This is a genomic window from Massilia putida (assembly GCF_001941825.1).
Taxonomy (GTDB): domain Bacteria; phylum Pseudomonadota; class Gammaproteobacteria; order Burkholderiales; family Burkholderiaceae_D; genus Telluria; species Telluria putida.
On record NZ_CP019038.1, the window covers coordinates 6,451,288 to 6,508,801 of the forward strand.

Below are 57,514 nucleotides of genomic sequence, written 5' to 3' on the forward strand. Positions count from 1 at the left end.
CGCCGCGCGTGGCCATCGCGATGGACGACGTCGTGACCTTGTCGGCGACGGGCGGCACGACCGGCATGCCCAAGGGCGTGATGAACACGCACCGCTCGCTGCAGACGTATTTCGCGCAATTCATGATGGCGCATCCGTACCAGGGCGCGCGCCCTGTGAATCTCGCGGCGGCCCCGATGACGCACACGGCCGGCATGCTGTCGCTGCCGTGCACGGCGCAGGGCGGGACGGTGGTCGTGGTCACGAAGCCCGATCCCGCGTCGGTGTTCGGCGCCATCGTCAAGCATCGGGTCACGGAGCTGTTCCTGCCGCCGACCGTGATCTACCGCCTGCTGGACGTGCCGGGCCTCGACAAGCTGGATCTGTCGTCGCTCAAATACTTCCTGTACGGCGCGGCGCCGATGTCGGTCGAGAAGCTCAAGCGCGCGATCGAGGTGTTCGGCCCCGTGATGGCGGGCGGTTACGGCCAGACAGAAGCGCCGGCGTCGATCGCCTACCTGCCGCCGGCCGAGCACTTCGTCGACGGCAAGCTGGCGCCGGACGCGCGACTGTCGTCGGTCGGACGTCCGAATCCGCTGATCCGCGTCGAGATCATGAACGAGCGTAACGAGATCCTGGCGCAGGGCGAGACCGGCGAGATCTGCGTGCGTGGCGACCTCGTGATGAAGGGCTACTACAAGGCCCCGGAAAAGACGGCGGAGACGATCGTCGACGGCTGGCTGCACACGGGCGACATCGGCCACATCGATGCCGAGGGCTACCTGCACATCACGGACCGCAAGAAGGACATGATCATCAGCGGCGGCTTCAACGTCTATCCGAGCGAGGTCGAGCAGGTGATCTGGGCGCACCCGGCTGTGCAGGACTGCGCAGTCATCGGCGTGCCGGACGAGCAGTGGGGCGAGGCGGTGAAGGCCGTCGTCGAACTCAATGCGGGTCAGAGCGTCAGCGTCGAGGAGCTCGTCGCACTGTGCAAGCAGAAGCTCGGCTCCGTCAAGGCGCCGAAGACCGTGGACTTCGTGGCCGCGCTCCCGCGCAGCCCCGTCGGCAAGGTGCTCAAGAAGGACTTGCGCGAGCAGTACTGGAAGGGCGTCGAGCGCCGGATCTGAGGCGCTGTTCAATGTGGCCGGCCTGTCGGGCCGGCCATTCACCTGGAAGACATCATGAGTAACATATATATTGCCGGCATCGCCATGACGGTGTTCGGCCGGCAAGTCGAGCGCAGTGTCGAGGATCTCGCGGGCGAAGCACTGAACGGCGCGTTGCTCGACGCCGGCTGCGCCGCGGCCGACATCGGCGCGGCGTTCTACGCAGGCATCACCAACGGGGCGCTGCAGGGACAATTGTCGATTCCGGGCCAGGTCGTGTTCAGCAAGATCGGCATCGAAGGCATCCCGGTGTTCAACGTCGAAAACGCATGTGCCTCCGGCAGCACGGCGGTACACCTGGCCGTGCAGCACTTGAAGGCCGGCGCCTGCGACGTCGCGCTGGCGCTGGGCGCGGAAAAGATGAACGTGCCCGACAAGGCGAAGTCGCTGGCGTTGTTCGAAGCGGGATGGGACGTGGCCCGCGTCGACGAGAATTTCGCGACCCTCGCTGCGCTGGGCGACGGCGTCGTGCCGCCGGCCGGCTCGGAATCCGACCGGCCGTACAGCCGCTTCATGAAGATCTACGCGGCGATGTGCCGCTACCACATGAAGACGTACGGCACCACGCAGCGTCAGATCGCGGCTGTCTCGGCCAAGAACCACCAGCACTCTGTGCACAACCCGCATTCGCAATACCGCAAGCCGTTCACCATCGACGAGGTGCTGGCCGCGCCGCCGATCACGTATCCGATCACCTTGCCGATGTGCGCGCCCGTCACCGACGGCGCCGCCGCTGCGATCCTCTGTACCGAGGAAGGCTTGCGCCGCCTTGGCATCCCGCGCAGCCGCTGCGTGCGCATCGCGGCCAGCGTAATCCGCAGCTTCACGCACCGCCCGGTCGATGCGCCGGAGAAAAGCATCGGTCATCTCGCCGCGTTGCAGGCGTATGCGCAGGCCGGCCTGGGGCCCGGCGACATCGACGTGGCCGAGGTGCATGACGCGTCCGCGATGGGGGAAATCATCCAGGCCGAGAACTTGGCACTGGTACCGTTCGGCCAGGGCGGCCCGGCTGCCGAGAGGGGCGAGTTCACGCTGGGCGGGCGCATCCCGATCAACACGTCCGGCGGTCTCGAATCCAAGGGCCACCCGCTGGGCGCGACCGGCATCGGACAGCTCTACGAACTGGTCACGCAATTGCGCGGCGAAGCGGGCTCGCGGCAGGTGCAGGGCGCCCGTCACGCGATCCAGGAAAACGGCGGTGGTCTGCAGGGCGTCGAAGAGGCAGCCCTCGCCATCCATATCTTGAGCCGCGACTGAAGGAGAACGGTATGGCCAGCAACACTGCAACGAAGTTCCGCTCGATCGGCGGCTGGATCGAACGGCCGGCGCACCCGCAGCCCACGCTCCATGGTCACGTCAGCGCGGACGTGATCGTCGTCGGCGCCGGCTTCGCGGGACTGAACACCGCACTGGAGCTGAGGGCGCGCGGCGCGTCCGTGATCGTGCTCGAACGCGACTTCGCCGGCTTCGGCGCGAGCGGGCGCAACGCCGGCTACCTCGGCGGCAGCATGGCGGTCGAATTCGAGATGTTCGCCAAGCGCGTCGGGCACGAACAGGCGCGCAAGATCGTCCGCTTCTACGACGCGGGCGTCGATTACGTGGAAGGCAAGCTTGCTGAATACGGCATCGACTGCGACTACAACCCGTCGGGCATCATCCGCGCAGGCGTTCATCCGGCGCACGAAAAGAAGCTGCGCAAGGACATGGCGACCGGCCTCGAACTCGGCTCCGTGACGCGCTTCCTGGACCACGCCGACATGCGTGCACGCGGCATTCCGCCGGCGTTCCTGTTCGGGTACTACACAGAACGCGGGGGCACGCTGGACCCCGGCAAATACGTGACGGGATTGCGGCGCGCAGCCCTCGACGCCGGCGTCCAGATCTACGAAAACACGGCGCTGCGATCGTACACCGAAGGCAGCACCGTGCGCGCCGAGACGGCGCAGGGCAGTGCGAGCGCGCCGTTCCTCGTGCTGGCCACGAATGCGTACACGCCGCAACTGGGCCTGCTGGGGAACAAGGTGATGCCGCTGCGGGTGTCGGCCATCGAGACCGAACCGTTGTCGCCGGCGCAGCTGGCGGCGCTGGGCTGGCCGGGGCGGGAAGGCATCATGACGCCGCACTGGGTCATGGAAAGCCATCGCCTCACCGCGCGCAACACGCTCGTGATCACGACGAAGCGGATCGACTATGTCTACGGTTCACAGACGCCGAACGTACCGGATGACAGCGCATACCAGGCGCTGGCAACGGCGCTGCGCGACCGTTTCCCGATGTTGCAGGGGCTGGGCATCCGCTCGTGCTGGAGCGGCTACATCAGCATGGCTTACGATGCGCTGCCGGTGGTCGGGGAGTCCGGGGAGTTTCGCAACATCTTGTATTCGGCCGGATGCACCGGGCACGGCGTTGCCACGCAATCGATGATGGGCCAGATGCTGGCCGACTGGATCACCGGCACGGCGCATCCGCACTTGGCCGCGCTGGACCACAAGACGCCATCGACCTTACCGGAGCCGTTGCAGTGGTGCGCCGTCAAAGGGACGCTGGCGCTGACCAACATGCTCGACGAAGCGTTGAACCGCAAAGTTCGCCGCATGGGCGACGAGGCGTGACCCGATGCGTGTACTGAAGCTCTCGTGCCTCGTGTTGTACCGATTCGCCTTGGCGGCGCAGGCGGGGGTGTGGACGGGCGACGCGGCGCTCGCCATCCGCAACACCGCGCTCGTGATCCTGGCGGCACATGCCGTCGAGGCGGGCGTGGCCTTCAATTACGTCCGGCGCTATCGGGGTTCGCTTGCGGTGAGCATGTTTCTGACGCTGCTGTTCGGACTGTTGCACATCGTGCCGCTTGCGCGGCAATCGTCCAGCACCTGATTCACAGGTGTTATCTCCATCCATCCACGCAATGGATGGTTTTGCCCGGCGGGTTTGAATCCGCCGGGTTTTTTACGTCTGCACCGCGCCTGGAAATAAAAAACGCTGCTGACGCATCGGCGGCAGCAGCGCTGGAGAGGTCGGCGGCGATGATGCTCAGTCCACCGCCTTCACCATATCCTCAATGACCTTCTTGGCATCCCCGAACACCATCATCGTGTTCGGCTGATAGAACAGATCGTTGTCCAACCCGGCATACCCCGACGCCATCGACCGCTTGTTGACGATGATGCTCTTGGCTTTATAGGCCTCGAGAATCGGCATGCCCGCGATCGGCGATTTCGGGTCCTTGGCCGCCGGGTTCACGACGTCGTTCGCGCCCAGCACCAGCACGACATCCGTCTGGCCGAACTCCGCGTTGATGTCTTCCATCTCGAACACCTGGTCGTACGGCACCTCGGCTTCGGCCAGCAGCACGTTCATGTGGCCCGGCATGCGGCCCGCCACCGGGTGGATCGCGTACCGCACCGCCACGCCCTTGTGGGTCAGCTTTTCCACCAGTTCCTTCAGGGAGTGCTGGGCGCGCGCCACCGCCAGGCCGTAGCCCGGCACGATGATCACGGATTCCGCGTTGCTCATGATGAAAGTCGCATCGTCGGCCGAGCCGGATTTGACGGGCCGCTGCGCCTGTTCGCCCGCCGCCGTCGTACCTACATCGCCGCCGAAGCCGCCCAGGATCACGTTGAAGAACGAGCGGTTCATCGCCTTACACATGATGTACGACAGGATCGCACCCGACGACCCGACGAGCGAACCCGCGATGATCAGCATCGCGTTATTCAGCGAGAAGCCGATGCCCGCCGCGGCCCAGCCGGAATACGAGTTCAACATCGACACGACGACCGGCATGTCCGCGCCGCCAATCGGGATGATGATTAACACGCCGAGCAGGAACGACAGCGCCGTCATGACGATGTACGGCATCCAGGCCGTCGCGGCGCCGTCGTCGAAGCAGAACACGAGGCCCAGCGCGACGATGGCGACGGCGATCGCGAGGTTCACCATATGCTGGCCGGCGAAGCGCACGGGAGCGCCCTGGAACAGGCGGAACTTGTATTTACCGGACAGTTTTCCGAAGGCGATGACGGAACCGGAGAACGTGACGGCGCCGACGAACGTGCCGATGAAGAGTTCGATGCGGTTGCCGAAGGGGAGGGGCTGGCCCTGCTCGGCGATGCGGAAGGCCCACGGCTCCGACACGGCGGCCACCGCGATGCACACGGCGGCCAGGCCGATCAGCGAGTGCATGGCGGCCACCAGTTCCGGCATCTTGGTCATCTCGACCTTGCGGGCCGCGACCGCGCCGATGCCGCCGCCGACGACGGTCCCCAGCAGGACGAGGCCGAAGCCGAACGACCCGGTGGCCATCATCGCCTGCAGCTTGACGATCAGGGCGACGGTGGTGAGCGCAGCGATCGCCATGCCCGCCATGCCGAACGCGTTGCCCATGCGCGCGCTCGCGGGCGAGGACAGGCCTTTCAACGCCTGGATGAAGCAGATCGAGGCCATCAGGTAGAGCAGCGTGACGAGGTTCATGGAAATGGCGTTCATGCGCGGCCTCCCGCTTTCGCCTTACCGTCTTTCTTCTTGAACATCTCCAACATGCGCTGCGTGACGAGGAAGCCGCCGAACACGTTGACGGCGGCAAGCAGAACCGCGATCGTGCCCGCGACCTGGCCGACGACGCCGGTGGTCAGCGCGGCGGCCAGCATGGCGCCGACGATGATGATGGCGGAGACGGCGTTGGTGACGGCCATCAGCGGCGTGTGCAGGGCCGGCGTGACGGTCCAGACGACGTGGTAGCCGACGTACACGGCCAGCACGAAGATGATGAGGTTGATGATGGTATGACTGACTTCCATACGGACTCCCTGGTTTGTTATGGGTGCGATGCGCATCACGCGCTCTTGCGCAGGACTTCGGCGCCGGCGCAGACGAGTGTGGCGCGGATGATTTCGTCCTCGCGGTCGATGGCGAGCTTGCCTTCCTTGTCGATGATCAGCTTGAGGAAGTCCAGCACGTTGCGGGCGTACAGGGCCGACGCATCGGCCGGGACGAGCGTGGCCAGGTCGGGCTGGCCGATGATGTGCACGCCGTGCCGCACGACAGTCTTGTCCATTTCGGAAAGCGGGCAGTTGCCGCCCTGCGCGACGGCGAGGTCGACGATCACCGAGCCGGGCTTCATGGCCTTGACGGTCTCCTCGCCGATCAGCACCGGCGCCCGGCGGCCCGGAATCAGCGCGGTGGTGATGACGATGTCGGCCAGCTTGGCGCGCTCGTGCACGAGCTCCGCCTGGCGCCGCATCCAGTCCGCCGGCATCGCGCGCGCATAGCCGCCGGTGCCGGCCGCGATCTCGCGTTCCTCGTCGGTGAGGTAGGGCACGTCGATGAATTTGGCGCCGAGCGATTCGACCTGTTCCTTGACGGGCGGGCGCACGTCCGACGCCTCGATCACGGCGCCCAGGCGCTTGGCGGTGGCGATCGCCTGAAGGCCGGCCACGCCCACGCCCATGATCAGCACGCGGGCGGCCTTGACCGTGCCGGCGGCCGTCATCAGCATCGGCATGAAGCGGCCGTAGACGTTGGCGGCCATGATGACGGCCTTGTAGCCGGCGATGTTCGCCTGCGACGACAGCACGTCCATCGATTGCGCCCGCGTGATGCGCGGCACGGCTTCCAGCGCGAAGGCCCACAGGCCGGCGCTGGCCATGGCGGCCAGGTTCGCGGTGTCGAACGGATCGAGCATGCCGATCAGGACGGCGTCGCGCTTCATCAGCGCGCGTTCCGCGCCGTCCGGTGCGCGCACCTTGAGGACGATGTCGGCGCCGAAGGCGTCAGGCGCAGTGCCCATGACGGCGCCGGCGGCGGTGTAGGCCTCGTCCGCGATCGAGGCCCGCAGGCCCGCGCCCGACTGGACGATCACCTGATGGTTGGCCGCCAGCTTTTTTACGGTCTCGGGTGTGGCGGCGACCCGTGTCTCGCCCGGACGTGATTCGGCCGGTATTCCTATTTTCATAAAGACTCCAATGTCGTAGCAAGTGAAATGATGTGGCAGTGCTCACGCAACGATGATAAGGGAACGGTCGTGCTTAATTTCTATCTTATATAAGACATAAAACATAAAATTTATTCCCAACAATCAAGGATTTAGCTGCAGCATCTCAAGATGCGGGATCGGATTTTGCGAAATGGAATCGGATGGCGCCCCGGGGCGCCGGCGAGATTTTGTGATGTGAAACGCGGTTCGGCGGTGTGAAATGAAATGCTGGCGTGGATGCGCTGTTCGTTGTTATGTTGTCCTATAATTGCACGGACACCGAAGGACGACGACATGCTGTCCAGCGAAAGGAACGATGACAGCCTCCAGTAACCAGCGCGGCCGCCTGCGGCCCCAGGGCGTGCGGACCCGGAACGCCATCGTCAAGATGGCACGCGCGTTGCTGCTCGAAGGCGGCAGCCTCGAATTCACGCTGCGGGAAATCGCGCTGCGCGCCGGGATCAGCATCAGCAATCTGCAGTATTACTTTCCGACGCGGCTCGCCGTGCTGCGGGCCGTGCTCGAACCCGTGATCGAGGCCTATATGCGTGACCTGCGGCGTGCCGTGGACGAAGGAACCGCGCCACGGGACAAGCTGTCCGTGCTCATGGCAAGGGCGTTGCAGGACACGAAGAACGTGGAAAGCTCCGCGCTGTGGTGCCATTTCGTGTCGCTGGTCGCCATCGACCGGGACACCGCGCAGCTGCTGGACGAGTGGTACGCGACACTGTCGCGCGAGATCGCCGTTCTGGTGCGCGCCGTCAATCCAGCGTTCACGTCCGCCGAGGGCAGGGAGATTGCCACGTTGCTCATCGCGATGGTCGACGGCCTCATCGTGCGGACCGGCACCGGCAAGCGTCAGGGCAAGGATCCGAACGCGCTGGACGCGATATTCCTCGCGACGGTCGGTTGCCTGCTCGATGGCCACATCGGCCGGTCCTGAGCCGGACGAAAAATATGTTTATTAGATCGTACTAAGTTGGGTATCTTGTACTAATATGGACGGCATCCCTTTTCATACGGATCCATCATGGAGATCGAGCAGCAACTGTTTGTCCTGTCCATCGGCGTCCTCGTCGTGACGGCATCGATCTATGGCATGAAGTTTCTCGGGAAAGGCAACTACCTGCTCGGCATCGAGTGGCTCGTAATCGCGTTGTCGGGCGCAAGCATCGTGGTCTTCGCGCTCGGCGACGTGGATGCGGCTTACCACGTCGCCTACTTTTGCGACGCGTTTTCGCGCGGCTGCGGCGGTCCCCTGATCACGATCCTGGGCCTGATGGCGGTGACACACGGCTACCGGCCGTTGCCGTGCTTCGACCTCTATCTGTTCGGCGGCGCGGCCGCAGGGACGGCCGCGCTGGTGGAGGCCGACGCCGCGGCGCCGCTCAGGCCCATGTTCTACCTGTGCATGTGGGGCATTCTGTCGCTGTACCTCGTCTACTTCATCTGGCGCTTGGCTGGCGTGCGCGCGTATCGCCACGCGCTCGGCGTGGGCGTCGTCCTCGTCTCGGCCCAGGCGATCGCAGGCATGTACGACTTCTACACGCTTCCCGGCGACGAGGAGCGGGTACTGTTTTACATCCTCGCGGCACCCGTCTGGTCGTTCCTGTGCATGGAGATGTATTACGCGTATTGCGCGCTGGAGCGGGCCGCGCCGGAGGCGGTCCCGGACGGCGTAGGCATCGACGAGTTGGAACTCTTGTTCTGAAAACAAACCTTCGACGCGAACGCGCAACACCTCCGGGCGGCCAAAGGTATTCCCGTACGGAAACTCGTGTACGATGATGCTCTTCAGCGCATTCCCGAGTGTCCCGCTTGTTGTCAATTCCATCCCTGTTACGCGGCAAATCGCCGGCCCGCACGATCTGCTGGCTGCTGCTCGTCGATTTCGTGTTCTGCATCGGCTTTGCGGTCTGGACCCGGACGCTCGCCTACCAGAGCCGGATCCAAGAGGGCGTCGTGGCGGCGCAGACGATGTCCGACGCCGCCATCCATCATGCCGAGTCCACGCTGGACACGGTCGGCTGGATGCTGGAAGGCGTCGTCGAGCGCGTCGAGGCGGACGGCAGCGAGGAGACATCGCTGGGTCGCCTGATGCTGACGCGCGTGCAGGAAAAGGGTTCGCCGCTCGACAGCCTGACCGTGATCGATCGCAGAGGAAACGCGGTGGCCACGACGCGGGAGCAGGGCGGGGCCGGCCTGGACGACGCCCTACATGCCAGTATCACGTACCACGAGTCGCATGCCGACCGCGGCATCCACGTCGTTCCTCCGGCCGGACGCCAGGTCGTGACGGTGTCGCGCCGCATCGACGACGGCGACGGCCGCTATGCCGGCCTGGTCCTCGCCACGATCCCGGTCCGGTATTTCCAGGATCACTACAAACGCATGGTCCCGGGACGGCACGGTGCCGTCGCGCTGGCGCTGGCCGATGGCACGCCGCTGGCACGCCTGCCGCAGGAGACCGGCCCCGCCGCCCCCGCGGCCCCGATCCGGCTGAAGACGAAAGCGAACGAGATCGAGCTGCTGCACAGCGTCGCGCGTTCGGACAAGTATTCGCTGGCCGTCGATGCGGCGGTCGGCAAGGACGACGTGCTGGCCGACTGGCGCCGCGTCACCTGGCAGGAAAGCGCGGCGCTGGCGGGCGAGATGCTCGGCGTGTATCTCGTCTGCTTCTGGGTGATTGCCCAGATGCGCGTGCGCGAACGCCTGGAGCGCACCCTGCGCACCACCCAGGAAGCGCTCGAAAAACAGAATGCGGCGCTCGCCCGGCTGGCGGATACGGACGGCCTGACGGGCCTGCACAACCGCCGCCATCTCGACGAGCGCATGGCCGCGGAAGTCGCGCGCGCCGCGCGCGAGCGCACGCCGCTGTCGCTGATCATGATGGACGTGGACTTCTTCAAGCGCTACAACGACACCTACGGCCACGCGGCGGGCGACGACTGCCTGCGCATGGTGGCGCGCGTCCTGGCCGCCACCGTCAACCGGCCCGCCGACCTCGCGGCGCGCTTCGGCGGCGAAGAATTCGCCGTGCTGTTGCCGAACACGTCACAGGAAGGCGCGCGCGGCATCGCGGAGGCGATCTGCGAGGGCGTCCGCGCGGCTGGCCTGCCGCACCGCGCGAGCGACTTGGGCTTCGTCACGATCAGCGCCGGCGTCGCCACCATTGTCCCGGCGCCCGGTGACGGCGTCCGCGCCCTCGTCGAGACGGCGGATGCCGCGCTCTACGAAGCCAAGGAATCGGGACGCAACCGCGTCGGCGCACACTAGCGCCGTCTTACGGGTCCAGCATCCCGGCCTGCGCCGACGCCGCGCACACGATCCCGATCGCCCGCTGCCGGAACCACTGGTGGATGCGGTCCGCTTCGCGCACCTCGTGCCAATAGGCGAAGATCGGATAGGGCTTCACCCGCAGCGGCAACGCCTTGACGACGATCGGCAGCAGGGCTGCCATCTTCAGCGCGTAAAAGCGGGGTAGCGTCAGCAGTAGGTCGCCGGCGGCGACGATCTCGCAGGCCGAGAAATGATGTTGCGAGACCAGCTGGATCTTGCGGTAGCGCCCCTGGCCGCCGAGCAGCACGTCGAGCGTGCTCGGTTCGCCCAGCGGCGACACACTCACGTGCCCGGCAGCGAAATAATCGTTGCGACCCAGTTCGTGCGCGAGCGGGTGGTCGCGCCGCATCACGACGACCAGCGTCTCGTCGAACAGGTATTGGCTCACCACACGCGGCCCCACGCGCAGGCGGCGTTCGAACACGAGGTCGAGCTGGCCGCCGGCCAGGCCTCGCTCGACCGCGTCGAGCGGCACGCGCCGGTTCACGAGCCGCAGGCCCGGCGCCTCGGCCGCGAACGCCTCCGCCAGTGCCGGCAGCGCGAGCGATTCGAGCAGGTCGCGCGCGCCGATGGTCATGTCCAGGTCGAGCGTCTCGGGCCGCACCTCGGCATCCAGCCGCAGCGTGCCCTGCAGGCCGCGCAGGTGGCGCTGCACGTCGTCGATCATCGCCAGGGTCCGTTCGGTCGGGAGCACGCGGTTTCCCTGGCGCACGAATAGCGGGTCGCCGAAATGGTCGCGTAGGCGGTTCAGCGCATGGGTGACGGCTGGCTGTGTCAGGTGCAGCGCGCGCGCCGCCGCCGTGATCCCGCCCTGCACATAGATGGCGTCGAGGACGCGGAACAGGTTCAGGTCGAGGCGGAGTGCCTGCATATCGATGCGATTCATAGGTCGCCATTACAATTATTCATTTCACGGATATGGAAGCATAGCGTAGGCTTTTCGGTATCACAACCAACGGACGCTATGCCATGGATTTCTCCCTCTCCCAACGCAGCCACGACTGGCTCCAGCGCCTCGACCGCTTCATGTGCGAGGAGGTCGAACCGGCGGAAGCCGTGTATGCCGCCCAACTGGCCGGCGGTGCCGACTGGACGAAGTGGCGCCAGCCGGCGATCATGGAAACTCTGAAGGCGCGAGCCCGCGCGCTCGGGCTGTGGAATCTGTTCCTGCCGGAGCGCGACCACGGCGGCGCGGGGCTATCCAACGTCGAATACGCCGCGCTGGCCGAGCGCATGGGCCATTCGTTCATCGCGCCCGAAGTCTTCAACTGCAATGCGCCGGATACCGGCAACATGGAAGTGCTGGTCCGCTACGGCTCGCCCGAGCAGCAGGCACGCTGGCTGGAACCGCTGCTCGCCGGCGAGATCCGCTCCGCCTTCTGCATGACGGAACCGGCAGTGGCATCGTCCGACGCGACGAATATGCGGGCCACCGCGACGATCGAGGGCGACGAGATCGTACTGAACGGCCGCAAATGGTGGACGACCGGCATCGGCCATCCGCACGTGCGCTTTGCCATCTTCATGGGCCTGACCGATCCGACGGCCGAGAAGCACCGACGCCATTCGATGGTCATCTGCCCGCTCGACACGCCGGGCGTGACCGTCGGCCGCATGCTGCCCGTGTTCGGCACGTACGACGAACCGTCCGGCCACGGCGAAGTCAGCTTCGACAATGTCCGCCTGCCGGTGTCGAACATCATCCTCGGCCCGGGCCGCGGCTTCGAGATCGCCCAGGGACGCCTCGGCCCCGGCCGCATCCACCACTGCATGCGCGCGCTGGGCGCGGCCGAACGCGCGCTTGCGCTGCTATGCGCGCGCGGCCAGGAGCGCGTCGCGTTCGGCCAGCCGCTCGTCAAACTCGGCGGCAACTCCGACGTCATCGCGGACCTGCGCATGGCGATCGAACAGGCGCGCCTTCTGACGCTGAAGGCCGCGTGGACCATCGACACGCAGGGCGTGAAGGCGGCCATGAGCCTGATCTCGCAGATCAAGGTCGTTGCGCCGGCGGTCCTGCAGCAGGCGGTGGATGCGGCGATCCAGATCCATGGTGCCGCCGGCCTGTCGGACGACACGCCGCTCGCCGCATTGTTCGCCTATGCGCGCTCGCTACGCATCGCGGACGGGCCGGATGCGGTGCATCGGGGCCTCGTCGCCAAGCTCGAACTGCGCGAGCAGGCCACCAAGCGGGAGGCCCGCGCATGAGCGCCATGATCGACGAAGCGCGCGCGCTGCGCGCCGAGGACAGCATCGACGTAGTCCGCCTCGACGCCTACCTGAAGGCCGCCATTCCCGGCCTGACGGGCGCGCCGGACATCCGCCAGTTCCAGGGCGGCGCGTCCAACCTGACCTATTTGATCAGCTATGGCGAGCGCGCGCTGGTGCTGCGCCGTCCGCCGCCCGGCGCGACGGGCGCCGGTGCCCACGACATGATGCGCGAGGCGGCCGTGATGGCGGCGCTTCGGCCCAGCTATCCGTACGTGCCCGCGATCCTCGCGCGCTGCGACGATCCGGCCGTCCTCGGCACGCCGTTCTATGTGATGGAGCGCCTGGTCGGCGTGATCCTGCGCCGCGACCTGCCCGCGGGCCTCGGGCTCGACGCGGCCGGCGTGCGCACCTTGTGTACGAGCTTCCTCGACCGGCTGATCGAGCTGCACGGCGTCGACACGCGCCAGCCGGACATCGCGGCCATCGGCAAGGGCGAAGGTTATGTCGCGCGCCAGGTGACCGGCTGGACGGCGCGCTGGGACCGCGCCGCGACGAACGGCGTCGATCCGTACGCGGACGTCATCGCCTGGCTGCGCATGCGTCAACCCGAGCGCGAATCGCGCCTGTGCGTCATCCACAACGATTACCGGTTCGATAACGTCGTGCTGGACCCGGCCGATCCGCTGCATATCACCGGCGTGCTGGATTGGGAGATGGCGACCATCGGCGACCCGCTGATGGACCTCGGCGGTTCGCTCGCGTACTGGGTCGAGGCGGGCGACGATGAGGCGTTCCGCGCACTGCGCCGCCAGCCGACGCACGCCGAGGGCATGCTGACGCGGCGCGAGGCGATCGATTACTATGGCGCACGTACGGGTCTCGACGTGGCCGACTTCGCGTTCTATGAAGTGTTCGGCCTGTTCCGGCTGATGGTCATCGCGCAGCAGATCTTCCGCCGCTACGTCCTCGGCCAGACGACGAACGAGCAGTTCGCGGACTTCGACACCATTGTACGGTGCCTGGGCGACCGCTGCCGCCGCCTGATCGACGCGGGCGGGAGCGCTTCATGACGGACGTGTACCTCGTCCGCCACGCCCAGGCGAGCCTCGGCGCCGACGACTACGACTGCCTGTCGCCGCTGGGCGAAGCGCAGGCGGTGCTGCTGGGCGCGTGGATGGCACGGGGCGGGCACCGTCCCACGCGCGTCGCGACGGGCCGCCTGCGCCGCCACGCACAGACGGCGCAAGGCTGCCTGCGCGCGGCCGGTTTCGACGATGTGCCGGTCACCGTGCTGCCGGGCCTCGACGAACTCGATGCGGATGAGCTGATCGTCAGGCTGCGTCCCGACCTCGCGTCGCCCGCAGCGGTGCGGGCGGAACTCGCGCGTAGTGCCGCGCCGCAGCGCGCGTTCCAGGCGCTGTTCGTGAATGCCGTCGAACGCTGGACATCGGGCCGGCACGACCTGGAATACCGCACGTCGTGGCCGGTGTTCCGCGCCGCCGTGCGCGACGCCTGGACGACGCTTGCGGCGCAGCAGGGCGGCGAGACCTGGGTATTCACCTCCGGCGGCCCGATCAGCGTGATCGTCGCCGCGCTGCTCGGCCTTCCGCCCGAACGCACGTTCACGCTGTGCTGGCCGCTCGTCAACACGAGCGTGACGCGCATCCGCATCGGCAAGCGCGCGCACCAGCTCATCACCTACAACGGCTGGGCCCACCTCGGCCGCGAGGACGAAGCCCACCTCGTCACCCACCGCTGACTGAACGCGTCGTCCCGCGCAGGCGCGCCGCTGTCCGGAATGATTCCTGGCCTGTGCAATAAGGCGTTCACAGGAAAAAAGCCGTCGTTCCCGCGAAGGCGGGAACCCAGGCTGAAGAGTCGACGTCGGTCCGTTGAAGACCACCAGCATCTTTGACGTTCAGAATTCTGTCATTCAGTATGGATTCCCGCTTTCGCGGGAATGACGTACTTTTTTTCGCAATTCTATTCCGGACGCTAGCGCGCTGGCGGGGACCCAGTTTTTCCAGAGTGTCGATAACGCCTGCAGCATTGGCGGGAACAGCGTTGTATTGCTGCTTAACTCAACGGTACCAGTCACGTGCCGTTGTTTTTTCATCCCAGTGTTTGTGTTGTTGTCCTAACTTGGGTAGGATGACCTAAAACAATGCAGCAGCAATACCAACGAGAAGGAAGAGGACACATATGTTTCGAGAAGTCGTAGTAGTGAGCGCGGTGCGCACGCCCATCGGTACCTTCGGCGGCAGCCTGAAGGATGTTCCGCCCACGGAGCTGGGGGCGCTGGTCGTGCGCGAGTCGCTGGCGCGCGCGCAGGTCGACGGGCGCGACGTCGGCCACGTCGTGTTCGGCCACGTGGTCAACACGGAGCCGAAGGACATGTATCTGGCGCGCGTGGCGGCCATCAACGGCGGCTGCGGCGAAGGCACGCCCGCGGTCAACGTCAACCGCCTGTGCGGCTCCGGCCTGCAGGCGATCGTATCGGCGGCCCAGAGCGTGCTGCTGGGCGACTGCGACATCGCCATCGGCGCCGGCGCCGAGAACATGAGCCGCGCGCCGTTCGCCAGCCTCGATACCCGCTGGGGTTCGCGCATGGGCGACACGAAGCTGGTGGACATGATGATCGGCGCGCTGCACGACCCGTTCCACAAGATCCACATGGGCGTCACGGCCGAGAACATCGCCGCGAAATGGGGCATCACGCGCGAAGACCAGGACCGCCTGGCCGTCGAGAGCCACAACCGCGCGCAGCGGGCCAGCGAGGCCGGCTACTTCAAGGACCAGATCGTGCCGGTGACGCTCAAGACGCGCAAGGGCGACGTCGCCTACGCCACCGACGAGCATTTCCGCTCCGACGCCACGCTGGACGACATGGCGAAGCTGAAGCCGGTGTTCCTGAAGGAGAACGGCACCGTTACCGCCGGCAACGCGTCCGGCATCAATGATGCGGCGGCCGCCGTCGTGCTGATGGATGCGCGGACGGCCGAGGCGCGTGGCCTGAAACCGATCGCGCGCCTGGTGGCGTATGCGCATGCGGGCGTCGATCCGAAGTATATGGGGATCGGGCCGGTGCCCGCATCGATGCTGGCGCTGAAGAAGGCGGGGCTCACCGTGCAGGACCTGGACGTGATCGAGGCGAACGAGGCGTTCGCCGCCCAGGCCTGCGCCGTGACGCGTGACCTGGGGCTCGATCCGGCCAAGGTCAACCCGAACGGTTCCGGCATCTCGCTGGGGCACCCGATCGGCGCCACCGGCGCGCTGATCACGGTGAAGGCGCTGCACGAGCTGCAGCGCATCCAGGGCCGCTACGCGCTGGTGACGATGTGCATCGGCGGGGGCCAGGGCATCGCCACGATTTTCGAGCGCATGTAGCGGCAGTCGTCCTGTCCGGGAGTCGAACCATGTATGAGCCACCCAAGACCTCCACCCGGCGCCGCGGCGGCGGCCGTCACCCGGCCGCCGTGCTGCAGGCCCGCGAGCGCAACCTGCTGGACGTGGCGGAGCAGCTGTTCGTGCGCCACAGCTTCCACCAGGTCAGCATCGCGACCATCGCGACGACGGTGCGCGTCGCGACCAAGACGATTTACCTGAAATTCGGCGGCAAGCGGGGATTGCTGCATGCGGTCGTGGCGCGCGACCTGCACGACTGGAACCGCCAGGTCGCCGCGATCGAGGCATCGAACACCGACGTGCGCGAACGGCTCGAGGCGCTCGCGGGCCTCATGCTGCGGCGCGCGCTGTCGACGCAGCGCGCACTGCTGCACGCGGACGCGGTGTCGGAGCGGAGCCCGGAGCTGGCGGAACTGGTCGCCTCCGTCACGGCGCGCGACCGGCAGCTGCTCGAACGCCTGATCGCGGAACTGCAGGCGCGCGCGGGCGGCGCGACGGCGAGCGGCGCCGTCCTCAGCGACGCGTTCGTCGGCTGTGTGCTGGGCCGGCACATCGGCGCGATCGTCGGCGGCACGGGCCTGCCTACGGACGGGGAAGCGCTGGCGCGGATGGCGGCCGACAGCGTGGCCGGCTTCCTCGAATGGATCCTGCCGGCGGGGAGTCCGTGATGGGCCAGCAGACTTTTCTGCTGCAGCAGATGCTCGAGCTGACGGACGCGCTGCACCGGACCTCCGCCAAACACGCCGCGCAGAAGGCCGGCTATGCCGACGACCCGTGGTCCGACCTGGCCCGCCAGGAGATCCTGCGCGACATCAGCGAGCGCCGCAAGGCGGGCGATTCGTTCGGCTGCATCGCGAACGCGCTGAACCAGCGCGGCGTGCGCGGCGAACACGGCGGCCGCTGGTACGGGGCGACCGTACGGAATTTCATTCTTCGGAATGACGTAACAACAATGACGCAATAACCCACGATGAACATGAAAACGATAATTCCAGTAGCACTGCTCGTCCTCCCGCTGGCGGTATCGACCGCCTGGGCCCAGGACGACGCGACCCAGGCCGTCAAGGTCAGCGGCTTCGGCACCGGCGCCCTGACGTGGACGAACACCAACGATGCGCTGTTCGCCCGGCCCTACCAGGCCGGTGGCGCCGGCACGAAGCCGCGCACCGGCGTCGATTCCAACGTGGGCCTGCAGATCGACGCCCGCATCAACGACTGGCTGTCGCTGACGGGGCAGGGCATCGTGCGCAAGCTGGAGACGGATGCCTACGGCGCGACCGGCACGCTGGCGTTCGCGAAAGCCAGGGTGTCGGACACGCTCGCCGTGCGCGTCGGCCGCGTGCCGCTGGCCGCGTTCCTCGTCTCCGATTACCGCAACGTCGGTTACGCCAACACGATGCTGCGCCCGTCGCAGGAAGTGTATGCGCAGGTACCGAACGACAGCCTCGATGGCGCGGACGTCGACTGGCGCCAGGACGTCGGTTCGTCCAGCGTGACGACGCAGATCGCCTACGGCCGCTCGACCGCCAAGCTGGCCGGCCAGACGGTCACGTTCACGAACGCGCGGGTGCTGAACGTGATTCTCGAGCAGGGGCCGTTCACGGTGCGCCTCGGCCGCGACGACGCCCGCATGGTACTGGAGCAGGGCCGCGTCGAACTGCCGAAACTGAAGGTGTCGTTCACGGCGGCCGGTTTTGCGATGGACTGGAACAATGCCGTCGTCCAATCCGAATACACGATCGCGCGCGGCTTCGGCGCGACGAGCCGCGGCTGGTATGCGATGGGTGGTTACCGCTTCGGCAAGGTGCTCCCATTCTTCAGCCACGGCAAGCTGACGGGCGACGTGGCGCAGCGTACCGACAGCATCGGCGTGCGCTGGGATGCGTTCCGTTCGGCCGACATCAAGTTCCAAGTCGACCGCGTCAAGCCGGAAGGCGCCGGCTTGTTCAACCAGGCCAAGCCCGGCTTCCGCGGCCCGGTCACCGTCGGCGCCGTCGCCGTCGATTTCGTTTTCTGAGGAGGCAGCGATGCACAATATGTCCCTTTCCTTCGTCCTTGCGGCGATCCTCGGCATCGGACTGCCAGCGCGGGCCGAAGTCGTCGTCGTCGTGAACCCGAATGCGCCGGAAGCGGCGATGACGAAAGAGGAAGTCGCCCAGTACTTCCTCGGCAAATCCGGCGCGCTCGTGCCGATCGACCAGCCGGAAAGCGCCCCGATCCGCGCCGAGTTCTACAAGAAGGTCGCCGACAAGGACCCGTCCCAGGTGAAGGCGCTGTGGTCCAAGCTGGTCTTCACGGGCAGGGCGACGATGCCGAAAGAAGTGGGCGGCAGCGCCGACGTCAAGAAGGCCGTCGCGGCGAACCCGAAGGCGATCGGCTACATCGACCGGAGCGCCGTCGACGCCACCGTGAAGGTGATCTACACCGCACCCTGATCCACCGACCCCGAGGCCACCATGAGCATCAAGCGCAAGATCTGGGCACTGCCCGTCGTTTCCATCCTCGTCTTCGGCCTCGGGATCGGGGCCAGCTCGTTCATCGCGACCGGCGCCCTGCATGCCATCGACAGGACGGCACGCCTCGACTACCCGCTGCTGGACCTCACCAAGACGCTGACGCAGGAGGTCGGCGCCGTCGCGGATGGCTTGCGCGATGCCGTCAGCGAGGCCGACAGGGCGCGGCTCGCCCAGATCGCCGAGCAGGTGGCCAAGGTGCGCGGACGGCTGGTCAAGCTCGCCGGCATGGATGGCCAGCGCGCCGCCGGCGACCGCCTGGGGAAGGAGTTCGACGCCTGGTATGGGCCCGCATTGACGTCGGCCCGCATCATGCTCGACATGGAACAGGGTGACGTCCAGGATGAAGTAAAAACGATGCAGGCGGCGCAGCGCATCCTGCAGGCGGACCTGGAGCGGACCGGCGCGGCCGCGCAGCGCCAGTTTCAGGCCGGCATCGAGCGTAGCGCGGCCGGCGTGCACGACGTCTTGTGGACGATGGTCCTGACCGCGCTGCTGGTCGTCGTCGGCCTGGCGGCCGTGTCCTGGTTCGTCGTCGAGGCGATCTGGCGCCAGATGGGCGGCGAACCGGAATACGCCCGCGCGATCGCGCAGGCCGTGGCGCGCGGCGACCTGTCGATGGACATCCGCACGGATCGCGGCGACAGCGTCCTGGCCGCGCTGGCCGACATGCGCACGCGCCTCGCGACGCTGGTCGCCGGCATCAAGGGGTCCGCCGATACCATCGCGTCGGCCAGCGCGGAGATCGCGCGCGGCAATGCGGACCTGGCCGGCCGCACCTTGGCGCAGGCCGATGACCTCGACCTCACGAACCGCTCGATGCGCGAGCTGACCGGCACGGTCGAGCAGAACACGCTGAGCGTGCTCGAAGCGGGCGACCTGGCCGCCAGCGCGACCCGCATCGCGGCGCGCGGCGGGCAGGTGGTCGACAGCGTCGTCGCGACGATGGGCGCCATCAACGCGTCGGCCGGCAGGATCGTCGACATCATCGCCGTCATCGACGGCATCGCCTTCCAGACCAATATCCTCGCGCTGAACGCCGCGGTGGAAGCGGCGCGCGCCGGCGAGCAGGGACGCGGCTTCGCGGTCGTCGCCAGCGAAGTGCGCAACCTGGCGCAGCGCAGCGCGGCCGCCGCGAAGGAGATCAAGGTGCTGATCGGCGATTCGGTCGCCAAGGTCAACGCCGGCAGCGCGCTGGTCGACGAGGCGGGCGCCACGATGCAGCAGATCGTCGCGTCCGTGCGCAAGGTGGAAACCATCATGGGCGAAATCAGCGCCGCCGGGCTGCGCCAGGCCGCAGGCATCGAACAGATCGGCCGCGCGATCGGCAGCATCGACGGGATGACGCAGCAGAATTCCGCGCTCGTCGAGGAAGCGTCGGCGGCGGCTGAATCGCTGTCGGACCAGACGGCGCAGCTGATCGAGGCGCTCGACGTGTTCCGGCTGGAGGCGCGCGCGCCGTCGCCATTCCGCATCCCCACACACATCAACCAAGGAGTATTGAGTGCGCACTACACAACAACTGTTTGATCTCACGGGCCGGACGGCCCTCGTCACGGGCGGCTCGCGTGGGCTGGGCCTGCAGATCGCCGAAGCGCTGGGCGAGATGGGCGCGCGCGTCGTGCTGGCCGCGCGCAAGCAGGGCGACCTCGATGCGGCGGTCGCCCACCTGGGTACGCGCGGCATCGCCGCCAGCGCCGTCGCCGCCGACATGGCATCGGAAAGCGGCGTGGCCTTGCTGGCGGAGGCCGCGCTGGAGCGGCTCGGTCACATCGACATCCTCGTCAACAATGCGGGCGCCACCTGGGCGGCGCCGGCGGAAGACTACCCGCTCGAGGCGTGGGACAAGTTGATGAACCTGAACGTGCGCAGCATCTTCCTGCTGTCGCAGGCCGTGGGCAGGCGCTCGATGATCCCGCGCGGGCAGGGCCGCATCATCAATGTGGCCTCGATCGCGGGCTTCGCGGGCAACGCGCCCGATTCGCCCATGAAGACGCTGGCCTACAACACGTCGAAGGCGGCGCTGATGAATTTCACGCGCACGCTGGCGGGCGAGTGGGGCCGCTACGGCATCACGGTCAATGCGATCGCACCGGGGTTCTTTCCGTCGAAGATGACCAAGGGGCTGTTGGCAGACGCCGGCGAGGACAACATGATCAAATCGGTGCCGCTGCAGCGGCTGGGCGACGAGGAGGACCTGAAGGGCGTCGCCGCGTTGCTGGCGTCGGACGCGGCGAAGCACATCACCGGGCAGGTGATCGCGGTGGACGGGGGGGATTCCGCGGTGCGCTGACCGGCGCGGTTACGCGCGGGCTCAGGGGGGCAGCGGGGTTGGCCGCACCGAGGCGAGAGCGATCCTGATCGCATCCCAGACGGCAGCGGCAACGTCCGGCGCGCGTTCGTCGAAGTAATGGGTGTGGGCGAGCGCGCCCGTGCAGAACTCGTATGGGTCTTGGCCTGTACCGCATTGCCACGGTTGTGCCGGCACCATGCGGTTCCACAGGTTCCGTCCCACGTAGTCGCCGCTGCCGTAACCGTTCGTCCAGCTGCACAGTCTCGCTTGTCGCTTGGCTTGATCGTGCGACAGGTCCAAGACCCAGCCATAGAGCGCGGGAAAGCGCGCGGCATACAGCTGGCGCAGCGGTGAGCCGAAGGTAAGCAGGTCGATCGGGCCCAGTTGCTTGAGCAGAGGCGCGCCCCGTGCTTTCAGGTAGCGCAGCAGGTCCACCGTGATGACCGTTCCCTGGCTGTGTCCGACGACGACGATCCGCTCGTAACCCTCTTGCTGCAGGTGGCGCAGCAGCGACACATAGCGTGCCATGATCCGCAGCCGTGGCGTCTGCCCGACTGGCCGCTCGCGCAGCCAGTTGTCGACATCGATTGCGGTGTCGATCGCCACCCGCATGCGCGCGAACGTACGCCCAACCTTGCTCAGCGATATTGTCCCAAACAGGCGCGTCACGGAAACGAACGCCAGGGCGCTGACGCCGATGGTGGCGCCGACGTCGGGTAACGTCGGGTTGGTGTCCGCGGCCACGTACTGCCACAAGGTGCCGGCGGGCAGCAGGATGAAGAACGCGACCACCGTGAGCCATTTCCCCGTCGGCAGCAGCCGGAAGCCCTGGTTCAGCCAGCGCCACAGCGCAAGAGAACGGGCATCGTTGCGGGGTTTCTCAGGCGGGAACAGCTCCGCAACGACGGACGGGACGATGGCAATGAGGACACCCACCAGCGCGGCCACCATCAATAACAGGAACACGATGGCGGTCCGGCCCGCGCTGAGGTCGATGAATTTGCCGATGAGTTGCTCTACCGTCGGCGAACCGAAGACCAACAGATCGACGGTCCGGTTCATCAATGTAAATTTGCACGGGTCGAGCACGTGCTTGATGCCGAGCCACAGCGTCAGCACGACGATCAGCAGCAACGACGCCGGCACCGTGGCGGCGACGAGGCTGGTATTGACGGCGCGCCGCACCGCCTCGTCCGCTGGATCGGCATGCTTCGCACGCGTCCCTGCCACCAGCAGCCAGAGATTGGTGAGGGCGAGCGTCCCCCACCAGAAGACTAACCAGAGAAAATTTCCCTCGACCACGAGCGCGAGGAGGGCCAGCCAATTGATCGGCTCGGACCACCGCTTGATGACGCCGACAACGCACCAGAGCAGGCACGACGCCACCATGATGCACCACCAGATATTGGCACCGGGCCGGCTCGCTTTATAACGTAGAGCAACGAACGTCCCTGCGCCGAGCGCGATCGCCAGCGCGGGCAAGAAGGCGACGTCGGCCGGCCGCATGGACCACGATTCATGCTTCATCATGTAAACCGCCGGAATCGACAGCATCGCCACCCAGACCAATGGCAATCCCATGCGTTCCACCGGCGACCATAGTTGCTCGTTGCGCATCATCCACCGCCACACGACGCCTACGAGGGTCGCCGCCAGGATCGCGACGGCGATCGCCGTGCCTATGGTGCCGACGGTGCCGTCGGGCACGAGCAGCCCGAGGAATGCCGCGCCAAGACACAGCAGGAGCAGATTGCCGAGCGCGATCGGAACGGCGAGTACCCAATAGCCCCAGGCGGCTGCGGCATAGGCGTGCGACAGCCGGGACGTGGCGGGATGCCGACCAGGCGCCGCCAGCAGCGTACTCAGGGCGGTGCGGCCGAGGCAGGCCATGTGCAGGAACAACTGCAACATCTCCCGGAGCACCCGGAGGCCACCCTTGGTGCCGCCGTGCGACAGGTCGGACCAGAACATTTCATACAGGTCGATACCGCCATGGCCATGGACATCGCAACGAAGCCGGGTCGTGCTGTAACTTGCTTTGTATCCTTCTCCACCAGCCAGGGTGATGCCTGTGAAGGCGATGTCGGTCGGAATGTCGTCCCGCTGGGGTAAGTCAGAAATCGCTCGTGCGCTGACGCTTTTCGGCACCCGCTCGCTGCGGGTTTGGGTAGTACCTCCGCAATCAGGAGAAATCTGCAGCGGCGCGGCATCCACCGCGATGTGCAGCGGCGCGCATTCGAATGCCTTGAACTCCTCGGGATAAAAGTACTGCAATTGCGCGGCGACCGATGCGGACGTCGCATCGGGCTTGTGCTCGCCCACGCCGTGAATGGCGATGACCGCTACCTTCGGCTTGTCCACCTTGCCTCCAACGTACGAACTGAAGAAACGCAAGACGCTGTATTTCTTTTATGTTAAGCGGACAGTCGGCGATCAGTTTGCATAAATATGCGGATTATTCACCCTGCACAAAAGCTGTATTAAAAAGGCAACAAGATGGTGTAAGACCCACTCAAGCCGGCGCCAGCACCGGCGCCACGGGCGCCAGCCTGCGCAGGCGCAGCGTGATCGCCAGCGCGACGCCGAGGAGCACGCCCAGCAGCGCCACGACGCCGCCCCAGCCGCCGTGTTCCCACAGCACGCCGCACAGCCAGCCGACGAGGCTGGAGCCGAGGTAGTAGAACGACAGGTACAGCGCGGAAGCCAGCGCCTGCTGCGTGCGGGCGCGCCGGCCCACCCAGCTGCTGGCGACCGAGTGCGAGGCGAAGAAGCCGAACGTGAAGACGGCCATGCCGGCCACGATCAGCACCAGCTGATGGGCCAGGGTCAGCAACAGGCCCGCCAGCATCGTGCCCATCACGGTCCACAGCACGTGGCGCCGGCCCAGGCGGTCGGCGCGGCGGCCGGCCCATACCGAGCTGAAAATGCCCAGCAGGTAGAGCAGGGAGATGCCGCCGACCACGCTCTGGCGCAGTCCGAACGGTGCGCCCAGCAGGCGGAAGCCGATGAAGTTGTAGGCGCTCACGAAGCATCCCATCAGCAGGAACGACAGCGCGAACAGCCAGGGCAGGCCGGCGTCGCCGAAGTGTCTGCGCAGGCCGTGCACCGTCGCCGCCAGGCCGCCCGACGACGGACGGAAGTTGCGCGAGGCCGGCAGGCTGCGCCAGAATTCCCACGCCGCCAGCAGGCCGGCCACGCCCATCACGCCCAACGCGACACGCCACGACAGGAAGTCGGACAGTATCGACGCCGCCATCCGCCCGATCATGCCGCCGAACGCATTGCCGCTGATGTACAGCCCCATCGATGCGCCGAGCGATGCGGGCTCGATCTCTTCGCTGAGGTAAGCCATCGCGACGGCGGGCATGCCGCCCAGCGCGAAGCCCAGCAAGGTGCGCGCGGCCAGCAGTTGGGCGTAGTCGTGGGCGAAGGCCGCCAGCACGGTCATGACGGCGGAAACGACCAGCGCGACGACCATCATGGTCTTGCGTCCCAGGCGGTCGGACAGCACCGACGAGAACAGCAGCGACACGGCCAGCGCGGCCGTCGCCAGCGACAGCGACAGGCTGCTTTTCGCCGGCGTCAATGCGAAATCGTGGGCGAGCAGGGGCATCAGCGGCTGCACGCAGTACAGCAGCGCGAAGCAGGAAAACCCACCGAAGAACAAGGCGCGGTTGGTGCGGCGGTAGGCAGGAGCGGGGCGGGACATGGCGGTGAAAGCGTGAAGTGATGACCCATCCTAGGATTGCCGGAACTGACTGTCCAATATATATTTGTGGCGTTACTTATCGCTTAAACAGATAACATGGAACTCAGGCACCTGCGTTACTTCGTGGCCGTGGCGGAAGAGCTGAGTTTCACGCGCGCCGCCGCCCGGCTGCATATCGGCCAGCCGCCGCTGAGCCAGCAGATCCAGGCGCTGGAACACGAGATCGGCGCGCGGCTGTTCGAGCGCAACAAGCGGCGCGTGCTGCTGACGGAAGCGGGCCGGCTGTTCCTGGCCGACGCCCGGCGCATGCTCGCGCTGTCCGAACAGGCGAAGGAAACCGCGCGCCGGGCCCACCTGGGCGAGGCGGGCGAGCTGCGCGTGGGGTTCACGTTCTCGACGCCGTTCACGCCGCTGTTCGCCAAGGTCGTGCGGCGCTACCGCCAGCAGTATCCCGGCGTGCTGCTGACCTTCCAGGAGATGGCCACGCTGCCGCAGCTCGCCAAGATCGAGGCGCGCGAACTGGACGTGGGCTTCGTGCGGCCGGCCTCGATGGCGCTGCCGTCCACGGTCGCGTTGACGATGCTGCGCCGCGATCCGCTGCGGCTCGTCCTGCCGGCGGACGGCCCGCTCGCGCGCAAAAAGACGATCACCGTGAAAGACCTGGCGGACCAGGCGTTCGTCGTGTTTCCCAAGGAAGCCGGCACGGGCATCTACCACCAGATCTTCGACATGTGCCGCGCCGCCGGCTTTTCCCCAAGCATCGCGATGGAGGCGGGCGAGCCGTCGACGATCATCGGCCTCGTCGCGGCGGGCTGCGGCATCTCCGTCCTGCCCAGTTCCTTCGAAGGGGTCCACATGGAAGGCGTCGTCTACCGGCCGTTGGCGGATCCCGCGGCGACGACGTCGATGCTGCTTGCCCGGCATGCGGACGGCGGCGGTCCGCTGGTCGACGCGTTCGTCGCGCTGGCGCAGGCCGCCGCGCAAGCGTAGTGCGTCATGCTGCAACGCAGCACGGCAAACGCTCGTATGTTTTCAATTTATAGAATACAATCGCCGCATCACGCCTTCCGCTGTAAAGGACCGTCATGCCCAGCACTACCTCGGCGCAGGCCGGCAGCCTGCTTCTCATGTCACGCGAGGACAACTGTCTCATTGCCCGCCTCGACCTCAAGGCCGGCGACACGGTCGTGATCGACGACCGCACCGTGATCCTGCCGGGCGACGTCCGTCTCGGCCACAAGGTCGCGCGCCGCGACCTGGCGCCGGGCGACAAGATCGTGCGCTACGGTGCGATCATCGGCACGGCGACCAGCCGAATCGCGGCCGGTGCGCACATCCACACGCACAACCTGGAAAGCGACTACATCCCGACCTACACCCTCGAGCAGGACGGCCACCACTTCATCGGGAGCAAAGCACCATGACCACCATCGCCACATTGGCCGACGTCGCCCTGACGGGCTTTCCGCGCGCTGACGGGCGCAAGGGGATCCGCAACGTCGTCGTCGTCGCCTACCTCGTCGAATGCGCGCACCATGTGGCGCGGCTGATCGCGGGCGCGTTTCCCGGCCAGCCCGTGCACCTGATCGGCTTCCCCGGCTGTTATCCGAACGAATACGCCGATACCATCATGCGCCGCGTGCTGACGCACCCGAACGTGGGGGCGGCCCTGCTGGTGTCGCTCGGCTGCGAGAGCTTCGACAAGAACGGCGTCGCCAAGGCCGTCGCGGACAGCGGGCGGCCGGTGCACACGGTGACGATCCAGGACGTGGGCGGCACGCGCGCCGGCGTGAAGGGCGGCGTCGAATGGGTGCAATGGGCCGTCGAGGACCTGGCGCGGCAGGAACGCGTGCCGATGCGGCCCGACGAACTCGTCGTGGCGACGATCTGCGGCGGGTCGGACAGCACCAGCGGCATCACGGCCAATCCGGCCGTCGGCGCGGCGTTCGACCGGCTGATCGCGGCGGGCAGCGCCTGCATATTCGAGGAAACGGGTGAGCTGGTCGGCTGCGAATTCCACATGAAGCGCCGCGCCGTCACGCCGGAACTGGGCGACGAGATCGTGCGCACGGTCGAAAAGGCGTCGCGCTATTACACGATCATGGGCCACGGCAGTTTCGCGCCCGGGAATGCGGACGGCGGCTTGACGACGCTGGAAGAAAAGTCGCTGGGCGCCTACGCCAAGAGCGGCGCGTCGCCGATCAGCGGCATCCTGAAACCCGGCGACCTCCCGCCCACGGGCGGCCTGTACCTGCTGGACGTGGTGCCGGACGGCGAGCCGCGCTTCGGCTTCCCGAATATCGCGGACAACGCCGAGATCGTGGAGCTGATCGCCTGCGGCGCGCACGTGACCCTGTTCACGACGGGGCGCGGCTCGGTGGTCGGGTCGGCGATTTCCCCCGTCATCAAGGTCTGCGCCAACCCGGCGACGTACGAGCGCCTGGCGGACGACATGGACGTCAACGCGGGCCGCATCCTGACGGGCCACGCCGGCATCGAGGACGTCGGCACCGAGATCGTCGACCTGATCGCCCGCGTCGCGAATGGCGCATGCACGAAGTCGGAAGACCTGGGCCACCAGGAATTCATCCTCACGTATAAACAGTTCGAGCCGATCGGGCCGGGCTGCCTGCCGTTGAAAGCGGCCTGACATGGAGATCACCGCACTGGGCCTTGGCTGCGCGCAGCTGGGCGGCTTGTACGAACCGATGGCGGAGCTTGATGCGCTGGCGCTCGTCGACGCCGCCTGGGACCTGGGCATCCGCTATTTCGACACGGCCCCGTACTACGGCTTCACCCTGTCCGAGCACCGGCTGGGCGCCGCGTTGCGCGCGCGGCCGCGCGACGCCTACACCATCAGCACCAAGGTCGGCCGCCTGATGCGGCCCGATCCGGGCGTGCGGCCGGGCGAGTGCGGCTGGGCCGCGCCGCTGCCGTTCCGCCCGCGCTACGACTACACGCACGACGGCATCCTGCGCTCGCACGAGGACAGCCTGCAGCGCCTGGGGCTGGACCGCGTGGACATCCTGTACGTGCACGACATCGGCCGCGTCACCCACGGCGAGGAGCATGCGCATTACTGGAACCAGCTGACCGGGGGCGGCGGCTTGCGCGCGCTGGCGCGGCTGCGCGACGAGGGCGCCATCAAGGCGTTCGGCCTGGGCGTCAACGAGTGGGAAGTGGTGGCCGACGCGCTGGACGTGTGCGCGCTCGACTGCGTGCTGCTGGCCGGGCGCTACACGCTGCTGGAGCAGGCGTCGCTGGCGCCGCTGATGGACCGCTGCGCGCGCGCGGGGATGTCGGTCGTCATCGGCGGTCCGTTCAACTCGGGCATCCTCGCGGGCACCAACAAATTCAATTACGAGGACGCGCCCGGCGACATCGTCGAGCGTGTGCGGGCCATCGCCGCCATCTGCCGCGAATTCGACGTTCCGTTGCAGGCGGCCGCGTTGCAATTCCCGATGGCGCATCCGGCCGTCGTGTCGTGCATCCCGGGCGCCCAGAACATCGCCCAGCTGCGCCAGAACGCGCACTGGTTCGACCAGCCGCTGCCGGCCGGACTGTGGGCGGCGCTCCGGGCGGCCGGCCTGCTGGACCCCGCCGCGCCCGTCCCGTCGGCACCGTTTTTTCATGCAACCCGTACCAAAGGAATCCAATGAAACTGCTGCGATTCGGCCCGAAAGGCGCCGAGAAACCCGGTCTGGTGGACGCCGACGGCGTGATCCGCGACTTGTCCGGCGTGCTGCCCGACCTGACCTCGGCCCAGCTGGCCGCCGGCGTGCTGGCCCGTCTGTCCGACGTCGACCCGAGCCGCCTGCCGGCCGTCACCGAACCGGTGCGCTACGCGCCCGTCGTCGCCGACATCGGCAAGCTGATCTGCGTGGGCCTGAATTACTCGGACCACGCCGCCGAATCGGGCATGGCCGTGCCGAGCGAACCCGTGCTGTTTACGAAGGCGACCAGCGCCATCATCGGCTGCAACGATCCCGTCGTGCTGCCGCGCGGCTCCGTCAAGAGCGACTGGGAAGTGGAACTGGGCGTCGTGATCGGCAAGCGTGCGCGCTATGTCGACGAGGCGGATGCCCTCGATCACGTGGCCGGCTACTGCGTCGTGAACGACCTGTCCGAGCGCGAGTACCAGCTGGAGCGCGGCGGCCAGTGGGACAAGGGCAAGGGGTGCGACACGTTCGGCCCCATCGGCCCGTGGCTCGTGACGACGGACGACATCCCCGACCCGCAGCACCTGGACATGTGGCTGGAGGTGAACGGCCAGCGCTACCAGACGGGCAATACGCGCACGATGGTGTTCACGGTCGCGCACCTGGTCAGCTACATCAGCCGTTTCATGACCTTGCAGCCGGGCGACGTCATCAGCACCGGCACGCCGCCGGGCGTCGGCCTCGGCCAGAAGCCCGATCCGGTCTACCTGCGGCCGGGCGACCGCATGCGGCTCGGCATCGCCGGGCTGGGCGAACAGGAGCAGACCGTCCACGCCTGGAACGAGGCGTTGATCGACGGTTGAACAGCGATAGAGTGTAATCAGGCGGTGCGCGTGGGCACGTTTCATTTGCGGCCCCCGGCCTCAAATGCCCACCCTACAGAACCGAACGGAGACTTGGCAGACATGACGGACCCCTCGACGCGGCAGTACCGGTTTTCCCTCGTGATGATCACCACGCTGTTCTTCATGTGGGGATTCGTCCACAACCTCGACCCGATCCTGATCCCGCACCTGCGGCGCTCGTTCAGCCTGACGGTTCTCCAGTCGGCCCTGGTCGATTCGGCCGTGTTCATCGCGTACTTCGTGATGGCGCTGCCGGCCGGCCTGCTGATCCGCCAGGCGGGCTACAAGACGGCCATCATCTGCGGCCTGCTGCTGTTCGCCACCGGCTCGCTGATGTTCATCCCGGCCGCGAACACGCAGCAATACGTGGTGTTCCTGGCCGCGCTGTTCACCATCGCGTGCGGCTTGACGATCCTGGAAACGGCGGCCAATCCGTACGTGACCCTGCTGGGCCGGCCGGAACGGGCGGCGCAGCGGATCAATCTGGCGCAGTCGTTCAACGGCCTGGCGGCCACGCTGGCGCCGATCATCGGCGCGCGCCTGATCCTCGTGCACGGCGCGAACGACGCGCAGCTGGCGGCCATGCCGCTGGCCGCGCGCCAGGCGGCTCTGGCGGCGGAAGCGGCCAGCGTCAAAGGGCCGTACATGGTGCTGGGGCTCGTCATCCTCGCCATCGCCGTCGTGTTCTATTTCCTGAAGCTGCCGGAAGTCGCCGGCGCCCGGGCCGGCAAGGCGCACGCCAAGAGCACCGTCGGCGCCGCGCTGCGGGTGCCGGCCATCCGCCGCGGCGCCATCGCGCAATTCTTTTACGTCGGCGCGCAGGTCTGCGTGTTCAGCTTTTTCATCCTGTACGCCACGAAGTCGGCCGGCGTGTCGCCCGTGACGGCGGCGGATTACCTGGGGTGGGGCTGCGGCATGGCGTTCATGGTGGGCCGTTTCGTCGGCACCGGCCTGATGCGCGTCGTGGCGCCGGCGCGGCTGTTGTGGCGGTACGCGCTGGCCTGCATCGTGCTCGCGGCCGTCGCGATGGTGGCGCAGGGTCTCGTCAGCATCGCGGCCGTGATCGGCATCGCGTTCTTCATGTCGATCATGTTCCCCACCATTTTCTCGCTGGGCCTGGACGGCGCGGGCCACCATGCCGACATGGGCAGCGGCCTGATCATCATGTCCATCGTCGGCGGCGCCTTGCTGCCGCTGCTGTTCGGCTTCGTCAGCGACGTCACGCACAACGTGCAGTTCGGCTACGCCGTGCCGCTGCTGTGCTTCGGCGTCATCGCGTGGTTCGCGCGCGCCGCGCTCGCCCAGGACAGCCGCGCGGCGGGCAAGGCCGCGCCATCTTCCATAGGAGTCACGAAACGTGTTTGAACTGAACGACAAGAAGGCCGTGATCACGGGCGGCGGCAGCGGCATCGGCAAAGCGATCGCCCTGTTGTTCGCGCAGCGGGGCGCGCATGTCCACGTGGTCGACCTGAACGACGCCGCCTGCGTGCAGGTGGTGCGCGAGATCCGCGAGGAGGCCGGGCGCGTCACGTCCCACGCCTGCGACGTGGCGCGCCAGTCCGAGGTGGAGGCGATGATGGCCGGAATCGGCCCGATCGACATCCTCGTCAACAACGCCGGCATCGCCCACATCGGCAAGGCGGACGACACGAGCGAAGAGGATTTCGACCGCGTCATGAACGTCAACGTCAAGGGCGTCTACAACTGCCTGCACGCGGCCATCCCGCAGCTGCGCGCGAACGGCGGCGGCGTCATCGTCAACATGGCGTCGGTCGCCGCGTGGGTCGGCATCAAGGAGCGTTTCGCCTATTCCACCGCCAAGGGCGCGGTGATGGCGATGACGCTGTCGGTCGCCAAGGACTACCTGCAGGACGGCATCCGCTGCAATTCGATTTCGCCCGGCCGCGTCCATACGCCGTTCGTGGACGGCTTTTTGGCGCGGAATTATCCGGGCCGGGAAGCGGAGATGTTCGACCAGCTGTCGAAGACCCAACCCATCGGCCGCATGGCCGAACCGTCCGAAGTGGCCGCGCTGGCGTTATACTTGTGCAGCGACGAGGCGGCCTTCATTACCGGTACCGACTACCCGATCGACGGCGGCTTCGTCACCCTGAACTCTTGAGCCCGCACGATGATCATTTCTTCCGCCACCGATTACCGCGAAGCGGCGCGCCGCAAGCTGCCGCCGTTCCTGTTCCATTATCTCGATGGCGGCTCCGGCACCGAGACGACGCTGCGCGCCAACGTCGGCGACCTGCAGCAGGTGGCCTTGCGCCAGCGCGTGCTCAAGGGATCGGAAACGCTGGACCTGTCCACCGAATGGTTCGGCGTGAAGCACGACCTGCCGCTGGCGCTGGCCCCGATCGGCCTCGCCGGCATGTATGCGCGCCGCGGCGAAGTCCAGGCGGCCCGCGTGGCGGCCGAACGCAATATCCCGTTCATCCAGTCGACCGTGTCCGTGTGCCCGCTGCACGAAGTGGCGGCGCAGTCGGCACGGCCCATCTGGTGCCAGCTGTACGTGCTGAAGGACCGCGGCTTCATGCGCGACTACCTGCGCCGCGCGCGCGCGCTGGGCATCACCACGCTCGTGTTCACCGTCGACATGCCGGTGCCGGGCGCCCGTTACCGCGACGCGCATGCCGGCATGAGCGGCCGCCACGGCCCGCTGCGCCGGGTGCTGCAGGCGATGCTGCATCCGCGCTGGGCGCTGGACGTCGGCCTCCTCGGCCGGCCGCATGACCTGGGCAATATCTCGACCTACCGCGGCCATCCGACCGGGCTCGCCGACTATATCGGCTGGCTGGCCGCCAACTTCGATCCGGGCATCAGCTGGAGCGACCTGCAGTGGATCCGCGACGAATGGCAGGGGCCCATGGTCATCAAGGGCATCCTCGACGCCGACGATGCGCGCGATGCGAAGTCGTTCGGCGCGGACGGCATCATCGTCTCCAACCACGGCGGGCGCCAGCTGGACGGCGCGCTGTCCACGGCCAAGGCGCTGCCGTCCATCGCGCAGGCGGTCAAGGGCGACCTGACCATCTTCGCCGATTCCGGCGTGCGCACGGGGCTGGACGTCGTGCGCCTGCTGGCGCTGGGGGCGGACGGCGTATTGATCGGCCGCGCCTTCGTGTACGCCCTCGCGACGAGCGGCGCGGCGGGCGTGCGCAACCTGCTCGCCATCCTGGAAAAGGATATCCGGACCAGCATGGTGCTCACCGGCGTGCAATCCGTGCGCGCTATCGACCGGACCTGCCTGGCCTGAGCGGCTTGGGGCGATGCGGCGGATGCCGCCGTCGCATCGCGTCCAGCGATGTCTTGAATTTATAGAATACCGACAACAGGGAAAACGATGAATCAGATGAAAAGCGTGGTATGCGAGGCCCCGGGCAAACTGCGGCTGGGTTTCAGGCCGATTCCGACCGCAGCCGGCGACGACGTGCTGCTGCGCGTGCGCCGCATCGGCGTGTGCGGCACGGACATGCACATCTTCCGCGGTACGCAGCCGTTCCTGGCCTATCCGCGCGTGATGGGGCACGAGCTGTCCGGGGAGGTGGTGACGGCGCCCGCCAGCTCGGGCCTCGTGCCGGGCGACGAGGTGTTCGTGATGCCCTACCTGTCGTGCGGCGCGTGCGTCGCCTGCCGCAAGGGCAAGACGAATTGCTGCACGCGGATCCAGGTGCTGGGCGTGCACCGCGACGGCGGCATGGCCGAATACCTGGCCGTGCCCGCGCAATTCGTTCTCAAGACGGAAGGCATTTCGCTGGACGACGCGGCCATGCTGGAATTCCTCGCCATCGGGATGCACGCGGTGCGCCGCGGGGCCGTCGCGGCGGGGCAGCGCGTGCTGGTCGTCGGGGCGGGGCCGATCGGCGTGGCGGTCGCGTTGTTCGCGTCGCTCAAGGGCGCGCAGGTGACGGTGCTCGATGCGCGCGCGGACCGCCTCGGCTTCTGCAAGGATGTGCTGCACGTCGCGCACATCGTGACGGCGGGCGCGGGCGATGCCGAGGCGCTTGCCGCCGTCACGGGCGGCGACTTCTTCGACGCCGTGTTCGACGCCACCGGCAACATCAAGGCGATGGAGCGGGGCCTGGATTTCGTCGCCCACGGCGGCACGTACGTCCTCGTCTCGATCGTGCCGGAACGGATCTCGTTCGCCGATCCCGAATTCCACAAGCGCGAAACGACGCTGCTGGGCAGCCGCAACGCGACCGTGGACGATTTCCGCGACGTGCTCGCGGCGATGAAAGCGGGCCTGGTGCCGACGCGGGCGATGAACACGCACCGCACGACATTGGATGAATTCGTCGATGCGCTGCCGCGCTGGATGGACCCGGCCAGCGGCGTGATCAAGGCCATCGTCGAGGTGTGAATGGAAACGCCATACGCAGCGGCAGGGAGATCCGGTAAAATGACGGATTGTCCACACGGACTGGACGACTCCGGACTTCATGGCCCGACCTCCCACCATCTTCAAGCGCAGCGCGAACCTGCTGCTGCAATATATTGCCGACCACGTGGCGGTCGGCGACCCGCTTCCGACCGAGCAGCACATGGCCGAACTGGGCGAGGGCAGCCGTACGGCGATCCGCAGCGCGCTGGCGCATTTCCACGAGCGCGGCCTGATCAGCGGTCTCAAGGAACGCCGGCTGCTGCGCAAGCCGGTGCGCGCGGACTACTTCGAACTGGACGAGTTGCGCACGGGCGCCGATCGTATCCGCGAAGTGCTGATGGACCGCATCTATCACAGCGACCTGCCGCCGGGCGCGGAGTTCTCGGAAACGGAACTGGCGCGCGCGGCCGGCACGAGCACCATCAGCGTGCGCGAATTCCTGATCGGGTTTTCGCATTCGGGCCTGATCGAGAAGAAGCCGCGCGGCGGCTGGCGCCTGTGCGCGTTCGACCGCTCGTTCGCGATGGAGCTGGCGGACGTGCGCCAGATGTTCGAGTTCGCCGCCATCGATCGCCTGGTCGCGCTGCCGCCGGACGATCCGGCATTCGCCGAGCTGCAGCGGCTGATCGCGCGGCACGAGCAGCTGGGTTCCGTCATGCCCACGCGTCACAAGGATTTTCCCGCGCTCGACCGGGACTTCCACGCCTTCCTGATGGGGCAGTTGAACAACCGCTTCGCGCAAGGCTTCTTCGACCTCGTCTCGCTGGTGTTCCACTACCACTATCAATGGGACAAATCGCAGGAAATGGTGCGCAACGAGTACGCCGTGCGCGAGCACCTGGACATCCTGCGGGCGCTGGCGCGGCGCGACGTCGCGGGGGCGCGCGAGGCGATGCGCATCCACCTGAATTCGGCGCGCAGCAGCCTGCTGCAGGCGATCCGCGTCCGGGAAATGAAGGCGCACCCGGGCTGACGCACGGGCCGGCGCGGGAGGGCATGTGATGCTCGTCGACGCCCACCAGCATTTCTGGCGCCTGGCCGACCGCAACGGCGCCTGGCCGCCCCCCGAACTGGCCGCCATCCACCGCGACGTCCTGCCCGCCGACCTGGCGCCGCTGCTCGGCCGCCACGGCGTGGCAAGCACCGTGCTCGTGCAATCGATGCCCAACGAGGACGACACGCGCTTCATGCTGGACCTGGCGCGGCGCCATCCGTTCGTCAAAGGCGTCGTCGGCTGGGTCGACATGAAGGCGCCCGATGCGCCGGCGCGCATCGCCGCGCTCGCCGCCGATCCGGCACTCAAGGGCTTGCGGCCCATGCTGCAGGATCTCGACGACGACGACTGGATCGCGGACCCCGCACTGGCGCCGGCCGTCCAGGCCATGCTGCGCCATGGCCTCAGCTTCGACGCGCTCGTCCTGCCGCGCCATCTGCCCGCGTTGCACGCGTTCGCGCAGCGTTTTCCCGATCTGCCGATCGTGATCGATCACGGCGCCAAGCCGCTGATCGCGCAGGGCCGGATGGAGCCGTGGCGCGCCGACATCGCGCGGCTGGCCGCGTTGCCGCAGGTGTGCTGCAAGCTGTCCGGGCTGGTCACAGAGGCGGGGCCAGGCTGGGACGTCGAACGCTTGCGGTCGTACGTGGCGCATCTGCTGGCGAGCTTCGGCCCGCAGCGGCTGATCTGGGGCAGCGACTGGCCCGTGCTGAACCTGGCGTCCGATTACGCGGGTTGGCTCGCCGCTTGCGCGGCGCTGCTGGACCACCTGGATGCCACGGACCGGCACGCCATCTTCGGGCTGAACGCCCGCCGTTTCTACCGTATCGATTGAGGAGCTGTCACATGCAAAGAATGGGAATGATGATCGGCATCGCGCCGGACAGGATCGCGGACTACAAGGCGTTGCACGCGGCCGTCTGGCCGCAGGTGCTGGCCCGGCTAAGCGAAGCCAACGTGCGCAACTACACGATCTTCCTGCGCGAGCCGGAGAACGTGCTGTTCGGGTATTGGGAATACCACGGCACGGACTTCAACGGCGACATGCAGCAGATCGCGGCCGATCCGGAAACGCAGCGCTGGTGGACGTTCTGCAGTCCGTGCCAGGTGCCGTTGGCCAGCCGGAAGGAAGGCGAACATTGGGCGATGATGGAGCCCGTGTTCCACATGGACTGACGTCCGCTCAGCCGTCGCTGCGCAGGGCCGCGATCGGGTCCAGCGCGGCGGCCTGGCGCGCCGGATAGACGCCGAAGCCCAGCCCCACCGCCACGCACGCCAGCACCGCCAGCAGCAGGCTGACGGGCGACCACGCGACGGACCACCCGGCCAGCGCCGCGATGCTGTAGGCGGCGACGGCGCCCAGCACCAGGCCCAGCGCGGCGCCGCTGACGGCGATCACGAGCGCCTCGGCCAGGAACTGCTCCACCACGTCGCGGCGGCGCGCGCCCAGCGCCCGCTTCAGGCCCACTTCGCGCCGGCGTTCCAGCACGTTGGCCAGCATGATGTTCATGATGCCGATGCCGCCCACCAGCAGCGACACGGCCGCGATCGAGCTCATGACGATGGTGAAGATGCGCTGCGTCTGCTGGTTCTGGCGGTACAGGCCCATGGGCACGATGAGGTCCGTGTCGTCCACGCCGCCGTGGCGCTGGCGGATCAGCGCCTGCAGCACGCGCGCCGCGTCGTCCGGCGCCACCTTGCCGTCCAGGCGCACGCTGATGCCGTCCACCTCGTCCTCGATGCGGTGGAAGCCGAACCGGGCGCGGCCCGTTTCCCATGGCACGAACAGGCGCTCGTCGTCCAGCCCCAGCTTGACGCCTTCGAATTCGGACTTGCCGGGCGTGCGGTCGGCCAGCACGCCCACCACCTGCAGCCACACGTGGTTGACCTTGACGCGCCGTCCGACGGCCGGCGCGGCGCCGAACAGCGTGTGCGCGAGGCGGGCGCCCAGCACGCACACGGGGGCCAGGGTGGCGGCATCCGGCGGGGCGAGCCAGCGTCCCGCCTGCATCGTCAGGCCGCCGTGCTCCGCGTAGCCCGGCGACACGGCGAAGGCGCGTCCGCTCACGACCTGCGTGCCGACGACCAGCTGGTCGACCTTGATCTCTTTTTTCAGCGCCACCGAGCGGGCGCCCGGCACGACGGACAGCGCCGCGGCGCCGTCGGCCGCCGACAAGCCCAGCGAGCGGGTACGCACGTCCTTCAATTGCTCGGCCTCGATGCCTTTGCTCTCGACCAGCACGTTGTCGAGGCCCAGTTCCGCCACCAGCCGCAGCGCCTCGCGCTTGCTGCCTTCGCCCACGGCCAGCATGGCGACGATGGCGCCCACGCCGAAGATCATGCCCAGCAAGGTCAGGCCGGTACGCAGTTTGCGCCGCCGCAGTTCGGCGACGGCTTCGAGTAACAGTGCACGGTTCATGTGTTCTTGTCCTTGGGCGGCAGCAGCACGATGCGCGCGCCGGACGCCAGTCCGCTCTTGATTTCGCTGCGCACCGGGCCGCGCAGGCCCAGTTCGACCTTGTGCTTGACGGGGACGCCCGCGTCGATCGTGTACACGGCGTAGGCGGCGCCGTCCTGCACCAGCGCGATGTTCGGCACCGTCAGCGCGGCGGCCTTGCTCACCAGCTGCACCGCGCCGTGCAGCGCCTGCCCAGGCTTCAGTCCGAGCTTGCGCGCCGTGCCGGTCGGGACGGCGGCATCGAAGTCGCTGTACTTGACGGGCGATTCGGGCGAGATCGTGCTGGCGCTGCTGCCGACCCGCGTCACGAGCAGATCCAGTTCGGTTCCCGTGCCGGCCAGGCGCACGCGCACGGGCAGGCCCGGTTTGAGGCCGTACGCCTGGCCCTCGGCCACGCTGAAGTGGGCCACGAGCTGGTCGAGATCGGGCAGGGCGCCGAACGGCTCGCCGGCCATCTGGTTCGCGCCGACCTGCGCCTTGGTGCCGTCCCAGCGCGCGGCCAGCAGGAACACGCCGTCGTGCGGCGCCACCAGTTCCAGCGATTCCAGGCTCGTGCGCTGTTGCGCGGCGTTCTGCAGCACGCTGTCGCGCTGCGAGCGCAGCACGGCGTCCTGCGCGGCGGTGCGGGCCTGGACCTGGCCGCCTTTCCAGTCCAGGTAGGTGCGCTTCTGCGTGAGGAAGCCGACGTCGGCCAGCGCATCGAGGATCGTGTTGCGGGCGAAGACGGAAAGATCCACGCCGGCATAGCGTCGGGAGAGGCCGAGGTCGTCCTCGACCTTGGCGCGGTCGCCGGCCAGGACGCCGCGTTCGACGGCCGCGTTCTGGCGGTTGGCTTCCTCGGCCAGCGTCTTGCGCAGCAGTTCGATGTCGGCCTGCGACAGTTCCGCGCGCGCTTGCGGCGCGTCGAAGCGGGCCACCACCTGGCCTTTCGTGACGCTGCTGCCGTCGGCCACCATGTCGACCAGCACCCGGGTCGTCCAGGCGCTGCCGGGCACCGCCAGCGGCGTGTCGGTGGCGGCCTTGATCTCGCCGTCGGCGTCGAGGGTTTCGGTCCACGCGCGCGCGGCCAGGGTCTCGCCGGGACCGGCGGCCGTCGGCGCCGCGCTGTCGCAGCCGGACAGCAGGGCGGCCACGAGCAGCGCGGCGGCGGCGTAGAGATGCGGCATCGGAGGTCTCATGGCTGGGGCGCGGCGGCCGCCACGGTTTGGAGCGCGCCCGGCAGCAGTTCCACCTGGACGGCGGCGCCTGGCTTCAGGTCTTTGGGCGGCGCGTCGAATTCGAGCTGGACGTCGCGCACGACGAGCGCCTGCGCCGCCGATTTGCTGTGGAAGACGCGGCCCAGGCCCGTCACGCGCGCCGCCAGCGCCTGGCGCGATCCGCTCACGGTGACGCGCGCCGCCTGGCCGACCTGCACGCCCGCCGCCTGCGCTTCCGGCACCTTGGCGTCGATGCCCAACTGTTCCGGATCGGCCAGCGTCGTGACCGACAAGCCCATCCAGACCTGGCTGCCGACGGTGAATTTGCTGCCGTTGAAGCTGATCCGGTGCAGCACGAGCCCACGCCGCGGCGCCAGCACGGTGAGCGCCGCCTGGCCCTTGGCGAGGTCGGCGATCTGCGCCCGCAGTTGCGCCACCTCCGACTGCAGGCCGGCACGTTCGGCCTGGCGCGCGCGCCGCTGCGCTTCGTTCTGGGCCTGCATCAGCTGCGCCAGCCGGGCCTTCTCGGCGCGTTCGATCACGAGCTTGTCGTAGTCGACGCGGCGGATCAATTCCTTCGGCTGGCCGGCCTTGCGCTCGGCCTTCTCGGCATTGCTCTGCGCCTCGGCCTGCGCCAGCACGCCGGCGCGGTCGGCCTCGAGCTGGTCCAGCTGCAGCTTGTCCAGGGTCCGCTCGCGTTCCTTGAGCGTGCTTTGCAGCCCGATCATGCGCGTCGTCACCTCGGTCGCTTCGAACACGGCGATGGGCTGGCCGGCCTGCACCATCATGCCTTCGGGCGCGAGGAACGCGAGCTTGTATTGCCAGACGTACGGAATGGACGGCGGCGCCACGGAGAACGTCCGGCGCGACGCGATCTCGCCCTCGATCGTCAACGCGCCCGCGGCGGCGGCCTTGACCGGCAGCGTCGCCGCCGCGGCCGCACCCTGCGCCAGCGGCTCGACCAGCACGCTCATGCCCGCCGTCAGCGGGAGACCGTGATTTTCCGGCAGGTCGATCCTGGCGCGGAAATAGCGTCCCAGGCCCCAGCGCGGGCGGGCTTCCGGTGCGCTCGTGATGCTGGCCAGCGTACCGGTGAGCGCGATGCCGGGCAGGGCGTCGAAACGTACGCTGACGGCCTGGGCGTCGCGCAGCCATGGACGGTCCGCTTCCAGCACCCAGGCCGTGACGACCATGCGGCCGTTGCCCAGCACCGTGCCGGCCGCATTGCCCGGCCATGCCGTCGAGCCTTCGTCCATCCGCTCGCCGTTGTACGGGCTGTAGCCGTGCACCACGACGCCGTCGCGCGTGGCCCGCACCTGCGACTGGGCCAGCTGGGCGATCAGGAAGGCTTCGTTGATCTGCAGTTTCTTGATTTCGAGCGCGCCGTCTTCCTTGCGGCGGTCGACGGCCGCGCGGGCATTTTTGAGGTTGTCCTGCTTGATCGCGAGGTCGCGCGTGGCGCGGTCCAATTCGGCCTGATGGCGGTCGTAGTCCAGCGCCGCGATCTGCTGTCTGGGCAGCGCCGCGTCGACCTTCGCCTTGTCCAGCGCGGCCTGCGCGCCGACCAGCGCCTTCTCCGCCTCGACGGCGGTGATGTCGAGGTTGGCCGTCTCGCTGTCGGCCTTCGCGCGGGCGCGTTCGCGTTCGATCCTGAGCTGGTCGATATTGGTGTTGCCGCCGTCGGTGCGCAGGACCACGTCGCCCGCCTTGACCTGCGTGCCTTCGGGAAGAAAGGTGCGCAGGACGATGGGCGCACTGTTCGACGGCGGCACGAAGATCGTCTGCGAATCCAGCGCTTCCACCTCGCCGGTCAGCAGGACGGGACGCGGCTCGGCGTTCGTGGCAAGCGCCGGCGTCGCGGCGGCGGGCGGTTTGGCGGCGGTATAGGCGTGGGACACGGCGACGGCGGCCGCGAGCACCGGCAGGGCGCACGACAGGAGGATGGTGCGCCGCTTCACGGCTGGCCGGCGGCCACGCGGCCGTCACGCAGGTGGATGGTGCGCTGCGCGCTGGCGGCGATGGCCGGGTCGTGGGTGACCAGCACCAGCGTCTGGCCGCCGGCATGCAGTTCGCGCAGCAGGGCCATCACGTCGGCCGCGCTGTTCGAATCGAGATTGCCGGTGGGTTCGTCCGCGAGCAGCAGGTCCGGCCGGTTCAACAGGGCCCTGGCGATGGCGGCGCGCTGCAGCTGCCCGCCGGACAACTGGCCCGGCAGGTGATCGAGGCGCTGCCCGAGGCCGATGCGTTCCAGCAGCGCCCGCGCGCGGCCGGGCGCGTCCGGGTCGGGCTCGCGGGCGTAGCGCTGCGGCAGCAGCACGTTTTCCAGCACGGTCAGGCGCGGCAGCAGGTGGAACGATTGGAACACGAAGCCGATGCGGCGGTTGCGTACGGCGGACGCGGCGTCGTCGTCGAGGGTGCTGATCTCGTCCTCCGCAAGGCGGTAGCGGCCGCTGTCCGGACGGTCCAGGCCGCCCAGCACGTTCAGCAAGGTCGATTTGCCGGAGCCCGACGGCCCCATGATGGCGACGAATTCACCCCGCGTCACGCGCAGGTCGATGCCGTCGAGGGCATGGATGTCGCTGCCGCCCAGGCGGTAGGTCTTGCGGATGGCATTCAGTTCGATCATGCCGGAAAGTATTTCCGATTGAACAATAGTTTGTCAATTGTTAAAAACGTCGGCCGCCATACGATTTTGTCATTGCAACAATCTCACGCACCGCGCACGAGGTCCGCCAGGCGGCGGCAATCGGCCGCGAGACGGTGTTCACCGGCATTCGTCACGCCCAGCAGCAGACCGCTCGTCCGGGGCTCGTGCGCGTACCACGGCGACAGCGGCACCGGCGCCATCCCGGCCTGCAGGGCGCGCGCGGCGACGTCGACATCGGATACGCCGTCGCGCAGCCGGGCGACGACCGCCATGCCGGCCGTCGCCTGCACGGTGATCGCGTCGCGCGCCTCGTCGTGCAGGCAGCGCAGCAGCGCCGCGCGCCGGGCCGCATACAGACGTTTCATCCGGCGCAGGTGGCGCAGGTAGTGGCCTTCCTGGAGAAAGCCCGCGACGGCGCGCTGGATGGGCGCGCCGGGCGCCGGCGCGAGGCAGGCGGCGACGTCGCCGAACCGGCGCGCCAGCGCCACGGGCACGACGAGGAAGCCCAGGCGCAGCGCGGGGCTGATGGTCTTGCTGAACGTACCGATGTGCAGCACGCGGCCGCCGTGGTCGAGCGAGGCGAGCGCCGGGGCCGCGCGGCCTTCCAGCTGCAGCTCGCTCAGGTAGTCGTCCTCGACGATCCACGCGCCGCCGGCCTGCGCCCAGTCGAGCAGGGCGCGCCGGCGCGCGAGCGTCATCGTCATGCCGAGCGGCGCCTGCTGGCCGGGCGTCACGACGGCCAGCCGGGCGTCCGGCGCGCGCCGCACGCCGGCGGCGACGTCGAGTCCTTCCGCGTCGACGGGGACGGCCGTCACCGCCATCCCGCCCAGCGCCAGGGCGGTGCGGGTCAGCGGGAAGCCGGGGTCCTCGAACCAGGCGCGTTGGCCTTCGAGCCCGAGCGCGCGCAGCACGAGCCCCAGCGCGCCCGCGAAGCCGGCCGTGATCAACACCTGCGAGGGACTGCAGCGGATGCCGCGCGCGATGCCCAGATACGCCGCGACTTCGCGCCGCAGGTCGGGGTCGCCGCGCGGATCGGGGTAGCCGACGGGCGCCGCCGCCGTGTGCCGGGCCGCGCGCGCCAGCATGCGCGACCACAGTTTATACGGGAACGCGTCCTGGGCCGGGACGCCCATCTGGAACGCCAGCGGCGCCGCGCCGAAGGCGTGGAACAGGTCCGGCATCGGCGCCGTCTCGGCGGCGCGCTCTTTGGTGCCGGCTGCGGCCGGACGGTCGGCGACGCGCGTGCCGGCGGCGCCGAAGCTCGTCGCGAGCTGCTCGTCGATCAGGCGTTCATAGGCCAGCCGCACTGTGCCGCGCGAGACCCCCAGCTGGGCCGCCAGGTCGCGCCAGGACGGGAGCTTGGCCTGCGCCGGAATCTGCCCCGACTCGATCGCGGCACGGATGGCCGCGTAGATCTGCGTGGCGAGGGGGATTTTCTTGACGCGGTCGAGGCCGATGGAGAGCGGGGTCATGGCCGATGGTACATTAAAAATGATCGAACTTGGCACTGTTTTCTGGCCACCTGGAGGCGCATGATCCGCCTGCGGCATGAGCCGTTCAAGGAGAAACAAGATGACGCAACGCATGGATTACAACGCGGCCACCCCGGCCGGCATGAAGGCACTCGGCGGCGTGTACGGCCACGTGCTGCAAAGCGGCTTGCCCAAGGTCCTCGTCGACCTCGTCTACCTGCGGGTATCGCAGATCAACGGCTGCGCCTATTGCATCGACATGCATTCGCGCGACCTGTTGAAGGAAGGCGTCACCGTCGACAAACTCGTGCTGGTGCCCGCGTGGCGCGAAGCGGGCGGCCTGTTCAGCGCCACGGAGCGCGCGGCGCTGGCCTGGGCCGAGACGGTGACCCGCGTGGCCGACACGGGCGTGCCGGACGCGGCGTATGCCGCCGCCGCAGGCGTGTTCGGCGAGCAGCAGCTGGCCGACCTTACCATCGCGATCGGCCTGATGAACGCGTACAACCGCATGGCCATCAGCTTTCGCGCGGTCCCGGCCGCGGCGGCCCGTTGAGGAGGGGCGTGATGAAACGGATGATGTCTTGCGCGTGCCTCGTGCTGCTGGCCGCGGTATCGTTCCCGGCCGGTGCGCGCGGGTCGCAGGAAACCGTGAAGCCGCTGTTCCACCGCGCGCTGCCGAACGTCCCCGGCAAGGCGCTGGTCGCGGTGGAGGTGACGTTCCCGCCGGGGGCTTCCGCGCCGCCGCACACGCATCCGCGCTCGGCGTTCATTTACGCGCAGGTGCTGTCCGGCGCCATCGTCAGCGCCGTCGACGACGCGCCGCCCCGCGCCTACCGGACGGGCGAGGGCTGGTACGAGGACCCGGGCGCCCGGCACCGGGTGACGCGCAATGCCAGCAAGGACAAGCCGGCCAGGCTCCTTGCCGTGTTCGTGCTGGACGAGGGCGAGCAGCCGTTGGTGCTGCCGCAGGCGCGATGAACACGCCCGACATCGGCGGCATCCGGCTGCCGGACAGCCGCATCGCCCGCGAGATCACGCAGCTGGTCCGCGATACGGAAAGCGACATGCTGTTCCACCATTCCGCCCGCGTGTACTGGTGGGGCGCGTTGGCGGGCAGGCGGCAGGGACTCCCGTTCGACCCCGAGCTGCTGTACGCGGCCGCCATGTTCCACGACATCGGCATCACGCCGCACTACCACGGCAGCCGGCTGCGCTTCGAGGTCGACGGCGCGAACGCCGCGCGCGATTTCCTGCGCGGCCACGGGATCGCGGCGCGCGACGTCGAGAAGGTCTGGCTGGCCGTCGCCCTGCACACGACGCCTGGCATTCCCGAGCATATGCACCCGAAGGCGAGCCTCGTCCAGGCGGGGGCGGGAATGGACATGGCGGGCCGCGGCTACGCCGCGTTCACGGCGGCGGAACGCGACGCGGTGCTGGCGGCGCACCCGCGCGGCGACGATTTCGCGAGCGGCGTCATCGATACGTTCTACGAGGGACTCAGGCGGCGGCCGGAGACGACGTTCGGGACCTTCAACGACGATTTCCTCACGTTCAGGGATCCGCATTTCGAGCGGGGGAATATGTGCACCATTCTGCTGAATTCTCCATGGGTGCGCTGATCCCTTCGGTTATCTGCAACTAACCGACAAGCGTGCAAGAACGGAAGGACAAAGGCGGGCAGGCGCGCCGGGCGGTGTGGTTGTTCGGTTATCGCACATGTGGTTGACTATCGAACGGGGCCGCGCTAAGCTGGATCGGACAACGGCGACCAACAGCCGACCATTGCCCAGCCGGCCCCGCAGCCCATCGGAGACAACCATGAACCATCAGGACCTCGACGTCCAGGCCTTCATCAACCGCCATCCCTTTTCGCCCTACCAGTGGCTCGTGTTCGCCACGTGCTTCGTCATCGTCCTGCTGGACGGCTTCGACACGGCCGCCATCGGCTTCATCGCCCCATCGCTGCTGAAAGAGTGGGGCGTGGGCAAGCCCGCGCTGGCGCCGGTGCTGTCCGCGGCGCTGTTTGGCCTCGCGGCGGGCGCGCTCGTCGCCGGGCCGCTGGCCGACCGTCTCGGGCGCCGCGTCGTGCTGCTGGCTTCCGTCCTCGTGTTCGGCACGGCGTGCGGCGCCTCCGCCTTCGCCACGGGCCTCGAAGGATTGACCGTGCTGCGCTTCGTCACCGGCATCGGCCTGGGCGCGGCGATGCCCAATGCCGTCACCCTGATCAGCGAATTCTGCCCGGACGCCCGCCGCGCCGTCATCACGAACGCGATGTTCTGCGGCTTCCCGCTGGGCGCGGCGTGCGGCGGCTTCCTCGCCGCGTGGATGATCCCGCAGTGGGGCTGGCGCAGCGTGCTGGCACTGGGCGGCATCGCGCCGGCCGCGCTGCTGCTCGTGATGGCGTTCACCTTGCCGGAATCGGTGCGCCACATGGTGGCCCGCGGCGCTCCCGCCGACCGGATCCGCGCGGTCCTGCGCCGCATCCACGCCTCGAGCGCCGAGGCCACGCGCTACGTGATGGCGGAGCACGCTGGTCAACCGTCCGGCGGCGGCTTCGGCGTGCTGTTCGCGCGCGCCTACGTCGTGGGCACCGTCATGCTGTGGCTCGCCTACTTCATGGGCCTCGTGATCTTCTACGCGCTGATCAACTGGATGCCGATCCTGTTCAAGGAAGCGGGCCTGCCCGCACGGACGGCCACCCTGATCGCCGCGCTGTTCCCGCTGGGCGGCGTGGGCGCGATCCTGTTCGGCTGGCTGATGGACCGCTACGACGCCAACCGCGTCATCGCCAGCGGCTTCGCGCTCACGTCGCTGGCCGTGTTCACGATCGGCCAGGTGGCCGGCGACGTCGGGCTGCTGACCGTGACGGTGTTCGTCGCCGGCGCGTTGATGAACACCGCGCAGTCGTCGCTGCCGGCGCTGGCGGCCGCGTACTATCCGACGCAGGGCCGCGCCACCGGCGTCGCGTGGATGCTGGGGATCGGGCGCTTCGGCGGCATTGCCGGGTCGTTCCTCGTGGCGGAGCTGGCGCGGCGCCAGCTGCCGTTCGGCCAGGTGTTCATGGTCGTGGCAGCGGCGGCGCTCGTATCGATGGCGGCCCTGCTCGTCAAGCTGGCATCCGATCGCAACAAACCGAAGAGCGGCGATCCCGCGCTGCGCACCCGGGTGGGCGCCCACTGACGCGGGCACCGATTGCCGGCCTTGCCTGTTCGACATCAATCAGGTAACGTTGGAGCCTTGCGCTCCAGGGCGGCGATTCGGAATCGGGATGCAGAAAACCAGTACGTTGACGGAAGTGGCGCAGGAGGCGGGCGTGTCGCTGATCACGGCGTCGCGCGCGCTGCGCGGCGTCGGCCGCGTGGCGAAGGAGACGCGCGAGCGCGTGCTCGCGGCGGCCGCAAAGCTGGACTATACGCCGGACATGATCGCGCAGAAGATGCGGGGCGGTAACTCTGGCCTGATCGGCGTCTTCGTGAACGGCTTCCGCTCGCTCGTGATGCACGAACTGCTCAGCGCCCTCAACGACGAGGCGCGCCGGCTCGGCTTCGACCTCATCGTCTTCAACGCCGACCACTTCGACGACGCGCGCCGCGCCGGCACCGCGGAGATGCTGCGCAAGCTGTGCGACGGCCTGCTCCTGCTGCTGCCCGATTCGAACGACGGCCTGCTGGACCGGCTGGAACGCGCCCACGCCCCGTGCGTCCTCGTGAGCTTCGCGGGCCGCCAGATCGACCTGCCGGTCGTCCTCGGCTCCAACCGCCTGGCGGCGCGGGCCGCCGTCGAGCACCTGCTCGGGCTGGGCCACCGCCGCATCGCCTTCATCGCGGGCACGTCGTTCACGGGCCAGAGCGAGGAGCGCCAGCGCGGCTACGAGGATGCGCTGCGCGCGGCCGGCATCGCGATCGAGCCGGCCTACCAGCGCCAGGGCGACTTCAACGACGCGAGCGGCTTCGTCGAGACGCAGGCGCTGCTCGCGCTGCCGCATCCGCCCACCGCCATCTTCGCCGCCAACGACGCGATGGCGTTCGGCGCGCTGGACGCGCTCTCCACCGCCGGCCTGAAGGTTCCGGACGACGTCTCCGTCGTCGGCTTCGACGACGTGATCCGCGCCGCCTTCGTCCATCCCAAGCTGACTACCGTGCGCCAGCCGCTCAACGAGATCGCGATCCGGGCCGTGGCGGAACTGGTCAATGCCATGCGCACCGGACGGGCCGACGGGTTCCGCATCGAATTGCCGGCCCGCCTCGTCATCCGCGACTCCACCGGGCCCGCGCACAAGGGCTGAACAGGGCGCTGACCGGCGCCTGGATGGCATCGTTACCATCCGATCCCTCCCTACGTTTCGACCAAGCTCTTGATCGAAATTCTATTGTCTTTTGCCAATGCGAGTGGTAACGTTGTCTCACCTTATCACGGAGACGACATGAATCGAAGGGATGCGCTGACCTGCGGCCTGGGTGCGCTGGCGCTGGCGGTCGTGCCGCGCCCGGGCGCGGCCGGCCTCGGCACGGCGCCGGCCGGGCAGGGCGGCGTGGCGCAGGCGCCGCGCGTGCCCAAGCGCTACCTGCGCACTGTGGTCGACGAGGCGCTGCTGCGGCGGCACCTGGCGCCGGCGGACGCCTGGCATCCCTATCCGCAGGCGGGCGACCGCGCCGCCTGGTCGCAGGTGCCGGCCGATGTGGCCGAGGCGCTCATCGCCCGCGCCGATGCGTGGCTGGGCACCGAGTGGCCGCAGCTGCCTGCCAGCCTGTTCCTCGAATTCGCGGAAAACGGCAAGCGCACGCACTACGAACAACGCTATTTCGAGCGCCGCAGCCGGCTCGCCGGCCTCGTGCTGGCGGAATGCGTGCAGGGCCGGGGCCGCTATCTGCACGCGATCGCGGACGGCGTCTGGCACGTGTGCGAGGAAACCTTCTGGGGCCTGCCGGCGCACAGCGGCATGCAGAAAAGCGGCGTCGGCCTGCCCGATGCGGCCGAACCCGTGATCGACCTGTTCGCGGCGGAGACGGGCGTGACGCTCGCGTACGTCCACTACCTCCTGGGCGCGCAGCTTGCTACGCTGTCGCCGCGGCTTTCGGCGCGCATCGCGGCGGAAGTCAAACGGCGCATCCTCGATCCGGGCTGGCAGCGCGACGATTTCAAGTGGATGGGCCTGACGGTCGCGAACAATCAGCGCAAGGAGCCGCTGAACAACTGGACGTCGTGGATCGCGTCGAGCTGGCTGGAGGCGAACCTGCTGCTGGAGCCGGACCCGGAGCGCCGCATCGCGGCCACTCTCAAGATCTGCGGCTGCCTGGACCGCTTCCTGGAAGATTATTCGGACGACGGCGCCTGCGAGGAAGGACCCGGCTACTGGACGGTGTCCGCCGGCCCCTATCTGGACAGCCTGATGGCGCTCGAGGGCGCGCTGGGCGGCGGCGCCGCTCTCGCGGACGACCCGTTCGTACGCCGCATGGGGCACTACGTGCTGGACGTACACGTGGCGGGCGACTGGTTCGTAAACTACGGCGACGCGCATGCGAAGGTCCGTCATTCGCCGCCGCTGCTGCACCGCTTCGGCCGCGCCACCGGCGACGGCGAACTGGCCGCGTTCGGCGCGTTCCGGGCGCCCGCGCGCGGCATCGTGCTCTCCGACCAGGGCCGGCTCGCGCGCGACGTGGCCGACGTGCTGGAGGTCGCGCGGATGCGCGCCACGAAGGGCCGGGATGCGCTGCAGCGCGCGGCGTGGTATCCGGCCCTGGGCCTGATGACGACCCGGACGCAGGCCGGCTCCGCGCAGGGATTCTTCCTCGCCGTGCAGACGGCGTCGAATGCGCGCAGCCATGGCCACCACGACTCCGGCAGCTTCATCGTCTTTCACGACGGCCTGCCCGTGTTCGTCGATCCGGGCGTGGAAGCCTATACCGCGCAGACGTTCGGCCGCGATCGCTACACCATCTGGACCATGCAGTCGGGCTTTCACAACCTGCCGCTCGTCGGCGGCGGGATGCAGCGGGGCCGCGACGCGCGCGACCGGGCGGGCCGGGTGCGCGTCGACGACGACGGCAAGGAGACCGGCATGACGATGGACCTGGCCACGGCATACGGTCCGGAGGCCGGCATCGAGGCCTGGGAGCGCCGCGTCGCGCTGGACCGCGGCGCCGGCGCGGTGACGCTGCGCGAGACGTTCCGGCTGTCCCGCGCCGCCCCCGTGACGCTCGTCTTCATGACGCCGCGCCGGCCCGACGCGGCGCTTGCGGGCATCGTGGCGCTGCCCGTGGCCGGCGGCCGGACCGTGCGCCTGCAGTTCGACGCGCGCGCGTTGGGGGCAAGCGTCGAGCCGCTGCCGCTGGCGGACGCGGGCCTGAAACACGAATGGGGCGCCACGCTGTACCGCGTCAAGCTGGCGTCCACGCAGCCGCTTTCCGCGGGCGACCTGGCCGTAACGATAGCGATATGAATCCGAGGGAGTCCAATTGAACAAGCGAGTGATGGCGGGCATCCTGGCCGGCGGCCTGCTGCTGGGCGGGTGTGCGGACATGCCGAACCACCGTGCGGCGGCGCCGGCGCAGGAACGACATCCCGCGGTCCCGACGCGCGCGGAAGCGCTGGCCGTCATCGACAAGGTGAACGGCTACTGGCAGCGCGCGACGCCGGCGACGGAATGGTCGTTCTGGAACGTGGCCGTGTACCACACGGGGAATCTGGCCGCGTACGAGGTCACCGGCAACGAGGCGTACCGGCAGTATTCCGAGCGCTGGGCAGAGTACAACGGCTGGAAGGGCGCGAAGTCCGACGACAAGTCGCAATGGAAGCTCACGTACGGCGAGACGGACGACCACGTGCTGTTCGGCGACTGGCAGGTGTGCTTCCAGAGCTATCTGGACCTGTACCGCCTGGGCCCGCAGGATCCGCGCCGGGTCGCCCGCGCGCGCGAGGTGATGGGCTACGAGATCGGCACCGACCGCGTCGATTACTGGTGGTGGGCGGACGGCCTGTACATGGTGATGCCCGTGATGACGAAGATGTACAAGCTGACGGGCGACCGGCGCTACCTCGACAAGATGGTCGCCTATTTCCAGTACGCGAACGGCTTGATGTACGACGCCGACACGCACCTGTATTACCGCGACGCCCGCTACGTCTACCCGCAGCACCAGAGCGTCAACGGCAGGAAGGACTTCTGGGCGCGGGGCGACGGCTGGGTGTTCGCCGCGCTGGCCAAGGTGCTGGCGGACCTGCCGCGCACCGACCCGTACCGCCCCATGTTCGAGGAACGCTTCCGCGCGATGGCGCAGACGCTGAAAGACATCCAGCGTCCGGAAGGCTACTGGACGCGCAGCCTGATCGACCCGGCCCACGCGCCGGGACCGGAAACGAGCGGCACGGCGTTCTTCACCTACGGCATGCTGTGGGGACTCAACAACGGTTTGCTGGACCGCGCAACCTATCTGCCCGTGGCCGCGCGCGGCTGGGATTACCTGACGCATACCGCCGTCCAGCCGGACGGCAAGGTAGGTTATGTGCAGCCGATCGGCGACCGCGCCATTCCCGGCCAGGTCGTGGACCGCGATTCGACCGCGCATTTCGGCGTGGGCGCCGTGCTGCTGGCGGCGTCCGAGATGGCGAAGCTCGCCCACTGATTCCCTCCTTGACAGGCCGCGCGCCCGTGCTCGGCCTGCCCTGGGATGGCAGGTTCGCAGGTTCGGGTCAGAGCCCAATTTCGGTCAATGTCCAGTCTGCAACGACTCTGCGGTTTCGAGCCGTGGCACCGTCACGGCGATGGGGCCGTCCGGCCCGGCCGCTAAGCAAAATTGCGTCAAAGATCGTGCACCAAAAAGGGCTCTGACCCCGAATTTTCTGACCCCGAATTAAAAAGCTTGCAGTTTTTTTAAGCTGGCGCGATGCTTTAGCTCTTGTTAGTGGGAAACGCGTCCATGTTGGAAGACAAAAGCGCCTACGCCGCCGGTTCGTTGCGTTATACCGTGGCGGGCCTCGCCATCGTCGTGTTCTGGCTGTTGTTCGGCGAATTCGCCATCGCCTTCCGCGACCGCTCGGCTATCCCGGGCGTCATGGAATTGCTGCGGCAGCACCACGCCAGCGACACGATGATCGCCGTGCTCGTGTCGGCGCTGCCGGCGCTGCTCGGCTGCGTGCTCGTGCCCATCGTCGGCTTCCGCTCCGACCGCTTCCGCAGCCGCTGGGGGCGGCGCCTGCCGTTCCTGTTGGGGATCACGCCCGTCGCCGCGCTCGCGCTCGCCGCGCTGGGGAATTGCACGGCGTTCGGCCGCGTCACCGACCGCCTGCTGGGAACGATGTCGCCCGGCGCGGACGCGTGCGTGCTCGCGTGGTTCTGCCTGTTCTGGACCGTGTTCGAAGGCGTCGCGCTCGTCACGGTGGCCCTGTACGCGGGTCTCGTGAACGACATCGTGCCGCGCACGGTGCTCGGACGCTTCTACGGGGCTTTTCGCATCGTCAGCCTGATCGCCGGCATCCTGTTCAATCTCTGGGTCTTCCGCCTCACGGAACACCATCTGCGCGAAGTCTTCCTCGGCATCGGCCTGTTCTTCGGTATCGCCTGCATGCTGATGTGCGTGCGGATCAAGGAGGGCGAATACGGCCCGCCCGCGGTGGACGGCCAGGGTCCGCTGACGTGGCGCGCGATGGGCCGGGCCTACTGGCGCGATTGCTTCGCCGACCGTTACTTCCTCCTCGTGTTCCTCGCGCTGACGGCGTCCGAGCTGACGTTCATGCCGTTCAATACCTTCTCGCAGCTGTACGCGGAATCGCTGGGCATGGAGAAGGCGCAGCTGGGCAAGCTGCTGGCGACGTCCTACGCCCTGTCGATCGGCCTGTCGTCCGTGATCGGCTGGCTGGTCGACCGCTACAGCGCGGCCAGCGTCACGGTGTGGACGATGGGGCTGTACCTGTGCGTGGCGTGCGGCGGTTTCCTCGCCGTGCAAGACCTGCACAGTTTCGCCGTCGTCTACGTGCTGCACGTCGTCGTGGCGGGCACCTACTACACGGCGGCCGCGTCGCTGCCGATGGTGCTGTTCCCGCGCGCCCGCTTCCTGCAGTTCGACGGCGCCAAGCGCGTGCTGTTCTCCACGTCGAACATCGCGCTGAGTTTTCTGCTCGGCCCCATGCTCGATTCGACGAGCCACGATTACGGCCTGACCCTGCTGGCCGGGGCGCTGCTGGCGCTCGCCAGCGTCGTCACGTTCCGGCGGTTGTCGCGCGCCGCGCGCGGGAGGGTCGGCGCGGCGTCGTCGGCGTGACGCCGGCGGCGGGACCCGTCGAACCGCGCACGACGAGCTTCGCGGGGAAGGCGATGCGGGCCGGTTCCGTGGACCGTCCCGCAATCATGCCCACCACTTCGCGCACGGCATATTGCGCGATGGCGTCGAACGGCTGGTGCATCGTCGTCAGTTTCGGGAACACGCAGCCGGCCGTCGGGATGTCGTCGTAGCCGATTACGGAGATGTCGCCGGGGACGCTCAAGCCGCGGCTGTTGATGGCGTCCATGGCGCCGAACGCCATCTCGTCGTTGGCCGCGAAAATGGCGGTGGGCGGAACGGGGAGGGCGAGCAGCTGTTCGGTGGCCGCGTAACCCCCCGGTTGCACGAACGCGCCGTTGACGACGAGCGCGGGGTCAAGCGCGATGCCGGCCGCCGCGAGCGCATCGAGGTAGCCCCGCTCGCGTTCCGCGCTCTGGCCCGTGCCCGGATTGCCGGCGATGTAGGCGATGCGGCGGTGGCCCAGCGCCAGCAGGTGGTCGACGGCGGTACGCGCGCCCAGGCGGTTTTCCGCCGCCACGACGGGGACGGCGACGGGGCGCGCATCGAAGCAGAGCACGACGCTGGCCAGCTGCTGGCGCTCGATGGCTTCCAGGTAGCGGTCGTCCGCGCAGGGCATCACGAGCAGCAGGCCGTCGCACAGCTTGCCCAGCAGGTCGCACGTGGCCATGCGGTCCGGGCTGTCGAAGCGTTCCGCGTTGAACAGCAGGAGGTCGTAGCCCTCGGCGCGCGCATGCGTGCTGAGGGCGCGGATGATCTCGTGCAGCACGACGGGGCCGTAGTTGTTGACGAACACGCCGAGCAGCCGGCTGCGGTCGCCGCGCATGCGCCGCGCCAACGGGTCGGGCGTGTAGTGCAGTTGCGCGGCGGCGGCCAGGATGCGCTCGCGCGCTTCGGCCGATACATAACCTTCGCCGCGAATGGCGCGCGACGCCGTGATCGGCGCGACGCCGGCGAGCCGGGCGACTTCACTGAGTTTGCTGACTTTACGCATGACGGGGAGTTTGACGGATTAATGAGACAACGTACATCACAAAATTCGTCAAAGGTATGACTGTTTAATATGCCTGCCGCCACAACAAGACAGGGAGTTTGCCGAAACATCGATGCTTTCCCTGTAAAAACAAGGGCTTACGCAGGATTTGCCGCCGTTCGTATGCTATTGCCGATTAATAATCGCTTGTGGTAACGTGACCATCGGCCGGCGTAAAGACTAAGCGACTATGCCCCAGCCCGGCACGAACTGGTCCAATAACGACACAAGAATGGAGACAAGATGAACAAGAAGTTGCTCGCCACGCTGCTGCCGGTGGCGCTGGCCGCGGCATACGGGAACCAGGCGCTGGCCCAGGACACGCCGCAACCCGCCGCCCCGACGGCCGAGCCGGCCCCGCCGGCGGCGGACGCTCCCGCCGCGACGACCGTCGTCGTGACGGGCTTCCGTTCCAGCCTGCAGAAGGCGTTGAACCTCAAGCAGCAGGCGATCGGCGTGCGCGATTCCATCGTCGCCGAGGACATCGGCAAGTTCCCCGAGGCGAACGTGGCCGAGTCGCTGCAGCGCGTGCCGGGCGTGATCCTGAACCGCGACGAAAGCTCGGCGGAAGGCCAGCGCATCTCCATCCGCGGCCTGCCGACGGAATATTCGGTGACGACCCTGAACGGCGCGCCCGTCAACACGACGTCCACCAGCACCATCGGCAGCGCGGCGCGCGGCTTCAACTACGACGTGTTCGCGTCCGAACTGTTCGGCCGCGTCGACTTCTACAAGACCCCGCTGGCCGAGCTGACGGAAGGCGGCATGGGCGGCGTCGTCGACCTGCAGACGCCGCGCCCGTTCGACAACCCCAAGCGCACCGTACGCTACGCCGTCACCGCGGCGTACAACACGATGTCGGAGAAGACCGATCCGAGCGGCTTCGCGCTGTATTCGAACACGTGGGGCCCGTGGGGCTTCCTGGCCGGCGTCGCCCATTCGAAGGCCGTCAACAACCGTTCCGGCTTCGAGGCGACGGGCGGCTACAACAGCTCGCGCCGCGGCAGCGCCTCGCCCGTGCTGGGCAACTTCGCCATGCAGCTGGACTACGACGACCCGCGCGCGAACCTGTCGGGCTATACGCGCGACCAGATCGACAACGCGCTGCTGCCGCGAATCTACCGCTTCTACGGCTCGCAGAACCGGCGCTCGCGCGACGGCCTCGTGACGTCGCTGCAGTTCAAGGAAGGCGGCCTGAATCTCAGCCTGGACGGCCTGGCCTCGCAACTGAAGAACAGCCGCGACGAGCTGTATTACGGCATCCTGATCCGCAACAGCAAGACGACGAACCGCAACGCGCCTGCCGGCCAGACGGGCCACAACGGCCTCGTCCCGCTGAACGTGCACATCGATCCCGCGTCCGACCTGCTGACGGGCACCTTCGGCAATACGTCGTACAGCAGCGGCGTCACGTACGGCGACGACAAGACGAAGTTCGGCTACCTCGCGTTGAACGGCCGCTGGGAAGTCAAAAAGGGCACCGTGCTGACCGGCCAGCTGTCGGCCAACAACAGCGACGCGACGAGCTACCAGGACACCTTGTCGGGCCAGATCTTCGGCGTCGATTCCACCATCGACTACGGTTCGGACCACGTGTACCCGTCGATGTCCTCGCCCGTCGACTACACGAACCCCGCCAACTTCACGGGCTTCGGCGTCAACACGGGCTGGACGCGCGAGACGGACAAGGGCCGCCAGGCGCGCCTGGTGCTGGACCAGGACTACGACCTGTGGGGCGGCTGGACCGGCCACTTCAAGGGCGGCATCGTGTACGTCGACACGACCAAGGGCGTCGAGAAGCGCAACGCGACGTCCGACATGACGAAGACGCTGAACCAGCTGGGCGACGCCGGCCTGCGTTCCGGCATGGTGTCGAAGCTGCCGATCTCGAACCTGGACATGGGCGACGGGTGGCCGCACCAGTTCGGCACCTTCACGCGCAGCTACACCATCGGCACGTTCGATCCGCTGGCCTACAACACGGGCGCCACGTTCACGCCGGCGCAAAGCTTCGGCGCCGAAGAAAAGGTCACGACGGGCTTCGCGCAGTCCGACTTCAAGGGCGAGGTCCTCGCGCGCGAACTGCGCATCAACGCCGGCGTACGCTGGGCGGAGACGAAGCTGGGCATCGCCAACTTCAAGAAGTCCGGCGCGGGCAATACCTATCTGCCGAACCAGGAACACGGCAAGTACACGAACGTGCTGCCGGCCGTCAGCGCCGCGTACGACCTGACGGAAGACCTGATCTGGCGCGCCTCGTACGGCAAGACGATCAGCCGCGCGTCGCTGTCGATCATCGCCGCGCAGACCGTCATCCCGAACCCGTTCGACAACACGGCCACCGCCGGCAACCCGAACCTGAAGCCGCAGCAATCGAAGAACCTGGACACCAGCCTGGAATGGTATTTCAAGCCGGGCAGCGTGCTGTCGGCCGCATACTTCAAGAAAGAGCTGACCGACGCCACCGTCTCGAGCACGACGCAGACGACGTTCGGCGCGCTGGGCCTGCCCGACACGGCGCTGGGCGCGATCTTTCAGGACAAGAACGGCCACGTCGATCCGAACCTGCCGATGACCCTGCGCACCTACGGCAACGCGGGCCAGCAGACGCTGAAAGGCTACGAGCTCGCGTACCAGCAGGACTTCAACTTCCTGCCCGACCCGTTCAGGGGCCTGGGCGCGCTGGCGAGCTATACGCACATCGACCCGTTCAACAGCCAGAAGTGGATCACGAACGCCGGCAAGGAAATCCAGGTCAACTCGGTGCCGAAGTACGCGTACAGCTTCACGACCTACTACGAGCGCGGCCCCCTGGCCATGCGCCTCTCGTACAACTACAAGGGCCGCTCGCTGCACGGGGATAATCCGAAGAACAACGGCGACGATCTGATCCGCTGGCGCGCCGCACGGGGCTACCTGGACGGGAACATCAGCTATAAACTCTCGGAGAACCTGGAACTGCGCGTCGATGCGCTGAACCTGTCCAACACGCTGTCGTACGATTACTTCGAAGACGCGACCGGGCAGTACGGCGACGGCCACCGCACGCGCATGGATTATGCGAAGTACGACGGCCGCACGATCAAGATCGGCATCCGCGGCAAGCTGTAATTCTCGACCTTTACCGACGACGACATGACCATCAGTTTCCAACGCCGGCGCCTGCTGCAGGGCGCAGCCCTGCTTCCGTTCAGCGGCACCATCCACGCGGCCGTCTCGCACCGCTTCGCGATCGACGACCGGAACTTCCTGCTGGACGGGACGCCGCTGCAGATCCGCTGCGGCGAAATGCACTTCGCACGCGTGCCGCGCGAGTACTGGTCGCACCGCCTCAAGACCATCAAGGCGATGGGCCTGAACGCGGTGTGCGCCTACCTGTTCTGGAATTACCACGAGTGGCGCGAGGGCCGCTACGACTGGGCCGCGCAGCGCGACGCGGCGGAGTTCTGCCGGCTTGCGCAGGAAGAGGGCTTGTGGGTGATCCTGCGCCCCGGCCCCTACGCCTGCGCGGAATGGGAGATGGGCGGTTTGCCGTGGTGGCTGCTGAAGCACGACGGCGACGCCTTCCTGCGCACACGCGACGAGGCTTTTCTAGCGCCCGCGCGGCGCTGGCTGAAGGAGGTCGGGCGGGTGCTGGGGCCGATGCAGGTGACGAAGGGCGGCAACATCCTGATGGTGCAGGTCGAGAACGAGTACGGTTTCTTCGGCGAGGACCTGGGCTACCTGCGCGTGCTGCGCCAGGCGCTGCTCGATGCCGGCTTCGACGTGCCGCTGTTCCAGTGCAATCCGACGAACGCCGTCGCGCGCACGCACATTCCCGAATTGTTCTCGGTGGCGAACTTCGGCAGCGACCCGGCCGCCGGGTTCAAGGCGCTGGACGCCGTGCAGAAGGGCCCGCGCATGTGCGGCGAATATTATTCCGGCTGGTTCGACACGTGGGGTTCGCCGCACCGCCGCGGCGGCGTCGAGGGCGCGACAAAGGATATCGCCGCGATGCTGAAGGCGAACGGTTCGTTCAGCCTGTACATGGCGCACGGCGGCACGACGTTCGGCCTGTGGGGCGGCTGCGACCGCCCGTTCCGGCCCGATACGACGAGCTACGACTACGACGCGCCGATCGGCGAGGCGGGCTGGATCGGCGAGAAATTCGACGCCTACCGCGCCGCGATCACGCCGTTCCTGGCGCCGGGCGAAAAACTGCCGGCACCGCCCCCGCGCATGCCCGTGATGACGATTCCCCCGTTCGCGCTGGCGGAATCGGCCGCCGTGAAGTCCGCGCTGCCGGCACGCGCGATCCAGGACGTGTCGCCCCGTCCGATCGAACAGTACGACATCAGCCGCGGGCTCGTCTCGTATCGCGTGACCCTGCCGGCCGGCGCGGCGGGCGTGGTCGAGGTGGCGCGCGCCCGCGACCTGGCGTGGGTCAGTCTCGACGGCAAGCCGGTCGGCACGCTGGACACGCGCTACCGCCGCTACAAGGTCGACGTCCCGGCCCGCGGCAAGCCGGCGACGCTCGAGATCCTGCTGTACACGATCGCGCGCGTGAACTTCGGCCCCGAAGTCCACGACCGCAAGGGCATCCACGGCCCCGTGACGTTCACGCCGAAGGGCGGCGCCGCGCAGCCGCTGGAACACTGGGAAATCCGCGCCATCGATTTCGACGCGGACGGCGTGCTGCCGCCGCTCGCGTTCAAGAAGGGCCGGGGGAAGGGCGCCGCGTTTTACCGGGGCAGCTTCGACGCCGCCCGTACGGACGATACGTTTCTCGACATGTCGGCCTGGGGCCAGGGCGTCGTGTGGATCAACGGCCGCTGCCTCGGGCGCTTCTGGAGCATCGGCCCCACACAGACGATGTATCTGCCGGGACCGTGGATCCGCAAGGGCCGCAACGAGGTCGTC

51 protein-coding genes (2 of these 51 running past the window's edge) are annotated in these 57,514 nt (G+C 67.9%); 39 read left to right on the forward strand and 12 right to left on the reverse strand.

Features of this window, described 5'->3' with window-relative positions:
• The 4 genes in view from BVG12_RS31010 to BVG12_RS31025 are tightly spaced (at most 54 nt apart) and all read left to right on the forward strand, a layout consistent with a single transcriptional unit that may run on beyond the window.
• Positions 1-1,109, forward strand: partial view of a class I adenylate-forming enzyme family protein gene (locus BVG12_RS31010; protein WP_075795762.1) — the 3' portion only. The gene continues 445 nt to the left of window position 1, outside the view; only the last 1,109 of its 1,554 coding nucleotides appear in the window; its start codon lies off the left edge, out of view; it ends in the stop codon at positions 1,107-1,109.
• Positions 1,110-1,163: 54 nt separating this feature from the next.
• Positions 1,164-2,405 (forward strand): thiolase family protein, encoded by a 1,242-nt coding sequence (locus BVG12_RS31015; RefSeq protein ID WP_075795763.1) that lies wholly within the window; start codon positions 1,164-1,166, stop codon positions 2,403-2,405.
• Between the two features lie 11 nt (positions 2,406-2,416).
• A complete protein-coding gene (locus BVG12_RS31020) occupies positions 2,417-3,760 on the forward strand; it encodes an NAD(P)/FAD-dependent oxidoreductase (RefSeq protein ID WP_075795764.1) in 1,344 nt (447 codons plus the stop codon).
• Between the two features lie 4 nt (positions 3,761-3,764).
• Positions 3,765-4,022, forward strand: coding sequence for a hypothetical protein (locus BVG12_RS31025; RefSeq protein ID WP_075795765.1), 258 nt, complete (start codon positions 3,765-3,767; stop codon positions 4,020-4,022).
• A 156-nt stretch (positions 4,023-4,178) separates the two neighbouring features.
• Here the strand turns inward: BVG12_RS31025 and BVG12_RS31030 are convergent, their stop codons facing one another.
• From BVG12_RS31030 to BVG12_RS31040, 3 genes are read right to left on the reverse strand one after another with little or no spacing between them, the layout of a single operon-like run.
• Positions 4,179-5,633 (reverse strand): NAD(P)(+) transhydrogenase (Re/Si-specific) subunit beta, encoded by a 1,455-nt coding sequence (locus tag BVG12_RS31030; RefSeq protein WP_075795766.1) that lies wholly within the window; start codon positions 5,631-5,633, stop codon positions 4,179-4,181.
• The gene (locus tag BVG12_RS31035) at positions 5,630-5,944 is read right to left on the reverse strand and encodes a proton-translocating transhydrogenase family protein (RefSeq protein ID WP_075795767.1); all 315 of its coding nucleotides are present in this window, start codon (positions 5,942-5,944) and stop codon (positions 5,630-5,632) included. Before BVG12_RS31035 ends, BVG12_RS31030 begins: the two co-directional genes overlap by 4 nt.
• 35 nt (positions 5,945-5,979) lie before the next feature.
• Positions 5,980-7,098: a Re/Si-specific NAD(P)(+) transhydrogenase subunit alpha gene (locus BVG12_RS31040; RefSeq protein ID WP_075795768.1), complete on the reverse strand. Its 1,119-nt coding sequence runs from the start codon at positions 7,096-7,098 to the stop codon at positions 5,980-5,982.
• A gap of 337 nt (positions 7,099-7,435) precedes the next feature.
• On the opposite strand from BVG12_RS31040, the gene BVG12_RS31045 reads away from it, so the two are divergent.
• The 3 genes from BVG12_RS31045 to BVG12_RS31055 all read left to right on the forward strand — a co-directional run bounded on the left by BVG12_RS31045 (position 7,436) and on the right by BVG12_RS31055 (position 10,395).
• Positions 7,436-8,062: a TetR/AcrR family transcriptional regulator gene (locus BVG12_RS31045; protein WP_075795769.1), complete on the forward strand. Its 627-nt coding sequence runs from the start codon at positions 7,436-7,438 to the stop codon at positions 8,060-8,062.
• Positions 8,063-8,149: 87 nt separating this feature from the next.
• A complete protein-coding gene (locus BVG12_RS31050; protein WP_075795770.1) occupies positions 8,150-8,830 on the forward strand; it encodes a hypothetical protein in 681 nt (226 codons plus the stop codon).
• A gap of 110 nt (positions 8,831-8,940) precedes the next feature.
• Positions 8,941-10,395 carry a sensor domain-containing diguanylate cyclase gene (locus BVG12_RS31055; protein WP_156895785.1) on the forward strand — a complete coding sequence of 485 codons (1,455 nt, stop codon included), beginning with the start codon at positions 8,941-8,943 and terminating at the stop codon, positions 10,393-10,395.
• Positions 10,396-10,402: 7 nt separating this feature from the next.
• Here the strand turns inward: BVG12_RS31055 and BVG12_RS31060 are convergent, their stop codons facing one another.
• Positions 10,403-11,329: a LysR family transcriptional regulator gene (locus tag BVG12_RS31060; protein WP_075796672.1), complete on the reverse strand. Its 927-nt coding sequence runs from the start codon at positions 11,327-11,329 to the stop codon at positions 10,403-10,405.
• 98 nt (positions 11,330-11,427) lie between these two features.
• On the opposite strand from BVG12_RS31060, the gene BVG12_RS31065 reads away from it, so the two are divergent.
• The 10 genes from BVG12_RS31065 (at position 11,428) to BVG12_RS31110 (ending at position 20,877) form a co-directional block, all read left to right on the forward strand.
• Positions 11,428-12,663 (forward strand): acyl-CoA dehydrogenase family protein, encoded by a 1,236-nt coding sequence (locus BVG12_RS31065; RefSeq protein ID WP_075795772.1) that lies wholly within the window; start codon positions 11,428-11,430, stop codon positions 12,661-12,663.
• Positions 12,660-13,736, forward strand: a complete 1,077-nt coding sequence (locus BVG12_RS31070) for a phosphotransferase family protein (protein ID WP_075795773.1) — start codon at positions 12,660-12,662, stop codon at positions 13,734-13,736. Before BVG12_RS31065 ends, BVG12_RS31070 begins: the two co-directional genes overlap by 4 nt.
• Entirely contained in the window at positions 13,733-14,425 is a 693-nt protein-coding gene (locus tag BVG12_RS31075) for a histidine phosphatase family protein (protein ID WP_075795774.1), read from the forward strand. The genes BVG12_RS31070 and BVG12_RS31075 overlap by 4 nt, the downstream gene beginning before the upstream one ends.
• A 443-nt stretch (positions 14,426-14,868) precedes the next feature.
• Positions 14,869-16,053, forward strand: coding sequence for a beta-ketothiolase BktB (gene bktB / locus BVG12_RS31080; protein ID WP_075795775.1), 1,185 nt, complete (start codon positions 14,869-14,871; stop codon positions 16,051-16,053).
• 29 nt (positions 16,054-16,082) lie between these two features.
• Entirely contained in the window at positions 16,083-16,739 is a 657-nt protein-coding gene (locus tag BVG12_RS31085; RefSeq protein WP_075795776.1) for a TetR/AcrR family transcriptional regulator, read from the forward strand.
• Positions 16,739-17,035, forward strand: a complete 297-nt coding sequence (locus BVG12_RS31090; RefSeq protein ID WP_075795777.1) for a recombinase family protein — start codon at positions 16,739-16,741, stop codon at positions 17,033-17,035. Before BVG12_RS31085 ends, BVG12_RS31090 begins: the two co-directional genes overlap by 1 nt.
• Positions 17,036-17,047: 12 nt before the next feature.
• Complete coding sequence (locus BVG12_RS31095; RefSeq protein WP_229503763.1) at positions 17,048-18,088, forward strand: hypothetical protein; 1,041 nt, start codon at positions 17,048-17,050, stop codon at positions 18,086-18,088.
• A 10-nt stretch (positions 18,089-18,098) separates the two neighbouring features.
• Entirely contained in the window at positions 18,099-18,506 is a 408-nt protein-coding gene (locus BVG12_RS31100; protein ID WP_075795779.1) for a type 2 periplasmic-binding domain-containing protein, read from the forward strand.
• Positions 18,507-18,527: 21 nt separating this feature from the next.
• Positions 18,528-20,114, forward strand: coding sequence for a methyl-accepting chemotaxis protein (locus BVG12_RS31105; protein ID WP_075795780.1), 1,587 nt, complete (start codon positions 18,528-18,530; stop codon positions 20,112-20,114).
• The gene (locus BVG12_RS31110) at positions 20,089-20,877 is read left to right on the forward strand and encodes an SDR family oxidoreductase (RefSeq protein WP_075795781.1); all 789 of its coding nucleotides are present in this window, start codon (positions 20,089-20,091) and stop codon (positions 20,875-20,877) included. Before BVG12_RS31105 ends, BVG12_RS31110 begins: the two co-directional genes overlap by 26 nt.
• Before the next feature lie 21 nt (positions 20,878-20,898).
• Here BVG12_RS31110 and BVG12_RS31115 read toward each other — a convergent pair whose 3' ends face one another.
• Both BVG12_RS31115 and BVG12_RS31120 read right to left on the reverse strand, forming a co-directional pair.
• Positions 20,899-23,238 carry a hypothetical protein gene (locus tag BVG12_RS31115; RefSeq protein WP_156895787.1) on the reverse strand — a complete coding sequence of 780 codons (2,340 nt, stop codon included), beginning with the start codon at positions 23,236-23,238 and terminating at the stop codon, positions 20,899-20,901.
• Positions 23,239-23,389: 151 nt separating this feature from the next.
• Positions 23,390-24,586, reverse strand: coding sequence for an MFS transporter (locus BVG12_RS31120; protein WP_075795783.1), 1,197 nt, complete (start codon positions 24,584-24,586; stop codon positions 23,390-23,392).
• Between the two features lie 96 nt (positions 24,587-24,682).
• Here BVG12_RS31120 and BVG12_RS31125 point away from each other — a divergent pair, with 96 nt between their 5' ends.
• The 12 genes from BVG12_RS31125 (at position 24,683) to BVG12_RS31180 (ending at position 35,710) form a co-directional block, all read left to right on the forward strand.
• A complete protein-coding gene (locus tag BVG12_RS31125) occupies positions 24,683-25,576 on the forward strand; it encodes a LysR substrate-binding domain-containing protein (protein WP_075795784.1) in 894 nt (297 codons plus the stop codon).
• A 95-nt stretch (positions 25,577-25,671) separates the two neighbouring features.
• Positions 25,672-26,010: a UxaA family hydrolase gene (locus tag BVG12_RS31130; protein ID WP_075795785.1), complete on the forward strand. Its 339-nt coding sequence runs from the start codon at positions 25,672-25,674 to the stop codon at positions 26,008-26,010.
• Complete coding sequence (locus BVG12_RS31135) at positions 26,007-27,236, forward strand: UxaA family hydrolase (RefSeq protein ID WP_075795786.1); 1,230 nt, start codon at positions 26,007-26,009, stop codon at positions 27,234-27,236. The genes BVG12_RS31130 and BVG12_RS31135 overlap by 4 nt, the downstream gene beginning before the upstream one ends.
• 1 nt (position 27,237) lies before the next feature.
• Entirely contained in the window at positions 27,238-28,245 is a 1,008-nt protein-coding gene (locus BVG12_RS31140) for an aldo/keto reductase (protein ID WP_075795787.1), read from the forward strand.
• Positions 28,242-29,108 carry a fumarylacetoacetate hydrolase family protein gene (locus BVG12_RS31145; RefSeq protein ID WP_075795788.1) on the forward strand — a complete coding sequence of 289 codons (867 nt, stop codon included), beginning with the start codon at positions 28,242-28,244 and terminating at the stop codon, positions 29,106-29,108. The genes BVG12_RS31140 and BVG12_RS31145 overlap by 4 nt, the downstream gene beginning before the upstream one ends.
• A gap of 102 nt (positions 29,109-29,210) precedes the next feature.
• Positions 29,211-30,515, forward strand: a complete 1,305-nt coding sequence (gene fucP, locus BVG12_RS31150) for an L-fucose:H+ symporter permease (protein WP_075795789.1) — start codon at positions 29,211-29,213, stop codon at positions 30,513-30,515.
• The gene (locus BVG12_RS31155) at positions 30,508-31,272 is read left to right on the forward strand and encodes an SDR family NAD(P)-dependent oxidoreductase (RefSeq protein ID WP_075795790.1); all 765 of its coding nucleotides are present in this window, start codon (positions 30,508-30,510) and stop codon (positions 31,270-31,272) included. Before fucP ends, BVG12_RS31155 begins: the two co-directional genes overlap by 8 nt.
• 9 nt (positions 31,273-31,281) lie before the next feature.
• Positions 31,282-32,412, forward strand: a complete 1,131-nt coding sequence (gene lldD, locus BVG12_RS31160; protein ID WP_075795791.1) for an FMN-dependent L-lactate dehydrogenase LldD — start codon at positions 31,282-31,284, stop codon at positions 32,410-32,412.
• A 96-nt stretch (positions 32,413-32,508) separates the two neighbouring features.
• Complete coding sequence (locus tag BVG12_RS31165; protein ID WP_075795792.1) at positions 32,509-33,519, forward strand: zinc-binding alcohol dehydrogenase family protein; 1,011 nt, start codon at positions 32,509-32,511, stop codon at positions 33,517-33,519.
• 79 nt (positions 33,520-33,598) lie between these two features.
• Positions 33,599-34,513, forward strand: coding sequence for a GntR family transcriptional regulator (locus BVG12_RS31170; protein ID WP_075795793.1), 915 nt, complete (start codon positions 33,599-33,601; stop codon positions 34,511-34,513).
• 28 nt (positions 34,514-34,541) lie between these two features.
• On the forward strand, positions 34,542-35,369 hold the full coding sequence (locus tag BVG12_RS31175; RefSeq protein WP_075795794.1) for an amidohydrolase family protein: 828 nt from the start codon (positions 34,542-34,544) through the stop codon (positions 35,367-35,369).
• An 11-nt stretch (positions 35,370-35,380) separates the two neighbouring features.
• Entirely contained in the window at positions 35,381-35,710 is a 330-nt protein-coding gene (locus BVG12_RS31180) for an L-rhamnose mutarotase (protein WP_075795795.1), read from the forward strand.
• A gap of 7 nt (positions 35,711-35,717) precedes the next feature.
• Here BVG12_RS31180 and BVG12_RS31185 read toward each other — a convergent pair whose 3' ends face one another.
• The 5 genes from BVG12_RS31185 to pdxR form a co-directional block, all read right to left on the reverse strand.
• The gene (locus BVG12_RS31185; RefSeq protein WP_075795796.1) at positions 35,718-36,953 is read right to left on the reverse strand and encodes an ABC transporter permease; all 1,236 of its coding nucleotides are present in this window, start codon (positions 36,951-36,953) and stop codon (positions 35,718-35,720) included.
• On the reverse strand, positions 36,950-38,158 hold the full coding sequence (locus tag BVG12_RS31190) for an efflux RND transporter periplasmic adaptor subunit (protein ID WP_075795797.1): 1,209 nt from the start codon (positions 38,156-38,158) through the stop codon (positions 36,950-36,952). The genes BVG12_RS31185 and BVG12_RS31190 overlap by 4 nt, the downstream gene beginning before the upstream one ends.
• An 8-nt stretch (positions 38,159-38,166) precedes the next feature.
• Positions 38,167-40,146 (reverse strand): HlyD family secretion protein, encoded by a 1,980-nt coding sequence (locus BVG12_RS31195; protein ID WP_075795798.1) that lies wholly within the window; start codon positions 40,144-40,146, stop codon positions 38,167-38,169.
• Positions 40,143-40,814: an ABC transporter ATP-binding protein gene (locus tag BVG12_RS31200; RefSeq protein WP_075795799.1), complete on the reverse strand. Its 672-nt coding sequence runs from the start codon at positions 40,812-40,814 to the stop codon at positions 40,143-40,145. The genes BVG12_RS31195 and BVG12_RS31200 overlap by 4 nt, the downstream gene beginning before the upstream one ends.
• A gap of 83 nt (positions 40,815-40,897) precedes the next feature.
• Entirely contained in the window at positions 40,898-42,307 is a 1,410-nt protein-coding gene (gene pdxR / locus BVG12_RS31205; protein ID WP_075795800.1) for a MocR-like pyridoxine biosynthesis transcription factor PdxR, read from the reverse strand.
• 100 nt (positions 42,308-42,407) lie between these two features.
• Here pdxR and BVG12_RS31210 point away from each other — a divergent pair, with 100 nt between their 5' ends.
• The 8 genes from BVG12_RS31210 (at position 42,408) to BVG12_RS31245 (ending at position 51,564) form a co-directional block, all read left to right on the forward strand.
• Positions 42,408-42,860 carry a carboxymuconolactone decarboxylase family protein gene (locus BVG12_RS31210; protein WP_075795801.1) on the forward strand — a complete coding sequence of 151 codons (453 nt, stop codon included), beginning with the start codon at positions 42,408-42,410 and terminating at the stop codon, positions 42,858-42,860.
• Positions 42,861-42,871: 11 nt separating this feature from the next.
• Entirely contained in the window at positions 42,872-43,285 is a 414-nt protein-coding gene (locus BVG12_RS31215; RefSeq protein ID WP_075795802.1) for a cupin domain-containing protein, read from the forward strand.
• On the forward strand, positions 43,282-43,926 hold the full coding sequence (locus tag BVG12_RS31220; protein ID WP_075795803.1) for an HD domain-containing protein: 645 nt from the start codon (positions 43,282-43,284) through the stop codon (positions 43,924-43,926). The genes BVG12_RS31215 and BVG12_RS31220 overlap by 4 nt, the downstream gene beginning before the upstream one ends.
• A 199-nt stretch (positions 43,927-44,125) precedes the next feature.
• A complete protein-coding gene (locus BVG12_RS31225) occupies positions 44,126-45,487 on the forward strand; it encodes an MFS transporter (RefSeq protein WP_075795804.1) in 1,362 nt (453 codons plus the stop codon).
• Positions 45,488-45,575: 88 nt separating this feature from the next.
• Positions 45,576-46,592 (forward strand): LacI family DNA-binding transcriptional regulator, encoded by a 1,017-nt coding sequence (locus tag BVG12_RS31230; protein WP_075795805.1) that lies wholly within the window; start codon positions 45,576-45,578, stop codon positions 46,590-46,592.
• A 138-nt stretch (positions 46,593-46,730) separates the two neighbouring features.
• A complete protein-coding gene (locus BVG12_RS31235) occupies positions 46,731-48,746 on the forward strand; it encodes a heparinase II/III family protein (protein WP_075795806.1) in 2,016 nt (671 codons plus the stop codon).
• Between the two features lie 16 nt (positions 48,747-48,762).
• The gene (locus tag BVG12_RS31240; protein ID WP_229503764.1) at positions 48,763-49,929 is read left to right on the forward strand and encodes a glycoside hydrolase family 88/105 protein; all 1,167 of its coding nucleotides are present in this window, start codon (positions 48,763-48,765) and stop codon (positions 49,927-49,929) included.
• Between the two features lie 294 nt (positions 49,930-50,223).
• Positions 50,224-51,564, forward strand: coding sequence for an MFS transporter (locus tag BVG12_RS31245; RefSeq protein ID WP_075795808.1), 1,341 nt, complete (start codon positions 50,224-50,226; stop codon positions 51,562-51,564).
• Here the strand turns inward: BVG12_RS31245 and BVG12_RS31250 are convergent.
• Positions 51,503-52,576, reverse strand: coding sequence for a LacI family DNA-binding transcriptional regulator (locus tag BVG12_RS31250; RefSeq protein ID WP_075795809.1), 1,074 nt, complete (start codon positions 52,574-52,576; stop codon positions 51,503-51,505). The two genes, BVG12_RS31245 and BVG12_RS31250, sit on opposite strands and share 62 nt — an antisense overlap.
• 282 nt (positions 52,577-52,858) lie before the next feature.
• Here BVG12_RS31250 and BVG12_RS31255 point away from each other — a divergent pair, with 282 nt between their 5' ends.
• Entirely contained in the window at positions 52,859-55,726 is a 2,868-nt protein-coding gene (locus tag BVG12_RS31255) for a TonB-dependent receptor (RefSeq protein WP_075795810.1), read from the forward strand.
• Positions 55,727-55,750: 24 nt separating this feature from the next.
• Positions 55,751-57,514, forward strand: the 5' portion of a protein-coding gene (locus tag BVG12_RS31260) for a beta-galactosidase (RefSeq protein ID WP_075795811.1). 582 nt of this gene lie beyond the right edge of the window; only the first 1,764 of its 2,346 coding nucleotides appear in the window; it begins with the start codon at positions 55,751-55,753; the stop codon falls past the right edge of the window.

Excerpts from the sequence above, each read along its gene's own strand:
- BVG12_RS31015 (WP_075795763.1), top strand. The coding sequence starts at position 1,164 with ATGAGTAACATATATATTGCCGGCATCGCCATGACGGTGTTCGGCCGG.
- BVG12_RS31020 (WP_075795764.1), top strand. The coding sequence starts at position 2,417 with ATGGCCAGCAACACTGCAACGAAGTTCCGCTCGATCGGCGGCTGGATC.
- BVG12_RS31025 (WP_075795765.1), top strand. The coding sequence starts at position 3,765 with ATGCGTGTACTGAAGCTCTCGTGCCTCGTGTTGTACCGATTCGCCTTG.
- BVG12_RS31030 (WP_075795766.1), bottom strand. The coding sequence starts at position 5,633 with ATGAACGCCATTTCCATGAACCTCGTCACGCTGCTCTACCTGATGGCC.
- BVG12_RS31035 (WP_075795767.1), bottom strand. The coding sequence starts at position 5,944 with ATGGAAGTCAGTCATACCATCATCAACCTCATCATCTTCGTGCTGGCC.
- BVG12_RS31040 (WP_075795768.1), bottom strand. The coding sequence starts at position 7,098 with ATGAAAATAGGAATACCGGCCGAATCACGTCCGGGCGAGACACGGGTC.
- BVG12_RS31045 (WP_075795769.1), top strand. The coding sequence starts at position 7,436 with ATGACAGCCTCCAGTAACCAGCGCGGCCGCCTGCGGCCCCAGGGCGTG.
- BVG12_RS31050 (WP_075795770.1), top strand. The coding sequence starts at position 8,150 with ATGGAGATCGAGCAGCAACTGTTTGTCCTGTCCATCGGCGTCCTCGTC.
- BVG12_RS31060 (WP_075796672.1), bottom strand. The coding sequence starts at position 11,329 with ATGCAGGCACTCCGCCTCGACCTGAACCTGTTCCGCGTCCTCGACGCC.
- BVG12_RS31065 (WP_075795772.1), top strand. The coding sequence starts at position 11,428 with ATGGATTTCTCCCTCTCCCAACGCAGCCACGACTGGCTCCAGCGCCTC.
- BVG12_RS31070 (WP_075795773.1), top strand. The coding sequence starts at position 12,660 with ATGAGCGCCATGATCGACGAAGCGCGCGCGCTGCGCGCCGAGGACAGC.
- BVG12_RS31075 (WP_075795774.1), top strand. The coding sequence starts at position 13,733 with ATGACGGACGTGTACCTCGTCCGCCACGCCCAGGCGAGCCTCGGCGCC.
- bktB (WP_075795775.1), top strand. The coding sequence starts at position 14,869 with ATGTTTCGAGAAGTCGTAGTAGTGAGCGCGGTGCGCACGCCCATCGGT.
- BVG12_RS31085 (WP_075795776.1), top strand. The coding sequence starts at position 16,083 with ATGTATGAGCCACCCAAGACCTCCACCCGGCGCCGCGGCGGCGGCCGT.
- BVG12_RS31090 (WP_075795777.1), top strand. The coding sequence starts at position 16,739 with ATGGGCCAGCAGACTTTTCTGCTGCAGCAGATGCTCGAGCTGACGGAC.
- BVG12_RS31095 (WP_229503763.1), top strand. The coding sequence starts at position 17,048 with ATGAAAACGATAATTCCAGTAGCACTGCTCGTCCTCCCGCTGGCGGTA.
- BVG12_RS31100 (WP_075795779.1), top strand. The coding sequence starts at position 18,099 with ATGCACAATATGTCCCTTTCCTTCGTCCTTGCGGCGATCCTCGGCATC.
- BVG12_RS31105 (WP_075795780.1), top strand. The coding sequence starts at position 18,528 with ATGAGCATCAAGCGCAAGATCTGGGCACTGCCCGTCGTTTCCATCCTC.
- BVG12_RS31120 (WP_075795783.1), bottom strand. The coding sequence starts at position 24,586 with ATGTCCCGCCCCGCTCCTGCCTACCGCCGCACCAACCGCGCCTTGTTC.
- BVG12_RS31125 (WP_075795784.1), top strand. The coding sequence starts at position 24,683 with ATGGAACTCAGGCACCTGCGTTACTTCGTGGCCGTGGCGGAAGAGCTG.
- BVG12_RS31130 (WP_075795785.1), top strand. The coding sequence starts at position 25,672 with ATGCCCAGCACTACCTCGGCGCAGGCCGGCAGCCTGCTTCTCATGTCA.
- BVG12_RS31135 (WP_075795786.1), top strand. The coding sequence starts at position 26,007 with ATGACCACCATCGCCACATTGGCCGACGTCGCCCTGACGGGCTTTCCG.
- BVG12_RS31140 (WP_075795787.1), top strand. The coding sequence starts at position 27,238 with ATGGAGATCACCGCACTGGGCCTTGGCTGCGCGCAGCTGGGCGGCTTG.
- BVG12_RS31145 (WP_075795788.1), top strand. The coding sequence starts at position 28,242 with ATGAAACTGCTGCGATTCGGCCCGAAAGGCGCCGAGAAACCCGGTCTG.
- fucP (WP_075795789.1), top strand. The coding sequence starts at position 29,211 with ATGACGGACCCCTCGACGCGGCAGTACCGGTTTTCCCTCGTGATGATC.
- lldD (WP_075795791.1), top strand. The coding sequence starts at position 31,282 with ATGATCATTTCTTCCGCCACCGATTACCGCGAAGCGGCGCGCCGCAAG.
- BVG12_RS31165 (WP_075795792.1), top strand. The coding sequence starts at position 32,509 with ATGAAAAGCGTGGTATGCGAGGCCCCGGGCAAACTGCGGCTGGGTTTC.
- BVG12_RS31170 (WP_075795793.1), top strand. The coding sequence starts at position 33,599 with ATGGCCCGACCTCCCACCATCTTCAAGCGCAGCGCGAACCTGCTGCTG.
- BVG12_RS31175 (WP_075795794.1), top strand. The coding sequence starts at position 34,542 with ATGCTCGTCGACGCCCACCAGCATTTCTGGCGCCTGGCCGACCGCAAC.
- BVG12_RS31180 (WP_075795795.1), top strand. The coding sequence starts at position 35,381 with ATGCAAAGAATGGGAATGATGATCGGCATCGCGCCGGACAGGATCGCG.
- BVG12_RS31185 (WP_075795796.1), bottom strand. The coding sequence starts at position 36,953 with ATGAACCGTGCACTGTTACTCGAAGCCGTCGCCGAACTGCGGCGGCGC.
- BVG12_RS31190 (WP_075795797.1), bottom strand. The coding sequence starts at position 38,158 with ATGCCGCATCTCTACGCCGCCGCCGCGCTGCTCGTGGCCGCCCTGCTG.
- BVG12_RS31200 (WP_075795799.1), bottom strand. The coding sequence starts at position 40,814 with ATGATCGAACTGAATGCCATCCGCAAGACCTACCGCCTGGGCGGCAGC.
- pdxR (WP_075795800.1), bottom strand. The coding sequence starts at position 42,307 with ATGACCCCGCTCTCCATCGGCCTCGACCGCGTCAAGAAAATCCCCCTC.
- BVG12_RS31210 (WP_075795801.1), top strand. The coding sequence starts at position 42,408 with ATGACGCAACGCATGGATTACAACGCGGCCACCCCGGCCGGCATGAAG.
- BVG12_RS31215 (WP_075795802.1), top strand. The coding sequence starts at position 42,872 with ATGAAACGGATGATGTCTTGCGCGTGCCTCGTGCTGCTGGCCGCGGTA.
- BVG12_RS31220 (WP_075795803.1), top strand. The coding sequence starts at position 43,282 with ATGAACACGCCCGACATCGGCGGCATCCGGCTGCCGGACAGCCGCATC.
- BVG12_RS31225 (WP_075795804.1), top strand. The coding sequence starts at position 44,126 with ATGAACCATCAGGACCTCGACGTCCAGGCCTTCATCAACCGCCATCCC.
- BVG12_RS31230 (WP_075795805.1), top strand. The coding sequence starts at position 45,576 with ATGCAGAAAACCAGTACGTTGACGGAAGTGGCGCAGGAGGCGGGCGTG.
- BVG12_RS31235 (WP_075795806.1), top strand. The coding sequence starts at position 46,731 with ATGAATCGAAGGGATGCGCTGACCTGCGGCCTGGGTGCGCTGGCGCTG.
- BVG12_RS31245 (WP_075795808.1), top strand. The coding sequence starts at position 50,224 with ATGTTGGAAGACAAAAGCGCCTACGCCGCCGGTTCGTTGCGTTATACC.
- BVG12_RS31250 (WP_075795809.1), bottom strand. The coding sequence starts at position 52,576 with ATGCGTAAAGTCAGCAAACTCAGTGAAGTCGCCCGGCTCGCCGGCGTC.
- BVG12_RS31255 (WP_075795810.1), top strand. The coding sequence starts at position 52,859 with ATGAACAAGAAGTTGCTCGCCACGCTGCTGCCGGTGGCGCTGGCCGCG.